Origin of the sequence: Streptomyces sp. NPDC088706 (genome assembly GCF_044752765.1) — a bacterium.
Lineage (GTDB): Bacteria > Actinomycetota > Actinomycetes > Streptomycetales > Streptomycetaceae > Streptomyces.
The window spans coordinates 1-55534 of record NZ_JBIVLW010000012.1 but is presented as its reverse complement, the minus strand read 5'-3'; the positions used below and the strand labels follow the sequence as shown (position 1 = coordinate 55534).

Genomic DNA, 55534 nt, shown 5'->3' with positions numbered 1-55534 from the left:
CGGCATGGCCATCACCTCCTGGCAGATGGCGGTGCCACTGACCATCATGGGCGCGGGGATGGGCCTGATCGTGGCGCCGCTGACCGACGCGATCCTCTCCGAGGTCCCCAAGGAGCACGCGGGCTCGGCGTCCGGGCTGATCAACACCGTGCAGCAGATGGGTACCGCGCTCGGCCTCGGCCTGGTGTCGGTGGTCTTCTTCGGCGCGATCGGCGACCGGCTGGCCCCGCGGGAGGTCGGCCCGGCCTTCGTGGACGCGTTCCAGCAGTCGCTGTGGTGGGTGGCCGGCGTGCTCGCCGTGATCTTCCTGCTGATGTTCGCCCTGCCGGCCCGGCCGCGGGTGCACGTGGAGGGTGAGACGGCGGACGAGGGGTCGCTCACCGAGGAGCGGGCGCTGAAGGGCTGAGCGGGCGAGCCGCCCGGGGTCAGCAGATCCTGGTGCGGCTCTCCATCGCCGCGCGGGCGGTGTGCTCGTCCTCGTACACCTCGCACATGTGGCGGCCGTCGGGGGTCGCCGTGTGCTCGACCTCCCACAGGCTCGTCTCGCTGCCGTCCAGCAGCAGGAACGCGTGCTCGTAGAGCGTGAACCCGGCCTGCCGGCCGTTCACCTGGCACTGGCGCCCGAAGATCTGGGTGATGTGGTGGGCGAAGGCGGACCGCAGCAGCCGTGCCTTCTCCTCGTCCGGCCGGTCACCGTTCTCCGCGCGACGCAGCACCCGGCGGGCGTGGTCGGCCGAGTTGTCGGGGGCGTACGTCCGGGGCGTCGGGGCCGGGGGAGCGGACATCAGGACGGTCAGGATCTCCAGGTCCTCCTGGCCGCCCTCACCCCCGAAGGCGGGGGTGTCCGACAAGCTCCCGGCGAGCCGGGCCGCGGCGATGTGGGCGTCGCCCTCGTCGGCGTAGAGCTCGTGGCTGCGGGGGACATGCTCGTCCCGGCCGCCGCTGTGCACCAGCTCCCACAGCGTCAGGTCGGAACCGTCGGTGAGGAGATAGGTGTGGCGGTAGGTCTCCCGGTGCAGGACGGGGCTGTGGTGCGACGAGTGCAGCGAACTGCTGTGCGCCAGCGCCGAACCGAGCAGGTCGACCGTGCTGTCGGGGAGGTCGAACGAGTTGAGGGCGCGTCGCAGGAGTCGGTCGAGGTGCTGCTCGGTTGTCTCGTACGGATCGCTCAAGGTGCTGTCTCCAGGCCGTCGCCGCGTGTTACTTGGTGCGTGCTTAACGTAGTCCCTGGGTCTGACATCGTGACCGGGGTTCGTAAAAACGTAAGGCGCACGAGATAAGTTCCCCGTCTGTTCCCGGCGCATTTCGGGCGGTTGGGGGGTGAACTCCCTTGCTGCGGTTGCGATCCTGGAGCCCACGCGCCCCGCAACCACGCCGCGCGCCCCCACCGGTCCGGCACCCACACCGGCCTGCGCCTCTGCCGGTCCCACGCCTACGCCTGCGCCTACGCCTGCGCGTTCGCCCCGTTCCCGCCGTCCGGCCGGGGGCCGGTGCCGTCCGCCCCGTCCCCGTACAGGTCCGCGTAGGCGAGGAACGTACCGCCCGGCCCCGGGACGCTCCGGGCCGCACGCACCGCCTTCACTATCGCGCGGGCCAGGACGTCGGCGCCCGCAGCGAGGATCTCGTTGACCGCGACCGGGTTCTCCGATGGCACCCGCACCCGGCCCGTGGCCAGCGCGAACACGGTGTCCCCGTCGGTCAGCAAGTGGACCGGGCGCACCGCGCGGGCCATGCCGTCGTGCGCGGTGCCCGCCAGCTTCTGCGCCTGGGCCCTGACGAGGTCCGCGTCCGTCGCCACGACCGCGATCGTGGTGTTGAACGGCGGGGCCCCGCCCCCGGCCGCCTCCATCGCCTCCTGCTCCCGCGCCAGCCGCCGCACCGCCGCCGCATGTGTCCCGGCCGCCGGGTGCGCGGGCGGCTCCCCGGCCCCGTACTCCCCGAACAGCACCCCGGTACGGGGGTCGAGCACCGAGCCCGCCGCGTTCACCGCGACCAGGGCGGCGACGGTGACCCCGGAGGCCAGCCGCACGCTCGCGGTGCCGATGCCGCCCTTGAGCTGCCCGGCCACCGCACCCGTACCCGCTCCCACGCTCCCCTCGGCGACCGGGGCCCCGGGGATGGAGGCGGCCGCCGCCTCCACCGCGGCGCGCCCGGTCGAAGCGTCGGGGCGGGCCCGCCAGTCGCCGCCCCGCCCGAGGTCGAACAGGGCTGCGGCCGGAACGACCGGGACCACCTGCGCGGGGTCCGTGCCGACCCGGACGCCTCGCCCCTGCTCCTCCAGCCAGGCCATCACCCCGGACGCGGCGTCCAGCCCGTACGCGCTGCCGCCCGTGAGGACCACCGCGTCGACCCGCTGCACCAGGTTGCGCGGGTCCAGGGCGTCCGTCTCCCGGGTGCCCGGCCCGCCACCCCGTACGTCCACGGCGGCCACCGCCCCGCCCTCCGGCGCCAGGACCACGGTCGTACCGCTCAGCGCCCCCGCCCCGGACACCTGCGCGTGCCCGACCTGGATCCCGGCCACATCGGTGAGCGCGTCCAGCAGCGGAGCGCCCCCCGGCGGCGAAGCGTCCGGCAGTGGCGGGTGCGGGGCCTCGGCGGTCATCGCGCGCTCCTCGGGTCGGCGCCCGCGAGCAGACGCAGCCTCGTACGTACGCTCCGAACGTACCGGCGGGTCCTGGCTCCTGTCCGCCGGGCCGGAAGCCGGACGCGCCGGGCCGGAAGCCGGACGCGCCGGCCGGAAGCCGGACGCGCCCCACCGCTTGAGCCGCCCGGCAACACGGCGGCCCACACCGGGCCGTCGGCCGCCGTACCCTGGAGGCATGAGTTCCGCCCCCGCCCCCGGTCCGCGAGATGCGAAGCAGCAGCAGTCCCAGGCACAGCCGCACGAAGAACCGAAGCCCAAGCCGGTTCTGTTCTTCGACGACCCGTTGGACCGGCAGTCCGCGGACGATACGGACCGGGGATGGGGCGAGCGCCCTTCCGGCGGCTCCGGCGCCGCCGACCTCGCGCGCTTCCTCGACGAGAAGCCGCCCCACCACATCTGAACGGCGAGCCGGCCCGCCGGCGCCCCTCGCCCCGGCCCGGCAGTGGCCCCCCGGGCTAGCGTCCCCCGTCCCGGCCCGGTAGTGGCCCGCCGCCCTCGCCCGGCCCGCGGGCGCCCGTGCCCATCCCACCACCGACGCCACCCGCGCCGCCATCGCGCTGCGCGACCAAGGCGTCGCGGATCTCCTTGAGCACCTCCAGCTCGCTCACCTCCATCGTCTCCTGCACGCCCTCCTTGGCGGCGTGCGACGCGGCCCGCCGGGCCAGGTACTTGGCCATCGGCAGCACCATCAGGAAGTACACGACAGCGCCGGTGATCAGGAAGCTGAGGGTGGCGCTGAGCACCGAGCCCCACAGGATCTCGATCCCGTCCGTCCTGCCGGTGGCCGGGTCCGTGGTGCAAGGGCCCCGGAGGCAGGAGGTGTAGTTGTCCAGGTCCTGCGTTCCGAACGCACCGACCAGGGGGTTGATGACACCCTTGACGACCGCGTTCACGATGTTCGTGAACGCGGCGCCTATGACGACAGCCACCGCGAGGTCGATCACGTTGCCGCGCGTCAGGAAGGCCTTGAAGCCCTCCAGCAGACTGACCTTCTTCTCGCTCACAGGTGAGCCTTCTTTCACTTGTGCCGTGACGGGAGCAAACTGCCCCGCAACCTAAGGCGGGAGAAGGCAACGCTGTCCAATCCGGTGATGCGCAAAGGGTGCTTGAGAGCGTGTCAGTTCTCATCGGACACCGCCACCGCCAGCCGCCCCGAGACGCCCGCGCCCAGCAGCGCTGTCGCGGTGGACCGCTCCACGGACAGCATCACCAGCGCTCCCTCCGGTGCCGCGTCCGCGCCGATCGTCCCCGGGCCGCCGATCCGGCGGGCATCGCCCTCCGCGGCCGGGCCCGGCACCTGGGTCACCCGCACGTCCCGCGCCACCACGCGGGCGTCATCGCCTGCCTCGCCGACCGCGATCACATCGACGCGGTCTCCCGGGCGCAGCAGCCGTACCGTCGCCGCGTCCGCGATCCGCACGGGTGCGGAGACGAGGCGCATCGACGGCCGACCGGGCTCCGCCCCCGAGTCCGAGATCTCCGAGTCCGAGATCCCCGAGTCCGAGCCCGCCGAGTTCGAGATCCCCGAATTCGAGATCCCCGAATTCGAGACCGCCGAGTTCGAGACCGCCGAGTCCGAGAGGGTGGCGTCCGGGACGGCGAACCGGCCTTCGGAGCCGCCCAGGCTCGTCGTGGCCAACGCCGCACCCGCCAGCGCGATCCCCGCGGCGGCGGCCCGATGCTGCCTGCGCAGCAGCCGCCGCAGCCGGTACACCCCGCCGCCCCGCACCCGCAGCGGCGCGAACGGCCCCACCCCGCACGGGGCGGGCGGTGGCGCCGGGGGCGGGGGCGGCGGCTTCGCAGGGGTGGCGGCGCGCTGGGGAGCGGCGGAGGTGTGACGTGCGGGGTGGGTGGTAGCGGCGGGGAAGAGGGACGGGGACATGGCGTCACCTGCTGTCGGACGAGGGGAGTCCGGCCGGAGGTCCCGGCCGAACTCCCCTCACGATCCACCGTCCGCCCGCATCCCGCTGAGGCCTGTGGACTACCTGGAGATTGTGGACAACTCCGTCACCCGATCCGGTGGACCGGCCGCCGCGGGGTCGTCCTACGGCAGCGCGACCCCCGTGTCGATCCCGTCCAGCGCGTGGGCGCAGGCGCAGTTGCGGACTCCCGTCTCCGGCAGCCCGCCCACCGCGTCGAACAGCACCGACCGGAGCCGGTCGACGTTGGCCGCGAACACCTGGAGCACCTCCTCGTGGGAGACGCCCTCACCAGCCTCGGCGCCCGCGTCCAGGTCGGTCACCAGGGTCATCGTCGTGTAGCAGAGGCCCAGCTCCCGGGCGAGCACGGCTTCGGGATGTCCGGTCATCCCGACCACCGACCAGCCCATCGCCGCGTGCCAGCGGGACTCCGCGCGAGTGGAGAAGCGCGGCCCCTCGACCACCACCAGGGTGCCGCCGTCCACCGGCTCCCAGCCGCGTCCGCGGGCCGCCGCGAGGGCGGCCTTCCGTCCCTCGGGGCAGTACGGATCGGCGAAGCCCAGGTGGACGACGTTGGGTACGGTGCCGTCGGCCCGCGTCTCACCGTCGTAATAGGTCTGTACGCGCGTCTTGGTGCGGTCCACCAGCTGGTCCGGGACGAGCAGGGTGCCCGGGCCGAACTCCGGGCGCAGCCCGCCGACGGCGCAGGGGCCCAGCACCTGGCGAACCCCCACGGAACGCAGGGCCCAGAGGTTGGCCCGGTAGTTGATGCGGTGGGGCGGCAGATGGTGACCGCGGCCGTGGCGGGGCAGGAAGGCCACCCGGCGGCCGCCGATCTCGCCGAGGAAGACCGAGTCGCTGGGCTTCCCGTAGGGGGTATCCACGAAGACCTCGGTGACGTCCTCCAGGAAGGAGTAGAAGCCCGAGCCGCCGATGACCCCGATCTCCGCCCCCGGCGCCGTACCCGCGATGTCTGTGCCGGAACTCGTGTCCGTAAGTGCGTTCACCATGCGGTCACCGTATCCGGGGAAGAGTTCACCGTATCCGGGGGAGTGATCCGTTCCGTGCCGCCCGGAAAACGCACCCCGCCCGGGAAAGGCGCCTCGCCCGGCAAACGCACCCCGCCCGGGAAACGCACCCCGCCCGGGAAACGCACGGACCCCGCCGAGTGGATCGGCGGGGTCCGGTGAAGCGGGTGGGGCGTACGCGGGCTCAGGCGGCCGACGAACCGCTCGACGACGAGGCCGGCGCGGAGGCCGACGACGAGGAGGCGGAGGACGAAGCGCTGGACTTCGTGTCCGAACCCGTCGACGTCGACGAGGACGACCCGGAGTCGGACGACTTCGCGGCCGATGTCGCCGGCGTGCTGCTCGACGAAGAGCCGCGGCTGTCGTTCCGGTAGAAACCGGAACCCTTGAAGACGATGCCGACCGCAGAGAACACCTTCTTCAGGCGTCCGTCACAGCTCGGGCACACGGTCAGGGCATCATCGGTGAACTTCTGCACCGCCTCGAGGCCCTCGCCGCACTCGGTGCACTGGTACTGATAGGTCGGCACTTGCTCCTCCTGGCACTCTCACTCAATGAGTGCTAACGACGCTCCATACTGACGTATTCCGCGGGATCAGTCCACCGTGACCGGCTCGCGGTGACCGATCCCACGTGCCACGGTCCGGCCCGCGGACCTCGGCGCGAGCCGCGAGCGCAGGGCCAGCAGGGTCGTCAGCGCCAGTACGGTACCGGCCAGCGGGACCAGGAATCCGGTGCTCGCGCCGTGGGCGTCGGCGAGTTGGCCCGCCACGGTCACGGCGGCCGCCTGGCCCAGGGCCACGGCACCCGTCAGCCAGGTGAAGGCCTCGGTGCGGGCGGTGGCCGGGACCAGTGACTCGACCAGCGTGTAGCCGCTGATCAGCGCCGGGGCGATGCACAGGCCGACCAGCAGGCCGAGTCCGGCCAGCAGCGGTACGGAGTGCACGGCCCAGAGGCCGGAGGCCATGAGGGCCAAGGCCACATAGCCGACGACGAGGCGGCGCTGCGGGCTGCTCTTCCAGGCGATGGCACCGCAGACGATGCCGGCCAGCATGTTGCCCGCCGCGAAGATCCCGTACAGCAGTCCGTTCACGCCGGGGTGGCCGATCTCCTCGGAGAACGCCGTCAGTGAGACCTGCATCCCGCCGAAGACCGCGCCGATGCCCAGGAAGGCGATGACCAGCACCCGGACGCCGGGTACGGAGAGCGCCGACGTGTGCGGACGGTCCGCCGTGGCGACGGGGCGGGGAGCGGGCTGGGTGGCGCGCTGCGCGGCGAAGAGCAGGCCGCCGATCAGGGTGAGGGCGGCCTCGGTGATCAGCCCGGCAGCCGGGTGCACGCCGGTGCACAGCGCGGTGGCGATCACCGGTCCGAGCACGAAGGTGAACTCGTCCGTCACCGACTCGAAGGCGGCGGCGGTGGACATCAGCGGGGAGGCGGGCCGGTCGGGGGTGGCCCCCAGCATCGCCGCCCAGCGGGCGCGCACCATCGGGCCGATCTGCGGGACCGAGGCGCCGGTGGGCACCGCGGCGGCGAACAGCGCCCACAGGGGCGCGTCCGCCAGCGCCAGCGCGGTCAGCGCGCTCACGGAGACGGTGTGGAGCAGCACGCCGGGCAGCAGGACGGCCCGCTGGCCGAACCGGTCGGCGAGTTTGCCGCCCTGGGGGGCCACCAGCGCCATCGAGACGCCGGCGACGGCCGCCACGGCACCCGCCGCTCCGTAGGAGCCGGTGGTGTGCTGGACGAGCAGCACGATGCCGATGGTCAGCATCGCGAAGGGCTGCCGTGCGGCGAAGCCCGGAAGGAGGAAGGTCCACGCACCCGGGGTGCGGAGCAGTTGCCCGTAACCGGGGCGGTCGGAGACCGTGGTCGCCACGGTCCTTGCCTTTCTGCCGCCTGGTGGCGCTGCTTCCCGACGCCTTTGTGGGGCGGGCCGGACGGAAGCGGCCGAGAGCTGTCCTCTTCGCGCGGAACTGCGGTAGATGCCGGGCGACTCGCTGCCATCGGCGAAGAAGCGCCGGGCGAAGAGACACCACGACCGCCATACGGTCGCGCCAGCTCTGCATCAGACAGAGTTGGTCGATCAGTGTGCCTTTATCGTACAGGCAGGAAGTTCTGTGCGCCTGTGAATGCGCACAGAACTTCACTGTCGTCCTGTGATCAGCGTCCTATGAGCGACGCGCGTTCGTACGGGGGGCGTCGTCGGCCGGTCCGAGCCTCTTGACGGGCCTGACCGGTTTCACGGCCTGGCGGACGGCCGATCCGTTGGCTCCGGAGGCCTTCGAGGGGCCGTTGGCTCCGGAGGCTTTCGCAGGTCCGTTCGCTCCGGAGGCCTTCGAGGGCCCCGCGGCTGCGGGGTGGCCCGACGTACCGGGTGCCCCCGTTCCGCCGCTGGTGCCCAGCCAGCCGGCCAGCTTGCCGCCCTCGCCGACCGCCCGGAGCCGGGCCTCCGCCTTGTCGCGCACCGGATCGGTCGCCACGACCAGCAGCTCGTCGCCGCGTCGCAGGACCGTGGTGGGGGAGGGGACGAAGCTCTTCTCCTCGCGGACCACCAGCGTGACCGCGGCCCCGGCGGGGAGCCGGAGCTCGCCGACCTCGACGCCGTGCATCTTCGACTTGGCCGGGACGCCGACCGACAGCAGGTGGCCGCGCAGCCGCTCCAGCGGCGCGGACTCGATGCCCAGGTCGTCGGGCTCGGGCTCGTCCGCGATCCTCAGCTTGTCCGCGACCCAGGGCAGGGTCGGGCCCTGGATCAGCGTATAGACGATGACGAGGACGAAGACGATGTTGAAGATCCTGGTGCTGCCCTGCACCCCGGAGACCATCGGAATGGTCGCCAGGATGATGGGCACGGCGCCGCGCAGCCCGGCCCACGACATCAGGACCTTCTCGCGCGCCGGCAGCCGGAACGGCGCCAGGCTCAGGAAGACCGACAGCGGCCGGGCCACCATGGTCAGCACCAGGCCCACCACGACGGCGGGCCAGAAGTCGTCGACCAGGTCGTGCGGGGTGACCAGCAGGCCGAGCAGCACGAACATGCCGATCTGGGCCAGCCAGCCCAGGCCGTCGGCGAACCCGCGGGTGGCGGGCCAGTGCGGCAGCTTGGAGTTGCCGAGGATCATCGCGGCCAGGTAGACCGCGAGGAATCCGCTGCCGTGGGCCATGGCGCCGGCCGCGTACGCCATCACGGCGATGGCCATGACGGCGATCGGGTAGAGGCCGGAGGCGGGCAGGGCGACGTGCCGCAGCCCGAGCGAACCCAGCCAGCCCACCGCGATGCCGATGGCGGCGCCGATGGCCAGCTCCAGGGCGATCTCGGCGATCAGGAGATACCAGTGCTCGACCGGGCCGACCGCGGAGAACGCGACGACGAGGATGACCACGGGGGCGTCGTTGAAGCCGGACTCGGCCTCCAGCACACCGGTGATCCGGGAGGGCAGCGGCACTCTGCGCAGCACGGAGAAGACGGCCGCGGCGTCGGTGGAGGAGACGACCGCGCCGATGATGAGAGCCTGGCGCCAGTCCAGGCCGACGAGGTAGTGCGCGGCCGCGGCCGTGATGCCCACGCTGATGCCGACGCCGACGGTGGAGACCACCGCGGCCGCGGGCAGGACGGGGCGGACCTCTTTCCACTTCGCCCCGAGTCCGCCCTCGGCCAGGATGACCACGAGGGCGGCGTAGCCGATCACCTGGGTCAGCTCGGCGTTGTCGAACTTGACGTCGAAGATGCCGTCCTGCCCCAGGGCGATCCCGATGCCGAGATACAGGAGCAGGCTGGGGAGCCCGCTGCGCGAGGAGATCCGTACCGCCGCCACGGCGACGAGCAGGACGAGCGAGCAGACGAGCAGGAGTTCGTTGAGCGCGTGGACAGTCAGGGTCCGTTCCTTCCCTGCGTGCGCCTGCCGGATCGTCCTCCGGCAGCCAGTACTTCGTTACCTTACCTAATCTTTAACGTTTTCTTGACGGCTTCCGCGTTCGTACAGGAGCCTCGCGCGTCCCCAGGAGGGATACGCGCAAATGGATGCATCCCCATACCGCGTCCGAGTGGCTTCTCGGCTGCGCCTATGGTTGCTCCTGCACTCCCAGGACCACCCTGCCCCTCGAAGGACAGCGATGCCCGCCAATACAACCGACTCTTCCGGCCCTTCCGACGCGAAGAAGCCCGGCAGGAAGAAGAAGGGGCGCCGCGTCCGCCTCCTTCTGCTCGTCCTGGTGCTGGCGCTCGTCGCGGGTGTCGGGTTCGGCGCCTACTGGTCCGTCTCCACGGTGCGGGCCTCCTACCCGCAGACCACCGGGACGATCACCCTTGACGGCCTGTCCGGTGACGTCGAGGTCAAACGGGACTCCTACGGGATCCCGCAGATCTACGCGGACTCCGACGCCGACCTCTTCCGTGCCCAGGGCTTCGTCCAGGCCCAGGACCGCTTCTGGGAGATGGACGTCCGGCGCCATATGACGGCGGGTCGGCTCTCCGAGATGTTCGGCTCCGGTCAGGTGGAGACCGACTCCTTCCTGCGCACGCTCGGCTGGCGGAAGGTCGCGCAGGAGGAGTACGACAAGGTTCTGGACGAGGACACGAAGAAGAACCTCCAGTCGTACGCGGAGGGCGTCAACGCATACCTGAAGGGCAAGGAAGGCCGGGACATCTCGGTCGAGTACGCGGCGTTGGGGCTGACCAACGACTACAAGCCCGGCGAGTGGACCCCGGTCGACTCGGTCGCCTGGCTCAAGGCCATGGCCTGGGACCTGCGCGGCAACATGCAGGACGAGATCGACCGCTCGCTGCTGACCAGCCGGATCGACAAGGACCAGATCGAGGACCTGTATCCGGACTACCCGTACGACAAGCACAAGCCGATCGTCGACCGGGGTGCGGTCTCCCCGGTCACCGGCGAGTTCGACCTCGACGCCACCCCGTCGGCCGACATCGGCTCCGGAACCGCGCAGGGCGCCACCGAGGGCCTGAACACCCAGCTCTCCGCGCTCTCCGACACCCTGGACGAGATCCCCGCGCTGCTCGGCCCGAACGGCAACGGCATCGGGTCGAACTCCTGGGTCGTCAGCGGTGACCACACGACGACCGGCAAGGCGCTGCTCGCCAACGACCCGCACCTGGCGCCGATGCTGCCCTCGCTCTGGTACCAGATGGGCCTGCACTGCCGGGAACTCTCCACGACCTGCCAGTACGACACCGCGGGCTACACCTTCTCCGGGATGCCCGGTGTGATCATCGGCCACAACCAGGACATCGCCTGGGGCCTCACCAACCTCGGCGCGGACGTCACCGACCTCTTCCTGGAGAAGGTCTCCGACGACGGTTACCTGTACGACGACAAGGTGCGGCCGTTCACCACCCGTGAGGAGACCATCAAGGTCGCGGGCGGCAGGGACCGGAAGATCACCGTCCGCGAGACGAACAACGGGCCCCTCGTCTCCGACCGCAGCAAGGAACTGGACAAGGTCGGCCAGAAGGCCGCCGTCGGCGATTCCGCTCCCGACCGTGCCGACGGTTACGCGGTCGCCCTGAAGTGGACCGCCCTGAAGCCGGGCAGGTCCATGGACGCGGTCTTCGCGATCAACCGGGCCAAGGACTTCACCACCTTCCGGGCCGCGGCCAAGAACTTCGAGGTCCCCTCGCAGAACCTCATCTACGCCGACACCCAGGGCAACATCGGCTACCAGGCGCCGGGCACGATCCCGGTCCGCCTCAAGGGCGACGGCACGCTGCCCAGCCCCGGCTGGTCCCCGGAGTACGGCTGGAAGGAGAAGCCGGTCCCGTTCGACCAGCTGCCCTACGAGTACAACCCGAAGCGCGGCTACATCGTCACCGCCAACCAGGCCGTGATCGACGAGAGCGAATACCCCCACCTGCTGACCAAGGACTGGGGGTACGGAACCCGCAGTCAGCGGATCAACGACCTCATCGCCGACAAGATCAAGGGTGGCGAGAAGGTCTCGACCGACGACATGCAGAAGATGCAGATGGACAACACCAGCGAGATCGCCGCGCTGCTGGTGCCCGAGCTGCTGAAGATCAACATTCCCGACCCGAGCGTGCGTGAGGCGCAGAAGCTGCTGGAGGGCTGGGACTACGCCCAGGAACCGGACTCGGCCGCCGCCGCGTACTTCAACGGCGTCTGGCGCAACATCCTCATGCTCGCCTTCGGCAACAAGCTGCCCAAGGAGCTGCGGGTCAAGGGCGACTGCCTCAACGTGCCGCCGGCCAAGAACAGCGGCCCGGCCGACCAGCAGAAGAAGCTCGTGCGCGAGTGCGGCCAGCGCGACGGCGACTCCGCCCAGCCGGACGGCGGGGACCGCTGGTTCCAGGTGGTCGACGACATCGTCGAGGACCAGGACAACGAGTGGTGGAAGGTGCCCGCCAGGGGCCGCGAGGCCGCGCTGGAGAACCGCGACGACCTCTTCGCCCGGGCGATGGAGGACGCGCGCTGGGAGCTGACCGCCAAGCTCGGCAAGAACATCTCCACCTGGAGCTGGGGCCGGCTGCACCGGCTGATGCTGAAGAACCAGACCCTCGGTACCGAAGGGCCCGATCTGCTCCAGCGGGCGCTCAACCGCGGCCCCTGGAACCTCGGCGGCGGCGAGGCCGCGGTCAACGCCACCGGCTGGAACGCGGCGAGCGGCTACGAGGTCGTCTGGGTGCCGTCGATGCGGATGGTCGTCAACGTGGGGGACTGGGACAAGTCCCGCTGGATCAACCTCACCGGCGCCTCCGGGCACGCGTTCGACGCGCACTACACCGACCAGACCGACAAGTGGGCCGAGGGTGAACTGCTCGAATGGTCCTTCGGTACGGACGCCGTCGGCGAGTCCACCGTCGACACGCTGACGCTGAAGCCCTGACGGGCGGGTGCCGACCTGCCGTCAGGCGGTGAAGCGCCGCGCTCCGGCCGGGGTGACCACGGCGTCCACGGGGTGGTCGTGCGGTTCCGAGGGGACCCGCGCGACCACCTCGTTCCCGTACAGGAGCACGATGAGCGCCGGGTCGGCCCCGGCCGCCGAGAGCCGGGCCAGCACCCGGTCGTAGCTGCCGCCGCCCCGCCCCAGCCGCATGCCCGCACCGTCCACGGCCAGCCCGGGCAGCAGGACCGCGTCGGCCTCCAGGACGGCGTCGGGGCCGAGCCGGGGACCGTCCGGCTCCAGCAGCCCGCGCCCGGCCGTCAGAAGGTGCTCCGCGCCCTCGTACACCGCCCAGTCCAGGTCGTTGTCGGCCAGGAGCACCGGAAGTAGCACCCGTACGCCCCGGTCGCGCAGCGCGTCCAGCAGGGCCCGGGTCCCCGGTTCGCGTCCCACGGAGACGTAGGCGGCGACCGTTCGGGCGCCGGACAGTTCGGGGAGCGCCAGCGCGCCCGTGGCGAGAACCGAGGCGGCCCCCGTGACGTCCTCCTTGGTCAGGAGGGCCCGCGCGGCGAGCAGTTCGCTCCGCAGGGAGGCTTTCGCGGGGACCTTCACAGCTGCCTTTCCGGACTTGTCAGGGTTCAACAGGGACTCACGGGACTCACGGGACTCGCACGGTTCTCGTATAGGCATATTTACGGGCGAACTTAACCGGATGCTCACCTTCCGGGTGTGTGCACCCGTTAAGGTTCTCCGCATGACTCAGCCGCCCTCCAGGATCAGCAAGGCCGTCATTCCGGCAGCAGGTCTCGGCACCCGCTTCCTGCCGGCCACGAAGGCCACTCCCAAAGAGATGCTGCCTGTCGTCGACAAGCCGGCCATTCAGTATGTCGTCGAAGAAGCCGTGGCAGCGGGCCTCTCCGACGTGCTGATGATCACCGGCCGCAACAAGCGTCCCCTTGAGGACCATTTCGACCGCAACTACGAACTGGAGTCCGCGCTCACCCGTAAGGGAGATGCCGAACGTCTGGCCAAGGTCCAGGAGTCCAGCGACCTGGCCACCATGCACTACGTGCGCCAGGGCGACCCGCGCGGTCTCGGCCACGCCGTGCTGTGTGCCGCCCCGCACGTGGGCGACCAGCCCTTCGCGGTCCTGCTGGGCGACGACCTGATCGACCCGCGTGACTCCCTGCTGGCCCGCATGGTGGAGATCCAGGAGCGTGAGGGCGGCAGTGTCGTCGCGCTGATGGAGATCGACCCCTCCCAGGTCCACCTCTACGGCTGCGCGGCGGCGGACGCCACCGTGGACAGCGACGTCGTCCGGGTCACCGGCCTGGTGGAGAAGCCGGAGCCGGCCGACGCGCCCAGCAACCTCGCCGTCATCGGCCGGTACGTCCTGGACCCGGCCGTCTTCGACATACTGCGACACACCGAGCCGGGCCGCGGCGGCGAGATCCAGCTCACCGACGCCCTCCAGCTGCTCGCCGCCGACGAGAAGATCGCCGGCCCCGTGCACGGCGTCGTCTTCAAGGGCCGCCGCTACGACACCGGTGACCGCAGCGACTATCTGCGTACCATTGTCAGACTGGCGTGCGAACGTGAAGACCTGGGACCGGACTTCCGGACCTGGCTCCGCAAGTACGTCACCGAGGAGATGTGACCCCGTGAGCAGCGCGATCTGGTCGGTGGACGAGCACCTGGACGACATCCTCGCCACGGTGGGGCCGCTCGAACCCATCGAGCTGCAGCTGCCCGACGCGCAGGGCTGCGTCCTGGTGCGGGACGTCGTCGTGGAGGTGGCCCTGCCGCCCTTCGACAACAGCTCGATGGACGGCTACGCGGTGCGGATCGCCGATGTCGAAGGGGCGAGCGAGGAGTTCCCCGCCGTCCTCAACGTCATCGGCGACATCGCCGCGGGCAGCGCGGGCCTCGCCGACGACCAGGCCGTGGGGCCGGGGCAGGCCGCCCGCATCATGACGGGCGCCCCGCTGCCCGCCGGCGCGGAGGCCGTGGTCCCGGTCGAGTGGACGGACGGCGGTGCGGGCGAGGGCCCGGCCGTCACCATGCGCGCCCACTCCGACGCCCCGGAGGGGGCCACCGGTGAGGTCCGGGTCCACCGGTCCGTCGAGGCCGGTGCCCACGTCCGCGAGCGCGGGAGCGACGTCAGGCCGGGCGATCTGGCCCTGCGCGCCGGGTCGATCGTCGGCCCGCCGCAGATCGGCCTGCTCGCCGCGATCGGCTGCTCGACCGTGGTCGTACGGCCCCGCCCCCGCGTCGTCGTCCTGTCCACCGGCAGCGAACTGGTCCAGCCCGGCGAGGAGCTGACGGGCGGCCAGATCTACGACTCCAACAGCTACGCGCTCACGGCCGCCGCCCGGGACGCCGGAGCCATCGCCTACCGGGTCGGCGCGGTGACGGACGACGCCGAAACACTGCGCGCCACCATCGAGGACCAGCTGATCCGCGCGGACATCATCGTCACCACGGGTGGCGTCAGCGTCGGCGCGTACGACGTGGTCAAGGAGGCGCTCTCCTCCGTCGGTGACGAGGACGAGCCGGGCAGCGGGATCGACTTCCGCAAGCTCGCCATGCAGCCGGGCAAGCCGCAGGGCTTCGGTTCGATCGGCCCGGACCACACCCCGCTGCTGGCCCTGCCGGGCAATCCGGTCTCCAGTTACGTCTCCTTCGAGCTGTTCGTCCGCCCCGCCATCCGCGCCCTGATGGGCCTGGAAGACCTCCACCGCCCCACCGTCCGGGCCGTGCTGAGCGTCGACAAGGCGCTCACCTCGCCGGCGGGCCGCCGCCAGTTCCTGCGCGGTACGTACGACGAGGGCGCGGGCACCGTCACCCCGGTCGGTGGCTCCGGATCGCATCTGATCGCCGCTCTCGCCCAGGCGGACGCGCTGATCGTGCTGCCCGAGGACGTCACCTCCGCCGAGCCCGGCACGGAGACGGACGTGATCCTGCTCCGCTGACCGTCGCCCAGTGGCGGTACGGTATCTGCCGCCGTGCCTTCCGGGGGTCCCCCTCCGGGCCCTGGCCGATCGGCGCCCCTACCGCTAGGCGGAGTGAGTTGAGTACGCAGAACAGGCTGACGCACATCGACGAGGCGGGCGCGGCCCGCATGGTCGACGTGTCGGAGAAGGACGTCACCACGCGCGTCGCCCGCGCCAGCGGCCGGGTACTCGTCTCGCCGCGCGTCATCGAGCTGCTCCGGGGCGAGGGGGTCCCCAAGGGCGACGCCCTCGCCACCGCGCGGATCGCCGGGATCATGGGGGCCAAGCGCACCCCGGACCTGATCCCGCTCTGCCACCCGCTGGCCGTCTCCGGAGTGGAGGTCGACCTCGGTGTGGCCGACGACGCGGTGGAGATCACGGCCACCGTGAAGACGACGGACCGCACGGGCGTCGAGATGGAGGCCCTGACCGCCGTGTCGGTGGCGGCCCTGACGGTGATCGACATGGTCAAGGCCGTCGACAAGAGCGCGGTGATCACCGACGTACGGGTCGAGGCGAAGTCGGGCGGCAAGTCCGGCGACTACCGGCGCCCCGCGCCGGAGGGACCGGACGCGTGACGCCGCCCGCGCCGGGAGCCCCCGGCCCCGAACGTCCCGCGAACGCGCCGGCGCACGCGAACGCGTCCGCGCCCGAGCAGGCGTCGGAGCCCACCGGTGCCGCGCTGCTCTCCCCGTACGCGGCCCTCGTCGTCACCGCCTCCAACCGGGCCTCCGCCGGCGTCTACGCGGACAAGGGCGGCCCGCTGATCGCCGAAGGGCTCACCGCCCTCGGCTTCTCGGTCGACGGGCCGCAGGTCGTCCCCGACGGCGATCCGGTCGAGGCGGCCCTGCGCGCCGGGGTCGCCGCCGGATACGACGTAATCGTCACCACCGGCGGTACGGGCATCTCACCCACCGACACCACCCCCGAGGCCACCCGCCGCGTCCTGGACCACGAGATCCCCGGCATCGCCGAGGCGATCCGGGCCGAGGGGCTCGCCAAGGTCCCGACCGCCGCGCTCTCCCGGGGCCTCGCAGGCGTCGCGTCCCGCACCCTGATCGTCAACCTGCCCGGCTCCACCGGCGGGGTGCGCGACGGCCTCGCGGTCCTCGCCCGGCTCCTGGTGCACGCGGTCGACCAGCTCCGCGGCGGCGACCACCCGCGACCGGGGAGCCCGAGCTGAACATGGCGACGTGGCCGGTGACGCTGACCGACGGCGAGATCGTCCTGCGCCCGATAAAGATGCGCGACCAGCGGGTATGGCGCGAGGTCAACCGGCGCAACCGCGACTGGCTGCGCCCCTGGGAGGCCACCGTCCCGCCGCCGGCTCCCGGCGGCCCGGTCGCGCAGCGCCCCACCTACCGGCAGATGGTCCGCCACCTGCGCGCCGAGGCGACCGCCGGGCGGATGCTGCCGTTCGCCATCGAGTACGAGGGCCGGCTCGTCGGCCAGCTCACCGTCGCCGGGATCACCTGGGGCTCGATGTGCTCCGGCCACATCGGCTACTGGGTCGACCAGGGCGTCGCCGGGCGCGGAGTGATGCCGACGGCCGTGGCGCTCGCCGTCGACCACTGCTTCCGCTCGGTGGGGCTGCACCGGGTCGAGGTGTGCATCCGTCCGGAGAACGCGCCGAGCCGCCGGGTGGTGGAGAAGCTCGGATTCCGCTCCGAGGGCGTGCGCCCGCGCTATCTGCACATCGATGGGGCTTGGCGCGACCACTTGATCTTCGCGCTGACGGTCGAGGAAGTGCCCGAGGGGATGCTCAGGCGCTGGCGCCGCACCCGCCCAGCGGCGCCGCAGAGTCCGGGACAGCCCGGGGAAATAAAATAGGTGTTCGAATTTGATCGCTGGATGACAGCAATGGGCCGCGCTCTCGATGACTGTTGATCCGATGAATCACAAAAAAAGTCCGTGATATCAGCCGGATCGTGCGACACACCGGGCCAATTGGCGGATGCCTGCGCGTAAACCCCTCTACGGTGTGAGCGTGAGCAGCAGCGGCCTCATCTACGCAGTCATCGTCGGGGCCTGGGCCGCCTACTTGGTGCCGATGTGGCTCCGCAGGCAGGACGAGCTCAACGAGGCCCGTCCGACGGAACGCTTCAGCACCGCCATCCGGCTGCTGTCCGGACGGGCGGCGATGGAGCGCCGGTACGCCAGGGAGCTACGGGAGCGCGCCGCCGAGGAGGCGGGGCCCGACGTGGACCCGGACGCCGAAACGGACCGTATGGATTCCGTGGACGTCCGGGCCTTTGCCGCGCCTCCGGCGCATACCGAAGCCAGGGTGCACGACCCGGCGCATGCTCCCGAGCGCGCCCCGGGTCCCCAGGCCTCCGATCGCCAGGCGCACGACCGTCGGGCGGCGCACCAGCCACCGGACCGCCAGGCGCACGACCGCCGGTCCGGCGAGCGCCCGGTACATCCCGGCCCGCCGCCCCCGCGCCGTCCGCGCACCGGCGCCGCCGATGCCGAGCGGGCCCGCCGGGCGCAGCGCTCTCAGGTCCTGGCGCGGCGCAGGCGGACCACCGTCGTCCTCTTCCTGGCCTTCACCCTCGGCACGGTCGTCGCGGCGGTCGGCGGCCTCGGCTTCCTCTGGGCGCCGGCCGTTCCCGCCGTGTTGCTGAGCACGTACATCGTGCATCTGCGCGCCCAGGAGCGGCGTCGGTTCGCGTTCACGATGGACCGCCGCCGGGCCGAGGTCGCGGCGCAGCGGCTGCGCGAGAACCGGCCCCGGAGGCACCAGCCCGCGGCCTCCGCCCCCGCCGAGCAGGACGACGACTCCGAAGCCCACCACCCGGAGCCGGCACCCACCCCTACGGTTTCCCCGCAGGAGGCCGGCCGCCGCGCCCTCGTCGAGCAGACGGACCACGCGGAGTGGGTGGACCAGCAGCGCGAACGCGGCCGGGTCCAGGGCGACAGCTGGGAGCCCGTTCCCGTACCCCTCCCCACCTATGTCACCGCACCCGTCGCCCCCCGGGCCACCGGCGGCGTCGAGGTGGGCGACCCGGAGACCTGGAGCGCGGCCCGCTCCAGCACCGCCGAGCCCAGCCAGACCGGCACGTCGCACCCCACCGCCCCCGTGGACCCGGCGCCGCGCCAGCGCACTAACCAGTCCCGCCGCACCCGCGACCGGGGCCGGACCCCCCTCTTCGACCAGTACGACGACGAGGACCGGCCCCGCGCGGCCAACGAGTGAGACCCCGGAAGCCCGGCACCGCTGACCAGCGGAGGAACGGATTTCCAAGCACCCGGGTGAGGGTGCTAGAGTTTCACTCGTTGCAAGGGCCTGTGGCGCAGTCTGGTAGCGCACCTCGTTCGCATCGAGGGGGTCTGGGGTTCAAATCCCCACAGGTCCACAACATCAGGGCCGTTCACGGATTTATTCCGGAACGGTTCACGAGATCCCGGTCAGACGGTCACCGTCCGACCGGGATCTCGTCGTTTGAGCTCCTGCTTGTGTGAAAGTCAGCCTGCCGGGCCGCCGGGAAGCGCGGCGGCCCGCGTCGGAACGGACCGGGGGTCGGGATGCGGACATGCCGCAGGGAGCGCAGGGGCGGGGTCGGGAATCGCGGTGCGTGCCGGCACCACGCCAGGCAGACTCGCGGACATGGCTGAGAAGATCACCCGCATCCACCCCGGGCGGCTGCATGAGACGCCCGGCTGCCACCACATCACGGTGGTGGAGGCAGGGCGCACGGCCTGACCGGCGGGACAGTGCCCGCTTGATGGGAACGGTGACCTCGTCGGTGCCGGTTCCCTCAAGAGCGTCGTGGTTCCTGAATGACGCACAGCCCGCAGGAAGTTCTTCGCGTGACCGCGAGGACTCGCTCGGCCACCTGCTCGCGCAGGGCACCCGCGCCCGTCTCGCCGCGTCGGTAGACCTCTGTGGGTGCGCTGGGCACATGGGCCGGTGCCCCGTGGATGCGGGCTGACGGTCGTCGTCGGCGGGACCCGACTCGGCTCGGTGGCTCCCCGGCGCTGGGTGTGCCCGTCGGTCGCTGTCGCCCGACCCACTGTGTTTCCGCCGTGTTTCACTACAGTTCTCGGCCAGTTCTGTAGAAAAGAACCCCTTCTCCGGTCCTTGTCGCGGCAGTTGCGCCTACGCGAGAGTTCGGAACGCGGCGACAGGAACATGTCATCGCCGTCGGGCAGTGTCCACGGAACACATCGCGCGTCCCCAAGCGTGGTGTGGCCACCCCCCCCATTGTCTGGACGCTCGCCCGTGTAGCGGAAGGAATCGCGTGAAGCACGGTAAGAAGAACGCGCGCAGATACATCGTGGCGGCCTCCATCGGCGTCCTCCTGTCGGCCGGAGTCGCCACAGGGGCTTATGCCGGTGCGGCGGAATCCGCGCCGCCGCGGTACCAGCCGGAGATGGTCCGGGCTCTCGCCACCACCCTGGGCGTGAGTGAGGAACAGGCCGTCGAGCGGCTCGACGAGGAGGCACGTCAGCAGGACCGGTTCGCTCAGCTGCGGGCCGAGAAGGTCTCCACCCTCGGGGCCTTCTTCGCCAAGGACGGGACGCTCGTCGTCAACGCCGCCGACGCCGAGGCGGCCAAGGAGGTCAAGGCGGCGGGGCTCGCAGCACGGGTCCCGGAGCGTGGTGAAGGCGAGCTGAACCGGATCAAGGCCCAGCTCGACGCCAAGGCCCTCAAGAGCGCCCCGGCCGGGGTGTCGGCGTGGTCCGTGGACCTCGCGTCCGACACCGTGACCGTGGAGGTCAACGGGGCCTCCGACGCCGCCACCCGCACCTTCCTCAAGGCCGCGAAGAGCAACGGCGACGCGGTACGGGTCATCAAGGGCCAGGAGAAGCTGGAGACCCAGGCCGTCGTGCTGCCGGGCAGCCGGATGACGTTCAACGGCTACCTCTGCTCGGTCGGGTACGGCGCCAAGGACCGTAGCGGCAAGCAGGTGCTGGTGACCGCCGGGCACTGCATCGAGGACCTGCCCGCCCTGGCCTACAACGGGACCCGGTTCGCCAAGGGCACCCACACCCGGTTCGCGCTCGGCACCCGCAGCGTGGACATGGGCATAGCCACCGTGGACTCCGGCCACTCCATCGGCCTGGACATCACCACGTACGGCAAGGCGGGCACCGTCGCCGTCCGGGGCAGTCAGCGCGCCCCGCAGGGTTCGGCGCTCTGCAAGGCCGGCCAGACCACCGGCTGGACCTGCGGCAAGGTCGGCTCGTACAACGTCAGCGTCACCTACACCGACCAGAACGGCGGGCCGGACACCGTGGTGACCGGGCTGGCCAGCTCCTCCGTCTGCACCCAGGGCGGCGACAGCGGAGGCGCGTACGTCTCCGGCAACCAGGCCCAGGGGATGACCTCCGGCGGCCCGACCAACCAGCGGTGCAACGGCCGGGTGAACTCGCCCGGGTCCTCGTACTTCCAGCCGCTCGACGACGCCCTCAGGTACTACGGGCTGACGCTCAACACCAAGTAGCCCCACCGGGGTGAAGGTGCCGCATACGCGGGAGACCGTCCACTGACCCTGGGCGGTCTCCCGTTTCCATCATCCTCCGGTGGCGTCGACCTGTTCTCCGGTGCCGAACTCCCAGGCCACTCCGTGGACTCCGGGTTTGCACCGCGAGACGAGCACATGGGTGCTGTGGGAATCGTTCATCGACATGCGCCGCTGGGCGCGGGGCGGGGAGCCCACCTGGTCCCGGAAGTACCGCCGGCAGCCTGAGGGAAGCGCGTCCGGATGGAAGAAGACCTGCTGAAGGTATTCGTGCAGATTCGCCCTCGACCAGCGTTCGTAGTGGGTGGCCGGTTCCCGGGACGGGCTCACGTCGACCGCGTAACTCACCACCGTGGTGTCCAGTTTGGCGAGTTCCCGGCCGAAGTGGATTTCCAGCACCAAGGATTTCAGCGCCTTCAGGTACGTCGCCTCGCCGAGCCGCCCGCTGGTGACGCGGATGTCGAGCGGCTCCGCCTGCTCGTCGTCGAAACTGAGCACGAACAGCGCGCGGTCGGCCCCGGCGCGGCTGGCACGCAGCACATTGGTCGTGGTGATGTTGCTCAGCGTCCCGCTCGCGCCCAGAGTCACGACGTCGTGGATCAGCAGCGAGCTGGTCTCCTGGTTGAAGTGGCGGAACCGCTCGCCGAGCGCCTGCTCCACCACCGAGTCCTTGCCCAGCACCTGGAGGGTCGCGCTCTCGCCCCGGGCCGGCGCGATCCGGCCACGCGGGCGGCGCGGGCCGAGCAGCGAGCGCAGCGCTCCGCCCGGCAGCTCCAGGATCTCCTCCAGCACCTCCACGGCCCGCAGCGACCGGGCCCGCTCGGGCTGGCTGCGGCCGCGCTGCCAACTGCTCAGCGTGGCCTGGCTGACCCCGATGCCGCGCGCCCTGAGCCGTTCGCTGACCCGCTCCAGGGACAGGCCGCGCCGGCCCAGCGCCTCGCGCAGGGCGGCCGGGAAGGCGTCGGTGCCCGGGGGAGGGGCCTCGGCCGCCGGTGACCCGCCATGGGGAGGGGCCCCAGCCCTCGGCGACCCGCCACGGGGAGGGGCCTCGGCCGTCCCGGCCGGCAGCGCCGGGCGCGGACCACGTGCGCTACGTGCGCCACGTGCGCTCCGGGCGCCCTCGGCGTCCGACAGCCCGACGCCGGCTTCCATCCTGCTCGACATGTCCCTCCCACATCCCGGCACTCCCGCCGCGGGGCATCCACCAGGCCCCCGCATACTGGTTGACCACCGGAGAGGGACCGGATAACAAAACCCCCAGGAGTGACCTGCCCCACACTCCAGGGGATGCGCTGCCCGGCGTCCTCCGCACGGCCCGAGGAAGTGAGCACGTGGTGAACAGCGTGAACGAGGTGGACGTCACCGCCCTGGCCGTCGCGGCCAGGGGCGGCGACCAGGCCGCCGGGGAGCGGCTCGCCGCCCTCTATCTCCCGCTCGTCTACAACGTCGTGGGCCGCGCCCTCAACGGCCACCCGGACGTGGACGACGTGGTGCAGGAGACCATGCTCCGGGCGCTCTCCGGCCTCTCCTCACTGCGCGATCCCACCCGGTTCCGGTCCTGGCTGGTGGCCATCGCCATGAACCAGGTCCGCACCCGCTGGTCCGTCCTCGGCCACCGCCCCGCCCCCCTGGAGGAGACCGACGAGCCGGCCGATCCGGCGGCGGACTTCGTGGATCTGACGATCTTGCGCCTCGAACTCTCCGGCCAGCGCCGCGAGACCGCCGAGGCGACCCGCTGGCTGGACGAGGCGGAACGCGATGTGCTCTCTCTGTGGTGGCTGGAAACCACCGGCGAACTCACCCGCGCCGAGCTGGCCGAGGCCCTCGGGCTCTCGCCGCAGCACGCCGCCGTGCGCGTACAGCGGGTGAAGAACCAGCTCGACGTCGGGCGCGCGGTCGTCCGGGCGCTGGCCGCCGATCCCCGCTGCCCTGCCCTGGACGCGCTGGTGGCGGACTGGGACGGGGCGCCCACGCCCCTGTGGCGCAAGCGCACAGCCCGCCACATACGCGGCTGTGCCTCCTGCTCGGCCGGCAGCTCGGGGCTCGTCCCGCCGGAGGGGCTGCTCTCCGGTCTCGCCCTGGTGGTGCCGCTGTACGAAGGCGGACAGCACGCCGCCGCGGTCGCCCCGGCCGTGGCTCCGGCCGCGTTCTCGGCCGGGAAGGCGGCGGGGCTGGTGGCCGCGGCGGCCGCCGTGACCTCGATCGCCGTACTCCTGTGGCCCTCGGCGCCCGCCCCGCCCGCACCCCGCGCCGACGGGCGTGCCACACAGCTCCCGGCGCCGCAGGCACCCCCGGTCACCGCCTCCGCCGCACCCTCCGCCACGTCCCCGACGCCCACCCCCACGCCGTCGCCGACGCCCAGCCCGGCCCCGAGCACCGCGCCCTCCACCGTGGCCCCGCCGTCCTCCCCGCGACCGGCCCCGCGTGCCAGGCCTCGGCCGCAGACGCGCCTCGTCGCCGAGGTCAACACCCTGCGCGCGCACAACGACTGCCCGCAGCTGACCACCGATCCCCGGCTCACCGAGGTCGCCCAGCGCCACTCCGAGGACATGGCGGCCCGCGGCTACTTCGGCCACACCGACTCCACCGGCCGGGGCATGGGCGACCGGGTGACCGGCTCGGGGTACCTCTGGTCCGCCGTCGGCGAGACGATCGCCACCGGTACGTCCGACCCGGCCGCCGTCGCCGACCAGTGGCGCGACAGCCCCGGCCGCGACGACGACATCCTCAACTGCGACTTCGTGCACGTGGGCGTGGGGATCGCCGACTCGCCGCGCGGTCCCTACTGGACCCAGGTGCTGGCCACCCCGAGGTGAGCGGGGTGGCCATCCCGAGGTGAGCGGGGGCCGATTGTCAGTGCCGGGTGCCAGACTCGGCCGGCATGGAGACCACGGTGGAACTCAGGGATGTCGAACAGGCCGATCTGGAGGTCTTCCTCGCGTACGAGCACGATCCGGAGGCGGTCCGGAGATCGAGGTTCGTCCCCCGCGAGCGGGAGGCGTTCATGGCGCACTGGGCCACGAGGGTGCTGGGGGACCCCGCCAACTTCGTGCAGACGGTTCTCGTGGACGGCGAGACGGCCGGGAGCATCGTGGCCTGGTGGGACCAGGACCGGCGCTACATCGGCTATTGGTTCGGCCGTCCGTACTGGGGCCGGGGCATCGGCACCGCGGCGCTGACCCGGTTCCTGGAGCGGGAGAGGACCCGCCCGCTCTACGCGGACCCGGCCGCCGGGAACACCGCCTCGGTCCGGCTGCTGGAGAGGTGCGGCTTCGTGGCCACGGGAACGGTCGTGCACGGGGAGGACGAGTTCATCGTCCTGGTGCTCGGGGGGAGTTGATGACTCCTCGCCGACTCCTCGCCGACTCCTCATCGCGGAGCGGCCGCCGGGAGGCGGCTGGAGCCGGCCGCCCCGGCCCGGTAGCGGCTGCCCGAGCCGCTACGGCTGGCGGAGCGGCTTGGCCATGCAGATGCTGCTCTCGTACTCCCGGTAGTGGCCGAACTTCTCGCACACCGTGTACCCGCTCGACGTGTACAGCGCGATCGCCTCGGGCTGCTGGTCGCCGGTCTCCAGGACCATCCGGACCCGGCCGGCGGCCCGGGCGTCGTCCTCCAGCGCGGCCAGCATCCGGCGCGCGAGGCCCCGGCCACGGCCCTCGGGGATCACGAACATCCGCTTGATCTCGGCATCGCCGTCCCCGTAGCCCTCCGGGTTACGGTCCTGCGTCCGCCAGCCGCCGGTCGCCACCGGGCGCTCAAGCTCGTCGTAGGCGAGCAGATACAGACCGTGCGGCGGATCGAACATCGTCGGGTCGAGCGGTGTGACATCGCCCTCGTCGCCGTAGCGCTCGGCGTACTCGAGCTGGACCTGGTCGTTGAGTTTGACGGCGTCGGGGTGGTCGAAGCGGCGGCGACGGACATTCATGCTGGATATCGTAAATCTATGAGTAGGGCGGGGTAGGTACTGTTTCCGGATGCTGACTGTTACATCCGTGAATGTTAATGGCCTCCGCGCCGCCGCGAAGAAGGGCTTCGTGGAGTGGCTGGCGGGCACCGAGGCCGATGTGGTCTGCCTCCAGGAGGTCCGTGCCGAGCCCGGCCAGCTGGCCGAGGAGGTCCGTGACCCGGAGGGCTGGCACACCGTGCACGCCCCCGCCGCCGCCAAGGGGCGCGCCGGGGTCTCCCTCTACGCGCGGCGGGCGCCGGAGCGGGTCCAGATCGGCTTCGGCGGTTTCGGGGTCCCGGGGGCCGAGGAGTTCGACGCGAGCGGCCGGTACGCCGAGATCGACCTCCCCGGGATGACCGTCGCCAGCCTCTACCTGCCCTCCGGCGAGGTCGGCACGGAGCGGCAGGACGAGAAGGAGCGCTTCATGGCGGTCTTCCTGCCCTACCTCCAGGGGCTCCAGGCGCGGGCGGCGGCGGATGGCCGGGAGGTCGTGGTCTGCGGCGACTGGAACATCGCCCACCAGGAGGCCGACCTGAAGAACTGGAAGGCCAACCAGAGGAACTCCGGCTTCCTGCCCGAGGAGCGGGCCTGGCTCACCCGGGTCCTCGATGAGGCCCCCTATGTGGATGTGGTGCGGCAGCTGCACCCGGATGTCGCGGGGCCGTACAGCTGGTGGTCCTACCGGGGCCGCGCCTTCGACAACGACGCGGGCTGGCGCATCGACTACCAGATCGCCACGCCGGGTCTGGCCGCGCGGGCGGTCAAGGCGTGGGTCGAGCGGGCCGCCGCGCACGGCGAGCGGTGGAGCGACCACGCACCGGTGACCGTCGTCTACGCACGCTAGTCGTCCAGCGGGTCCGGCGGGTCCCGGCGGTCCAGCGGGTCCCGGGGGGTCACTCCGCCTTCGGGGGCTGCGTGCCGTCCTCGCGGCGCAGCCTCCGGTCCAGGGCCATCGACAGCTCCGCGTCCACCACCGCGCGGGCCAGTGGCCGCAGTTGGGCCGGTTCGGTCTCGGTGGCGTGGGCATGCAGTACGCGTACGAAGATTTCGGCGAGAGCGTCCGCGTGCTCGCGGACGCGGCGGCCCGAGGAGAGCACCGTGGCCAGCGGCACCCCTTCGCGTACGAGCTCCGCCGAGACCTCCAGGAGGCGCCGGCTGATGTGGACGATCTCGTCCCCGTCGGTGGCGAGATAGCCCAGGTCCAGCGCGGTGGCCAGGTTCTCCGGGGTGACCTCGCCCTCGAAGTAGTCCGCGAGCTGCTCCGGGGTGAGCCGGACCGGGGTCTCCTCGGTCGGCTCGCCGAGCCCCAGCACCTCGGCGACATCGCGCCCGCTCTCGAAGGTGGCGGCCAGATCCGCGATGCCGTTCAGGGTGTGGCCGCGCTCCAGCAGGCCCGTGATGGTCCGCAGACGGGCCAGGTGGTGGTCGTCGTACCAGGCGATCCGGCCCTCACGGCGGGGTGGCGGGATCAGGCCGCGCTCCCGGTAGAAGCGCAGGGTCCGCACGGTGATGCCGGCCTCCTTGGCCAACTCCTCCATGCGGTATTCGCGGTGCTCGCGTCCTTCAGCCACAGGGGCACCCTATGTTGTACCGCCAGTAACTTTCCTCGGTCCGACCCCTACCCATCAGTACGAGCCTGCTCTACTCTCCGAACCATGCCAGTGATTGCTGGCGTAATCGCGTGACGTACCGCGGGAGGCGGCAGCATGGCCCAGCAGGAGCACGTACGTGTGGCGGTGATCGGTACCGGATTCGGGGGCCTGGGGGCCGCCGTCCGGCTGCGCCGCGAAGGCATCACCGATTTCGTCGTCCTGGAGCGGGCCGACTCGGTGGGCGGCACCTGGCGCGACAACAGCTATCCCGGCTGCGCCTGCGACGTACCGTCCCACCTCTACTCCTTCTCCTTCGCCCCCAACCCCGACTGGCCGCGCACCTTCTCCGGCCAGTCGCACATCCGGGCCTACCTGGAGCGCGTCGCCGACACCTTCGGGCTCCGCCCGCACATCCGGCTGAACCACGAGGTGAAGCTGATGAGCTGGGACAAGGAGAACCTGTACTGGGTGATCGAGTCCGCCGACGGCAGCAGGCTCCACGCGGATGTCGTCGTCTCCGCCACCGGGCCGCTCTCCGACCCGAAGATGCCGGACATACCCGGGCTCGACTCCTTCCCCGGGAAGGTCTTCCACTCCGCGCGCTGGGACCACGACTACGACCTGGCGGGCAAGCGGGTCGCCATGGTCGGGACGGGCGCCTCCGCCATCCAGATCGTCCCGGCGATCCAGCCGAAGACCGCGAAGCTCACCCTCTTCCAGCGCACCCCGCCGTGGGTCATGCCGCGCGTGGACCGCACCATCAGCAAGGCCGAGCGAGCGCTCCACCGGGCCGTCCCCGTCACCGGCACCGCGCGCCGCGGACTGCTGTGGGGCATACGCGAGTTGCAGGTCAGCGCCTTCACCAAGCACCCCGACCAGCTGGGTCTGGTGGAGAGGATAGCCAAGTCCAACATGGCGCGAGCCATCAAGGACCCGGCCCTGCGGGCCAAGCTGACCCCCGACTACCGCATCGGCTGCAAGCGCATCCTGCTCTCCAGCACCTACTACCCGGCCCTCGCCCAGCCCAATGTGGATGTCGTGGCCTCCGGGCTCAGCGAGATACGCGGCTCCACCGTCGTCGCCGCCGACGGCAGCGAGGCCGAGGTCGACGCGATCATCTTCGGCACCGGCTTCCATGTGACGGACATGCCGATCGCGGAGCGGGTCGTCGGCGAGGAGGGCATCACGCTCGCCGAGTCCTGGAAGGACGGGATGAACTCGCTGCGCGGCGCGACCGCCGCCGGGTTCCCCAACTGGATGACGATCATCGGACCCAACACCGGGCTCGGCAACTCCTCCATGATCCTGATGATCGAGTCCCAGCTGAACTACATGGCCGACTACCTGCGTCAGTTGAACGTGCTGGGCGGCCGCGCGGCGCTCGGCGCCCGCACCACCGCCGTCACCGCCTGGAACCACCGGGTCCAGGAGCGGATGAAGCGCACCGTGTGGAACACCGGCGGCTGCACCAGCTGGTACCTGGACGCGGAGGGCCGCAACACGACGGTCTGGCCGGGCACGACGGGCGAGTTCCGGCGGCAGACGCGGTCGGTGGACCTCGCGGAGTACGACGTCGTCCGGGCCGGGAGGCCGGGTGGCGGTGGTGAGGCCGGACGCCTCGGCCGGGGCCATCTCGTACCGGAGCAGCCGGGGCGCGATGAGCGGGAGGTCGTGGAGGTCGTGGAGGTCGTGGAGTCCGTGGAGCCCGTGGGGTCCGTGGAGCCCGTGGGGTCCGTGGAGCCCGTGGGGTCCGTGGAGTCAGGTGGACCGGTCGTCGAGGAGGCCGCTCGATGAGCCGGCTGCCGCACCGCGACGACCTCCCGCCGGTGCCCGCGGGCGAACTGTTCGTACGGTCCGCCGACGGCTCCCGCATCCACGTCGAGCTGCACGGCCCCGAGGACGCCCCGGCGGTGGTCCTGGCCCACGGCTGGACCTGCAACACCCACTTCTGGGCCGCGCAGATCCGGGACCTGGCCGCCGACCACCGCGTCATCGCCTACGACCAGCGCGGCCACGGCCTCACCCCCGAGCCGGGACCCGGTGGCTACAGCGTGAACGCGCTGGCCGACGACCTCGAAGCGGTGCTCGCCGCCACCCTCGCCCCCGGGCGGAAGGCGGTGCTCGCCGGGCACTCCATGGGCGGGATGACGCTCATGGCCGCGGCCCGCAGGACCGGGCTGCGCGAGCACGCCGCCGCCGTCCTGCTCTGTTCCACCGGCAGCGGCCGGCTCACCGCCGAGGCCCTGGTCCTGCCGCTGCGCGCGAGCGCGTTCCGGACCCGGCTCACCGCCGCGGTCCTCGGCGCGAAGGCGCCGCTCGGGCCGGTCAGCCCGGTCTCGAAGAGGCTCCTCAAGTACGCGACCCTGGGCGCCGGTTCGGCCCCGGACCGGGTCGACACCTGTGCCCGCATCGTGCACGCCTGCCCGCGCCGCGCGCGGGTGGGCTGGGGCCACGTCCTCGCCGAGCTGGACGTGACGGCGGACGTGCGGGAGCTGCGGGTGCCGACGGCGGTCATCGCCGGTACGGACGACCGGCTGACCCCGCCGGTCCACGCGCGGGCCATCGCGGCGGCGCTGCCGGTCGGCCTCGGGCTGACCGAGCTGGCGGGCATGGGGCACATGACGCCGGTGGAGGCCCCGGAGGCCGTCACGGCGAAGCTCAGGGAACTCGCCGGCCGGTACGTCACCGGGCGGACGGCCGTCGCGGCCGAGAAGGAGGATGTCGCATGAGCAGCAGGCGGAGTCTGGAGGGCCAGGTCGTCGTCGTGACCGGCGCGGCCCGGGGTGTGGGGGAACTGCTGGCCCGCAAGCTGTCGGCGCGCGGTGCGACGCCGGCGCTCGTGGGCCTGGAGCCCGACGAGCTGAAGAAGGTCTCCGGGCGGCTGCACGGCGAGAGCGGCCACTGGTTCGCCGACGTCACCGACCACGCGGCGATGTCCCAGGTGGCACGGGAGGTCAAGGAGCGGTTCGGCAAGGTCGACGTGGTCGTCGCCAACGCGGGTGTGGCCTCCGGCGGTCCGTTCGTCGACTCCGACCCGGACGCGTGGCGGCGGGTCATCGAGGTGAACCTGATCGGCGGGGCGGTCACCGGGCGGGCGTTCCTGCCGGTGCTGATGGAGAGCCGCGGCTACTTCCTCCAGATAGCCTCGCTGGCCGCGATCACCCCGGCGCCGATGATGACGGCGTACTGCGCGTCCAAGTCGGGCGTCGAGGCGTTCGCCCACAGCCTGCGCGCCGAGGTCGGCTACCAGGGCGTCAAGGTCGGGGTCGGCTACCTCTCCTGGACCGACACCGACATGGTGCGCGGCGCCGACCAGGACGACGTGATGCGCGAGTTGCGCCAGCGGCTGCCGTGGCCGATGAACCGTACGTACCCGCTCGGCCCGGCCGTCGAGCGGATCGTGGACGGGATCGCGCGCCGCTCCCCGCATGTGTACGCCCAGTGGTGGCTGCGGGGCATGCAGTCGGTCCGGGGCTACCTGCCCTCCGTCATCGCGATCGGCGGACAGCGCGAGATGCGGCGCTTCGGACCTCGGCTCCACACGGTGCCGAAGGGGCTGGTGGGGGCCGGGGGAGAGGCGGACCAGGATGCCCGTGCGGAGCGCGCTGACCGTACGTGACGATCGGTGACGGTCCGAAATGCGCGGGATGTCGGGTCGTGTAACGCTGGGCACGGCCCCGCAGGGGGCCACCCCCACGTACGCCACGCATCCCACAGGAGTGAACAGCATGGGTATCGCTGACCAGTTCAAGGACAAGGCGCAGGACCTCGCCGACCAGGCCAAGCAGAAGGCCGGCCAGGGCAAGGGCCAGGCTCAGGACCGGGCGCAGGACGCCCGGGACCGGAACCGGGACCAGGAGCGCGGCTCCGACGCGTCGACCGGCCTGCGGGACCGGGCGCAGGACGCGAGGGACCAGGCGCGCGAGCGCTTCGACCGTTGACGGTCGCTGAGGTGTGACGCGTGCGCGCTGCGGTTCGCGCGTGCGTGCGCGTCGCTCCAGGAGGCGCACCCGGATTGCCGGGTGCGCCTCCTTCACGCGTGCCCTCGTGTACGGGCGGGGGCAAGGAGCCGAGACCGGGATGGTGCCCCGGACTCAGCGCGGCGGCAGCGGCGGGCGGCGCAGGTTCGGGGCCGTGTCGTACGACGGCGGTGTCGACGCCGGGTGGGCGGCCAGCAGGTCCAGGGCGATGTGCACCGCGTCGTCCAGCACCGCGTACCGCCCCTCCGCCCAGTCCAGCGGGGTGCGCAGCGCCTTCACGTCCGGCTCCACCCCGTAGTTCTCCACCGACCAGCCGTACGTGTCGAACCAGGCCGCGTTCATCGGGACCGTGATCACCGTGCCGTCACCCAGCCGGTGGCGGCCGGTCATGCCGACCACCCCGCCCCATGTCCGCTGGCCCACCACCGGGCCCAGCTTCAGCAGCCGGAACGCGGCGGTGATCATGTCGCCGTCGGAGGACGTCGCCTCGTCGGCCAGGGCGACCACCGGGCCCCTCGGCGCGTTGGAGGCGTAACTCACCGCCTGCGCGTTGCGCGTCAGGTCCCAGCCGAGGATCTTGCGGGTCAGCTTCTCCACGACCAGCTCGCTGATGTGGCCGCCCGCGTTGCCCCGTACGTCCACGATCAGCGCGGGCCGGGACACCTCCAGCCGCAGGTCCCGGTTGAACTGGGCCCAGCCCGAGCCGCCCATGTCCGGGATGTGCAGGTAGCCGCACTTGCCGCCGCTCAACTCCCGTACGACGTCACGCCGTTTGGCCACCCAGTCCTGGTAGCGCAGCGGGCGCTCGTCCACCAGCGGCATGATCGCCACCCGGCGGGACGGGCCGCCGCCCGCCGGGGAGAACGTCAGCTCCACCGTCGTACCGCCCGCCGCCGTCAGCAGCGGGAACGGACCCGTCACCGGGTCCACCGGGCGGCCGTCCACGTGGGTGAGGACCGCGCCCTCCCTGATCCCCGTACCCGCCAGCGGTGAACGGGCCTTGGAGTCCGAGGAGTCACCGGGCAGGATGCGCTGGAGGATCCACGCCCCGTCCCGGCAGACCAGGTTGGCGCCGAGCAGCCCGATCGCCCGCTGGTAGTGCGGCGGGCCCTCGTTGCGGCGGGCCGGGGTGACGTAGGCGTGCGAGGTGCCCAGCTCGCCCAGCACCTCGCGCAGCAGATCCGCGAACTCGTCGGGGGAGGCGACCCGTTCGACCAGCGGGCGGTACTGGTCCAGCACCCCGCCCCAGTCGATGCCGCACATGTCCGGCTCCCAGAAGTAGGAGCGGATGATCCGCCCCGCCTCCCCGTACGCCTGCCGCCACTCCGCACCCGGGTCGACCTGGTGCAGGACGCGGCGCAGATCCAGATAGACCGTGGAGTCGCCGTCGCCGGGCTCGGTCGCGGGTACGGCACGGAGCTCGCCGTCGTCCATCACGACCAGGCGCGAGCAGTCGCCGCTGACCGCGAACCAGTCTAGGTGGTCGACCAGTTCGGTCTTGCGGGCCTTCGCGATGTTGAAGTGCTCCAGGGTGGGCCGCCCCGACATGTCGGCCGGGTTGGCGAACGTCTCACCCAGCGCCCCGGAGATCGGCCAGCGCAGCCAGACGAGACCGCCGCCGCTCACCGGGTGCAGCGCGGAGTATTTCGAGGCGGAGACCGGGAACGGAGTCACCCGGCTCTCCAGGCCCTCGAACTCGACCATGACCGTGGACCCTTCGCCCGTACCCCCCGCTTCCGGAACGTCTATCGGGTCCAGCCCGCCCGCCGCCGGCCGCCCGTCCGGGGAGAGCGCGAAGGGGGAAGGGGTCGCCGAGGAGAGCGGGACCAGGTAGGGGCGACAGCCGAGCGGGAAGGAAAGGTCGCCGGTGTGCACGTCGTACACCGGGTCGAAGCCCCGCCAGGACAGGAACGCCAGATAGCGGCCGTCCTCCGTGAAGACCGGATTCTCGTCCTCGAAGCGCCCGTTGGTGACGTCCACGATCACCGGGGCGCCCGGTCCGGAGATCCGGGCCAGCTTGATCTGCCGCAGTGAGCGGCCGACGCCCGGGTGCGACCAGGTCAGCCAGTCGCCGTCGGGGGAGAAGGCCAGGTCGCGGACGGGGCCGTTGACCGAGCGGATCAGCTCGCTGAGCCCGGGGTGCTCATCGACCGGGGCCGCGTTGGCCAGGGCCGCCGCGCCCGTCGCCGCGTACAGGTCGGCGCGGGTCGAGCCGCTGGGAGCCCGCTCCGCCACCTCGGCCTCCCCCGCGTCCAGGAGCAGCAGCCGGCCGTCGTTCGAGGCGATGGCGAGGCGCTCGCCCTCCGGGTCGGAGATCATCTCCTGCACCCGGCCCAGCTGCCCCGAGGCGAGCCGGCGCGGTGCCCGGTCGCCGCTGGCGCGCGGCAGGTAGGCGATCTCCACCGCGTCCTCGCCGTCCGCGTCGGTGACGTAGGCGACCTGGCCCCGGCTGCCGAGCATCTCCGGCAGCCGCACCCGCACCCCCGGGGTGTCGCTGATGGTGCGGGCGGGGCCGTCGCGGTGGGTGAGCCAGTAGAGGCTGCCGCGTACGGTGACGGCGCTGGCCCGGCCCGTCTCGTCGACCGAGAGCGAGTCGACGTTGCTGGCGGCGGGCACCTGGTGGCTGCGGCGGCCGGTGCGCGGCCCGCCGAGCCGCACCTCCAGCTTCCGCGGGGTGGCGTCCGGCGACTGGAGGTCCTCGACCAGCCAGAGGTCGCCGGCGCACTGGTAGACGACCCGGTGCCCGTCGCTGGAGGCGTTGCGGACGTAGAAGGCGTCGTGGTCGGTGTGGCGGCGCAGACCGGTGCCGTCGGTCCGGCAGGAGTAGAGGTTGCCGACGCCCTCGTGGTCGGAGAGGAACGCGATGCGGCGGCCGACGAACATCGGCGAGGCGAGGTGGCCGTCGATGTCCGGCAGCAGCCGCTCGCCGTGCAGCCAGAGGCGGCCCGTCGCCCCGCCCCGGTAGCGCTTCCAGGCGGCCGGTTCGTGCGGGGGCGTGCCGGTGAGCAGCAGGGTGCGGCGCTCGCCGTCGAGGTCGGCGACCGCGATGTCGGCGACCGGGCCCCAGGGGAGCCGCCCGCCGGGGCTGCCGTCGGTGGGGAGGCTGTAGGCCCAGGCGAAGTACGAGAACGGCTGGTTGTGTGAGGAGACGGCGAGGATCTGGGAGGCGTCGGCCGGGTCGGGCGTCCAGCCGCAGACCCGGGCGTCGGTCGAGCCCCAGTAGGTCAGCCGGCGGGCCGGGCCGCCGTCGACCGGGGCCAGGTGGATCTCGGGGTCCAGCGTGCGCCAGGTCGTGTAGGCGATGGAGGTGCCGTCGGGCGAGAAGCGCGGATGGCTGACCTTGGTCCGGTCGACGGTCACCCGCCAGGCCCGGCCGGGGTGGTGGCCGGCCGGGACGAGGGGGGAGACCCACAGGTCGTCCTCGGCCGCGAAGCAGAGCATGTCCTGGTGGAGATGGGGAAACCGGAGGTACGCGCTGTCATCGCTCACCGTTCAATGCTTTCCGCGCGAAGGGCCCGGGGCAACTTGTGGTGCAGCCCACAAGCGAAACGGTTTCGTTTCGCTGGGTGGCAGGGGTACGGTTCACGTGTACGAAACAGTTTCGTTCGATGGGGACGGGACACCGGACCGGCGAACAGAAGCGTGAAGGAGGTCGGCACATGGCAGGCACCAGGCTGACGCCCGAGCGTGCGGGCGAGCTCTACGAGGCCGTTCTCGACCTGCTCCGCGAGGTCGGCTACGACGCCCTGACCATGGACGCCGTCGCCGCCCGCACCCGGTCGAGCAAGGCCACTCTCTACCGCCAGTGGGGCTCCAAGCCCGAACTGGTCGTCAAGGCACTGCGGCACAACAAGCCGGGGAGCCTCGCCGACATCGACACCGGCTCGCTGCGCGGTGACTTCCACACCGCGCTGAGCCGGACCGACGACTGCCAGATGGAGAAGGACGCCGCGCTGATGCGGGGTCTGAGCCATGCCGTCCACGAATATCCCGAGCTGCGGCAAGCCCTGCGCGAGCTGCTGATCGAACCGGAGATGACCGGACTCGACGAGCTGCTCCAGCGGGCGGTGGCGCGGGGTGAACTGCGCGCGGACAACCCGGCGCTGAAGTACATCCCGCACATGCTGGTCGGCGCGCTGGCCGCCCGGCAGCTGATCGAGGACCGTCCGGTCGACCAGGCGTTCCTCACCGGCTACGTGGACTCCGTGGTGCTCCCCGCCCTGGGGGTCTGACCGTCCCCGCCCCACCCGCACGGCCTCTCCCCAAGGCTCCACCCACCCGCACGGCCCTCTCCCCGCCGCTCCACCTGACACGCCGCTCTCGTCGTCGGGCTGGTTCCGCACGCCCATTCCACTCACGACCTGACCGGGAGTACGCCTCCGTGGCCACTTTCCTCTACAAGCTCGGACGGCTCGCCTTCCGGCGCCGCCGCTATGTCGCCCTCATCTGGGTGGCACTGCTGGCGCTCGCCGGATTCGGCGCGGCCTCCGCGTCCACCGCCACCTCCAGTTCCTTCTCCATCCCCGGTACGGAGGCGCAGCGCGCCTTCGACCTGCTGGAACAGCGCTTCCCCGGGGCCAGTGCCGACGGGGCCACCGCCCGGGTCGTCTTCAAGGCGCCCGATGGCGAGAAGGTGACCGACCCGGCCAACAAGGGCGAGATCTCGGGCATCGTCAAGGAGCTGAAGTCCGGCTCGGACCAGATCGCCTCGGTCGCCGACCCCTTCCAGGCCAAGGCCGTGAGCCAGGACGGTTCGACGGCGTACATCTCGGTCTCCTACAAGGTCAACTCCATGGAGCTGACCGACCGGACCACCGACGCCCTGAAGGACGCGGGCAAGGACGCGCAGAACAGCGGCATGAAGGTGGAGATCGGCGGTGACGCGCTCCAGGTCCTGCCGCACACCGGCGCCGCCGAGATCATCGGTGTCATCATCGCCGCCGTCGTCCTGGTCATCACCTTCGGCTCGCTGATAGCCGCCGGGCTGCCGCTGCTGACCGCCCTGATCGGGGTCGGTATCGGGGTCTCGCTCATCACCGCGCTGGCCAACGTGCTGGACCTCGGCTCGACCACCTCGACGCTCGCCATGATGATCGGCCTCGCGGTCGGCATCGACTACGCCCTCTTCATCGTCTCCCGCTACCGCGCCGAACTGGCCGAGGGCCGCGAGCGCGAGGAAGCCGCCGGACGGGCCGTCGGCACCGCCGGGTCCGCCGTCGTCTTCGCGGGACTGACCGTGGTCATCGCGCTGGTGGGCCTCGCCGTCGTCAACATCCCGATGCTGACGAAGATGGGCTTCGCCGCCGCCGGTACGGTCGCCATCGCCGTGGTCATCGCCCTCACCCTGGTCCCGGCCCTGCTGGGCTTCGCGGGCAAGCGGGTCATGGGCCGCAAGGCGCGCAAGGCCGCCGAGGCGGGCAACCGCCCCGAGGCCAAGCCGAACATGGGCACCCGCTGGGCGCGGTTCGTGCTGCGCAAGCCGGTCTGGGTCCTGCTGGTCGGTGTCCTCGGCCTCGGCGTCATCGCCGTACCGGCGGCGTCGCTGGAGATGGGCCTGCCGGACGACGGCGCCCAGCCGAAGTCGACCACGCAGCGCCAGGCGTACGACATGCTCTCCGACGGCTTCGGCCCCGGGTTCAACGGCCCGCTGATGGTCGTCATGGACGGCAAGGGCAGCTCCGACCCGAAGGCGGCGGCCGCGCGGGTCGCCGAGGAGATCGAGGGGGTCGGCGTCGTCGCTGTCACTCCGGCCCAGTTCAACAAGGCCGGTGACACCGCGATGATCACGGTCATCCCGAAGGACCGGCCGTCCTCCGTCGCCACGGAGGAGGTCGTCCACGACATCCGCGACGCCGGCAAGGGCATCAAGGCGGACACCGGCGCCGAGGTGCTGGTCACCGGGGCCACCGCGATGAACATCGACTTCTCGCAGAAGATGAACGACGCGCTGCTGCCCTACCTGGCGCTCGTCGTCGGCCTCGCGTTCCTGCTGCTGATGCTGGTCTTCCGCTCGATCCTCGTCCCGCTGAAGGCGGCCCTCGGCTTCCTGCTCTCGGTGGTCGCGGCCCTCGGCGCGGTCGTCGCGGTCTTCCAGTGGGGCTGGCTCGGTTCGCTCTTCGGGGTCGAGCAGACGGGTCCGATCATGAGCATGATGCCGATCTTCATGGTCGGTGTGGTCTTCGGTCTCGCGATGGACTACGAGGTCTTCCTCGTCACCCGGATGCGCGAGGCCTACGTCCACGGCGAGAGCCCCGGCCAGGCCGTCGTGACCGGCTTCAAGCACGGCGCACGGGTGGTCACGGCAGCGGCGGTGATCATGATGGCGGTCTTCGCCGGGTTCATCGGCTCCAGCGAGCAGATGATCAAGATGATCGGCTTCTCGCTCGCCATCGCCGTCCTCTTCGACGCGTTCGTGGTGCGGATGGCGATCGTGCCGGCCGTCCTGGCCCTGCTGGGCAAGCGGGCCTGGTGGCTGCCGCGCTGGCTGGACCGGGCGCTGCCCAACGTGGACGTGGAGGGCGAGAAGCTGCAGAAGCAGCTGAGCGACGAGCCCGCCGCCCCCGAGGGCGGAGACGGCGGCGAGCGCGAGCTCGTACGCGTCTGAGCCGGCCGGCCGTTCGGACCGGCTTGACAGGGGCTCCGTGAGCCGTTCGGGTCCCCCGTGAACCCCGGGGCCGCGTCTGAGCGGAGCGCGGCCCCGGAAGCGCCGGTTACCTGTGGGGACGGGGGACCGGGGCGCGGAGGAGGCCCCCGTGCGATGAGCGCGGGGGCCTTCCCCTTGCGCCCTGCGCAGGCCGGGACCGTCGGCTGCCGGATCGGGACAGTCCGGAGCGCCTTCGCGGGGGCGCCGTCGATGTATGTTGCCGGTCCGCGGATCAGCCGAGCGGCCGCCAGGGGCCGCCTGTGACGTCCTGCACGTAGGTGTTCTCGGCGCCGACGATCGCGCGCGCCGTCGTCGTCGTGTCCGTCGCGCCGAACGCGGTGAAGACGACGGGGCGCTTGCCGTGAGAGGCGCAGACCCGCACCAGGTCATGGCAGATCGTCGTGAACTTTGCCAGGTGGACCTCCTTGGCCCGGCCGCCGACGATGCCGAGCAGATGCTCCGACCAGATGTCGGGCTTCACCGGCGCGGACGCGAGGGCGATCTGGCCCGCGCCATTGGCGGCGTAGACGTTCGGATCCTGGCCACCGGCGGGTATACGGGCAAAGTCCGCCGCCCAGGTGGGGACCTGACCGGCACCGCGCCCCGGCCAGGCGCCCACCGTGGCGGCAGCGCTGTTCTCCAGATCGTCGCCGGTCTGGTTGATCTGCGCCCCTACGGCGCGTAGCTGGGTGAGCTTCTGGACGAGTTCCGCGTAGCTCGTGAACGTGTGTGGGTCGGCGCTCTTGATCCAGGTGGCCAGGATCCGGCCGTAGGAGCCGACCGTGATGCCGGCCTGGGTGAGAGCCTGCACGAGCAGGGGAATCTGCTGGCCGGGAGTGGAGGGGTTCGGCCCGCCGAACACCATGCCCCCAACGATGATCGTCATGTTCGCTCCGCTGTCGATTTCAGCTTCCCGCCAACAGTAAGAAGACGCCGAGGGCCGCCGCGGAACGTTTGTCCCGCTTTTCGCGCACACGAGCTGCCCCGACGTCCTCCCTTGCGGGCAACCGGCCATGTGTCGCGGTCTGTTATCACTGGAACGCACCTGCCCATCCCCTGAAGAGGACTGCACTGTGGACGAGACGGTCACTGGAGCACTGGAGGCGCTGGGTGTCACCAGCGCCACCGCCAAGCAATGGCGGGACACTCTGCGCCAGGTGCATGAGGAGACCCAGCGTGCGGAGTCGCCGGACGACTGGAACGCCTTCACCCAACGGTTGACCTATGGGGTGGAATACGCCGGTCTGCCGATGGAGAGCGCCCAGCGGTTCCTGGAGTTCGCGGCACAGACCTACGGCGTGGGGCTGGTCGAGCACGTGGTGATGCTCACCGACGAGGAGTTCGGCAACTACTGCGCCTACGCCGGATGGCAACGGCTGATCACCGAGCACGGGGCCGATTGGGCGGCCTACGACGGATCGCCGGAGCACTGGGCGTACTTCCGGGATCAGTTCTACACCCAGGCCTACGCCCTGGACCCGCAGGTGTACGCGATGCTCCATGAGCAGCTGCATCCGTACGAGGAGGCGCCGCCGCTGGAGCGCTACTACGCCCTCCAGGCTCTCGGTCTGCCGGTGAACCCTTCCGCCGCCGAATCGGCCGTGTTCGCCGAACCGGCCGTGCCCGCGGCGCTCGACGGTCCCGGCTCGTTCGACGAGATGACCGTGGAGGACATCGAGCAGATGATCCTCGCCCACGCGTAGTCCGGTTTTCCGCGCGTGATCGCGGGGACGGGGCACCGCCTCCCGGGACGGAATGTCCCCGTGCCGGAGAAGGGGCACGGGGACATTCCTTCTGCGGTGTTCGCCTCTCAGCCGCGAGCAGGCTGAGCGCCCCGCTCCGGGCGGGTGGCGGCGGCAGTGGCGGTGGTTCGGGACGGCCGCTTCTCCGCGGCCCCGTCCGACGGGGTGGCCTCCGCCGGGGCCTGCGCGCGGGTGCGGGCCAGGAAGCGGATCAGCGTCCTGACCTCGAACTGGAACACCTCGACCTCGTCCGTCGAGTGCAGCTCCACGATCAGCTGCGTACGGCCGCAGGGCCAGACGCGGACGGCCCCGCGTTCGATCGGGGCGCGCAGGCCGCGTTCCAGGAGGTCGCGGCCGAAGGCCCAGTCGGTGCCGTCTGGCAGTCCTATGTGGACGGTGCGCCGTTCGTCGGCCGGGTCGTAGCGCAGCTCGACGGGGACCGGGCGGGTCAGGGGGCCATCGGTGATGAGCCGGGCACGCGCGTGTTCTTCGATCACAGGGGACATGGGCCGGCTCCTCCTATATGTGTCGTTCTGCCCTCTAATGTCCCATATTTTGCGGAAGTGGCACGGTGAGCGCCTGCCCACCGTGACGCTGGGTGCACCCGTGACCCGGGTATGCGTCTCAGCTGCCGGACTCCCGCTCTTGCGCACGGTTCGCAAGAGGGCACTATTATTGATGGGTTCACGACCCCGCCCGCAGACCGCGTCCACGCGGACGCGGACACCGTGCGGAACCGCAGGAAGCGGAGCCTCCCCATGCATGTACCCGATGGTTTCATCGATGCACCTGTCTCCGTCGCCGCCGGGGTGTTCGCCGCCGGTGCGGTCGCCGTCAGTCTCCGGGGCGCGCGCCGCGAACTGGACGAGCGCACCGCACCGCTCGCCGGTCTGGTGGCCGCCTTCATCTTCGCCGTACAGATGCTGAACTTCCCGGTGGCCGCCGGCACCAGCGGCCACCTGATGGGAGGGGCGCTGGCCGCGATCCTTGTCGGGCCGTACACGGCGGTGCTCTGCCTGGCGGTGGTGCTGCTGATGCAGGGCATCTTCTTCGCGGACGGCGGCCTCACCGCCCTCGGCGTGAACATCACCGTCATGGGCGTGGTCACCGTCGTCGTCGCGTACGGCCTGTTCCGGCTGCTCACCGGCGTCCTGCCGCGCACCCGGCGGTCCGCGACCGCCTCGGCGTTCGTCGCCGCGCTGGTCTCCGTGCCCGCATCGGCCGCCGCGTTCACCCTCCTCTACTGGATCGGCGGCACCACCGACATCCCGATCGGCAAGGTGCTCACGGCCATGGTCGGCGTCCACGTCCTGATCGGCATCGGCGAGGCGGTGATCACCGCGCTGACCGTCGGTGCCGTCCTCGCCGTACGCCCCGACCTCGTCCACGGCGTCCAGGGCCTCGCCGCCCCCCTCAAGCTGCGGGTCGACGGTGAACTGGTCGACGCCCCGGCCGCCCCCCGCGAGCCGGAGCCCGCCGCCGCCCGGTCCACCCGCGGGTTCTGGATCACCGGCCTGGTCTCCGCCTTCCTGCTCGCGGGGTTCGTCTCCTTCTACGCCTCCGCCGACCCCGACGGCCTGGAGCGGGTCGCCGCCGACCAGGGCATCGACGAGAAGGTGCGGGAGCACGGCGCGGCCGACTCCCCGCTCGCCGACTACGGGGTGGGGGACATCACCCACGCCCGGCTCTCCGGCGGCCTCGCCGGGGTGATCGGCGTCAGCGCCACCGTCGTCGTGGGCACCGGCGTCTTCTGGGTGGTACGCCGCCGCGACGAGGACGGGGCGAGCGGGCCCCGGACGGACACCCGCGACCGCGAGAACGCCTGACGGGGCGGCGGACCGACAGGGAAGCGCACCGACATGGGAACGGGCCACGCGCACAAGCTCTACCGGCACGGCCACTCGCCGGTCCACCGGCTGCCCCCGCACTGCAAACTGGCCGCCGTCTTCTGCTTCGTGCTCGTGGTGGTCTCCACCCCGCGCGAGGCGGTGTGGGCCTTCGGCCTGTACGCGGCACTCCTCGCCGCCGTCGCGGCGCTCGCCCGCATCCCTGCGGGCTTCCTGTTGAAACGGCTGGTCATCGAGGTGCCGTTCGTCGCGTTCGCGCTGCTCATGCCGTTCGTGGTGCCGGGCGAGCAGACCACCGTGCTCGGCCTCTCCGTCAGCGTCCCCGGCCTCTGGGGCGCCTGGAACGTGCTGGCCAAGGCCACCCTCGGGGTCGCCGCCTCGGTGCTCCTGGCCTCCACCACCGAACTGCGCGCCGTGCTGCTCGGCCTCCAGCGGCTGAAGCTGCCCCCGCTGCTCGTCCAGATCGCCTCGTTCATGATCCGGTACGGGGACGTCATCACCGACGAGATGCGGCGCATGTCGATCGCCCGCCGCTCGCGGGGGTTCGAGGCGCGCGGCGTACGGCAGTGGGGCGTCCTGGCCACCTCGATGGGCGCCCTGTTCATCCGCTCCTACGAACGGGGCGAACGCGTCCACCTCGCCATGGTCAGCCGGGGCTACGCCGGCACGATGCCGGTGATCGACGAGGTGGCGGCGACCCGTGCCCAGTGGGCGTACGCGGCGGCCCTCCCCGTACTCGCCCTCGCGGTCTGTCTGCTGGGATGGACCCTGTGACTTCCTCCCCCGCGGCCCAGGCGCCGCCCTCGCTCGACGTCAGCGGCCTCGCCTACGCCTACCCCGACGGCCACCAGGCCCTCTTCGGGGTGAACCTGACCGTGGGGCGCGGCGAACGCGTCGCGGTCCTCGGCCCCAACGGTGCGGGCAAGACCACCCTCGTCCTGCACCTCAACGGCATCCTGGAGGCGGGCTCCGGCACGGTACGGGTCGCCGGGCTTCCGGTGGCCAAGCGGAACCTCGCGGAGATCCGCCGCCGTGTGGGCATCGTCTTCCAGGACCCGGACGACCAGCTGTTCATGCCCACGGTCCGTGAGGACGTCGCGTTCGGCCCCGCGTCGGCCGGCCTGCGCGGCCCCGAGCTGGAGGAGCGGGTGCTGCGCGCGCTGAAGCAGGTGGGGATGGCGGAGTACGTGGGCCGCCCGCCGCACCACCTCTCCTTCGGCCAGCGTCGCCGCGTCGCCGTGGCCACCGTCCTTGCGATGGAGCCGGAGATCCTCGTCCTGGACGAACCCTCCTCCAACCTGGACCCGGCCTCCCGCCGCGAACTGGCCGACATCCTGCGCTCGTTGGACGTCACGGTGCTGATGGTCACCCATGACCTGCCGTACGCCCTGGAGCTCTGCCCGCGCGCGGTGGTCCTCAGCGAGGGCGTCATCGCCGCCGACGGACGGACACAGGACCTCCTGTGCGACGAGGAGTTGATGCGCTCGCACCGGCTGGAGCTGCCGTTCGGCTTCGACCCGCGCTCGGTCACCGTCCCCTCCCCGTGACAGCCACCGTCCCCTCCCCGTGAGGCCGCCGTTCCATCCCCGTAAACAGATCGTGACAGTGCGGTGGTGACACCGACCCGCTCCCCGCGCACCCCGCCCGGCCGTGCACCATGGGGGGATGAGTGGGAGCGCGGGCGCGGGCACATCGGCGGGTACCGGGACAGGCGTGGACGTGGGAGTGGACGTACGGGGCACGGTGGCGCCCGGGTTCGAACCGGTCCGGGACGCCTTCGTCCGCAACTTCGAGCAGCGCGGCGAACGCGGCGCGGCCGTCGCCGTCTACCGGGACGGGCGCAAGGTCGTCGACCTGTGGGCCGGTACGAGAGACGTGGACGGCACCGAACCGTGGGCCGTCGACACCGTCCAGATCGTGCGCTCGGCGGGCAAGGGCATCGCCGCCGCCGTCCCGCTGCTGCTCCACCAGCGCGGGCAGGTGGACCTGGACGCCCCGGTCTCCACGTACTGGCCGGAGTTCAAGGCGAACGGCAAGGAGCGCGTCCTGGTCCGCGACCTCCTGGCCCACCGCGCCGGGTTGCCCGCCCTGGACCGCGCCCTCACCCCGGCCGAGGCCGCCGACGGGGTCTCCGGCCCCGGAGCCGTCGCGGCCCAGCGCCCCGAGTGGGAGCCGGGCACCGACCACGGCTACCACGCGCAGACGTACAGCTGGCTCATCGGCGAACTGGTCCGCCGCGCCACCGGCCGCACCATCGGCCGTTGGGTCGCGGAGGAGATCGCCCGCCCGCTCGGCCTGGACTTCTGGTTCGGGCTCCCGGCGGACGAGGCCCACCGCATCGGCCGGATCGGCCCGGTGGAGCCCCCGGCCCCGGCCGAGGCCTCCGGCGCCCTGCGGGTACGCCCCAAGCGGTCGGTGGTCGAGGCCTACCGCGACCCGGACTCGCTCACCCGGCGGGCGTTCGGTGCGATCGACCCGTACCCCGACGAGAACGACACCGCCTACCGTACGGCGGAACTCCCCGCCTCCAACGGGATCGCCACCGCCCGGGGCCTGGCCCACTGCTACGCCGCGATGATCGGCCCGGTCGACGGCCACCGCCGCCTCTTCGCCCCCGCGACCCTCACGCTGGCCCGCACCGAGGAGTCGGCCGGGCCCGACCGGGTCCTCGTCGTCAACACCCGCTTCGGCCTCGGCTACATGTTGCACGGCCCGGCGGCGCCCCTGCTGGGCCCCGGCTCCTTCGGCCACCCCGGCCGGGGCGGCTCCCTCGGCTTCGCCGACCCGGAATCGGGCGTCGCGCTCGGCTACGTCACCAACGGCCTCCAGAAGGGAATCACCGCCGACCCCCGTGCCCAGGCCCTGGTCAGGGCAGTACGGTCGGCGCTATGACACGAGCCCGCTTTGATGGTTACAGCGTCCTGATCACCGCGGCCGGCCAGGGCATCGGCGCGGCAACGGCCCACCGCCTGGCGGCGGAGGGCGCCTCGGTCCTCGTCACCGACCTGGACGCGAAGCGCGCGTCCGACACGGCGGCGGCGATACGCGAGGCGGGCGGCACGGCCGACTCCCTGGCCTGCGACGTGGCCGACCGGACGGCGGTGGAAGCGGCCGTGGCGTACGCGGTCGATACCTTCGGCCGCCTGGACGTCCTGGTCAACAACGCCTATGCGGCGGGCCAGGACACCCCGCTCTTCGAGGACGAGTCGGACGAGATCTGGGAACGCGACCTCGACATCACCCTCTCGGGCCCGTTCCGTTGCGCCCGCGCCGCGCTGCCGCACCTGGTGGCCTCGGGCCGGGGCGCGATCGTCACCATCGGCTCGGTCAACGGCGAGCAGGACTTCGGCGGCCACGCGTACAGCGCGGCCAAGGCGGGCCTGACCAGCCTGACCCGTACGCTGGCGGGCCACGCGGGCCCGCGCGGCGTACGGGTCAACCTGGTGGCCCCCGGCACGATCCGCACCGACGCCTGGTCGGGCCGCGACGCCGAGTTGGAGCGCGCCGCCGCGCTCTACCCGCTCGGCCGGGTCGGCACCCCCGAGGACATCGCGTCCGCGGTCGCCTTCCTCGCCTCCTCCGACGCGTCGTGGATCACGGGGACGACGCTGCGGGTGGACGGCGGAATCCTGGCGGTGAACACGGGCTTCCGCCAGGCGATGGCGCAGCCGTAATTCCCTGGCCGGGCGCCGCACACCGCCCTACCCTCCCCGCATGATCATCACGCACGACCACACCGACAAGGCGGGCCGCCCCGTCGACCTCCACGCGGTGGACGCGGACAACTGGCGGGCGGTCGCCGACTGCGCCCCCCGCGACGACCAGCGCGACTGGGTCCCGGCCCTGGCCGCCCGCTACCTCGTCCTGACGGCCCGCGAGGACACCTGGAACTCCCTGGCGGTCCTGGCCGGCGACGAGGTGACCGGCCACATCATGTGGGCACGGGACGAGGACGGTTCGTACTGGATAGGCGGCATGCTGATCGACGCCGCCCACCAGGGCCGGGGCATCGGCGCAGCCGCCGTACGCACGCTGGCGACGTGGCTGTCGGCCCGGGAGGGCTGCACGGCCGTCCGCCTCTCCTACGCCCCGTCCAACGAGGCCGCCGCCCACCTCTACGCCTCACTCGGCTTCCGCCCGACGGGGGTGGAGGAGGACGGGGAGGTGGTGGCGGAGTGGGCGGGATGAGGGCCGTGGGAGGCCCCGGCGCCCGCGTGCTTCGCGGGGGAGTGCTCGCGTCTGCGCGCGCTCCCTGTACTGATTCCGCGCGCTCTATTTTGCCGACAGTACTCCGGGCCGCCTCTCGCCCTCGCCTACGTCGACTGCCGCCCCGGAAAGTTCCACCGCCTGGACGACTTGATCGGACTGCTGGCGCCGGGCGGTCTTTACGTCGTCGACGACCTGTTGCCGCAGCCCACCTGGCCCAGCGGCCACCAGGCGCGCGTCGACGACTTTCTCGCACACCTGTCCGAACATCCCAACTTGCTTGGAACGGCCGCAACATGGGCATCAGGGCTTCTCGTCGGAACCCGTATCTGACGGCCTATCGTGAACCGCATGTCCGCTGATCTGATCCGCATCGTGTCCCGTGACTCGCCCATGGCGCTCGCGCAGGTGGAGCGCGTCCGCGCAGAACTGGCCGTGCTCCACCCCGGCACCCGTACGGAGGTCGTCCCGGTCAGGACGACGGGCGACAAGTGGATGGGCGACCTCAGCGCGGTGGAGGGCAAGGGCGCGTTCACCAAGGAGGTGGACGCCGCCCTCCTGGCCGGGGAGGCGGACCTGGCGGTGCACTGCGTCAAGGACATCCCGGCGGACAGGCCCCTGCCCGCCGGCACGGCCTTCGCCGCCTTCCTCCGGCGCGACGACATCCGCGACGCACTGATCCACCCCGGCGGCCTGCACCTCGATGGGCTTCCCCCCGGGACGCGAATCGGGACGTCGTCCGTACGCCGTACCGCCCAGCTCGCCGCATCGCACCCGCACCTCCTCTGCGTACCGATGCGCGGCAACGCCAATCGGCGCCTGGAGAAGCTCGCCGCAGGCGAGGCCGACGCACTCCTCCTGGCCGCCTCCGGACTGGAGCGCATCGGCCGCCCCGACGTGATCACCGAGATCTTGTCGCCCGAGGTGATGTGCCCGCCGATCGGTGCGGGGGTCCTCGCCCTCCAGTGCCGCGAGGGCGACACCGACCTCATCGACGCCGTGAGCGGGCTCGGCGACCTGGCCGCACACCGCGAGACGACCGCCGAGAGAATGTTCCTGCACGTGCTGCAAGGGCACTGCAACAGCCCCATCGCCGGGTACGCCCAGGTGGAACGGAACGGCGACCTGTCGCTCCGGGCCAAGGTCTTCACCCCCGACGGCAAGACCGTCCTCAACGCCCACGAATGGGCGGGAGCGCTCGACCCGGCCACCCTGGGTACGTCCGTCGCGGTCAGCCTGCTGCGCCAGGGGGCCAGGGAGCTGATCGACGGCATCGCCCACTGACGGCCTGCCTGGCCGTAGTCGTCGGTGGCACCGTCGGGCACGGCGCTTACTGCTCAGGGCTCAACATCATCAGCAGCTCAGGGTCGGGGACGGGGACGAACCCGATCTTCGCGTACAGCTCGTGGGCGTCGACCGTGGCGAGCATGGTCCGCTTGAGTCCGTACGGCGCGAGGTGGTCGCGGACGGCGGTCGCCAGCCGTATGCCGAGGCTACGGCCCCGGTGCGCGGGTGCCACATAGACATCGCAGAGCCAGGCGAAGGTCGCCCGGTCCGTGACGACGCGGGCGTAGGCGACCTGGGCCCCATCGGGGCCGTAGACGCCGAAGTTGAGCGACCCGAGGATGGACCGCTCGACGGTGTCGCGCGTGCGGCCGAGCGCCCAGAAGGCGTCCGTGGAGAGCCAGTGGTGCACGAGGCCGACGTCGAGCCGGCCGGGATCGGTGTCGATCTCGTACCCGTCGTCCCCCTGGTTCGTGTTCGTGTTTTCGCTGGGCGCAGTGGTGGTCATGGGCTGGGAGCGTAGTCGCGGCGCGGGCGACTGGGCTCCATGGACTCAGGCCTTGCCGCGCTGCTGGGCGCCGCCGTCGGTTCCGTCGCCACCCTCGGGGCCGCGATCGTCAACGGCCGTGCTCAGGCACGGTCCCAGCACGCCCAAGGGAGCCGCCAGCACCGCCGCGACGCCTACGCCCGGTACCTCAGCGCTCTCCATGACCGCGACATCGCCATGGACGCCGTCCTCGACGCGCTGCGCTCGGACCGACCCGATCTGCCCGACCTCGACGAGAAGAGGGGCCGCTTCGTCGCCCTGGCCCGCGAGGTCCACCGCGCCTGCGAGATCGTCATCCTCGAAGGGCCGGAATCCGTCGCGGACGCCGCAGAACGCGTCACGGGTGCCTCCAGCGATCTCGCACACGTCATGCGGCGGATGGCCGAGAACGCCCGCGCGGGGGACATCACCGACACGGCCGAGGACATGGCCTTGGCCGCCGAACGGGAGCGAACCCTCTACCAGGCGGTCAAGGACTTCCGCCTCGCGGCTCGCAGCACGCTCGGGCAGGCCGACTGACGTCACGCTCAGGCGGCGGCTTGGGTGGGTCGGTGTTCGGTTCGGCAGTCGCGGCAGTGGCCGGGCGTGGGGGCGCGGAAGGCGCGTTCGCAGCCGTCGCAGGTCTGGAAGGGGGTGACGGCGACGCGTGGGCGGGTGGGCGGTGCGGCGAGGTCCTGGGCGCCGGGTAGGGGCGGGGGGAGGAGAGCGGTGAGGCGGTGCCTGAGGAGCTTGGCGGGGTGCCTGAGGGGCTGGGGTGGATCGGTGGTGAGGGTGCGGCGGATGGTGTCCGGGTGGGCGTCGCGTTCGAGCCAGGCCACGACTGCGGGGGCGAGTTGCTGGATGTTGCCTTCGGAGAGCGTGAACTCCGGTGCGTGGCGGCGGAGATCGGCCAGGAGAGCCGTGGCGGTGCGGTGCAGGTCCGGGGTGAGCTCACGGGGCTGGGGGAGGGGCCGGGGCGGCGGCTTGGGCGCGGTCGCGGGAGGGACGAGCCGGACGAAGAGGGGGGCGGCCGGCTCTGGCTCTGGTGGGGGCGTGGTGGCGTAGGGGGGCGTGGTTGTGGGGGAGGGCGCTACGGACTCGGGCGCGGGCGTGGGGGGCGGGACCGGGTCCGGGACCGGGTCCGGCGGAGGCGCGGGCGCCAGGACCTCCCGTACGGGGGGCGGAAGTTGCTGCGGAATCACCGCTCGGGACCGTGACAGGGCGGCGGGCTGGTTGCAGAACACCGTGCGGGTGACGATACGGCCGTTCGGCAGCCGGGTGCGGGCTCGTTGGAGGTAGCCGTGGGCTTCCAGTTCGCGCAGGGCGGCGGCGATGAGTTTCTCGCCTTCGGGGAAGCGGGCGGCGAGCGCCTTGATGCCGACCTCGGTGCCTTGGGGCAGTGACTGGATGCGTACGGCGAAGCCGACGGCGGTCGTGCTCAGGCCCGGGTGCTGGGCGAGGTCGTTGCCGACGACGGTGAAGCGGTCGGTGTGTCGGATGACGATGTGGATCACGCCGGAGGTGGGGAGAGGTCCGGGAACCTCTGCCAGGGCGCGCAGGAGGGCAGTATTGTGCTGGGTATCCATCGGGAAGGTGCTTTCTTCCTTGGTGGTCAGGCCCTCGATCGGGATGTGGAGTCCCGGCCGGGGGCCGACGTATGTCTGGTGTCTGGTGGCGTGAGCATATGCCTGCCAACCGGTACGAAATCCAGCTGAGTTGGCAAACCTCACCCGTGTGGGTGACGCGCCCCCGGGATGCGTCAGGTGTCGGACGGGTTGGGTGGGGTGGGGTTATTTCTCTTGGTTCTTTGAGTAGTTGATGTCCCGCGTCACCGCGTCGCGGTCGCGCACGATCCGGTGGGCGGGTTGCGCGGGGCACCGGATCGCGCCGCCGCACGACCCGGTCGGGACCGTCACCGTACGAGGTCGATCTCGGCCCATACGGTCTTGCGCGGTACGGGCCCGGAGGTGACACCCCAGCGATCCGCCAGGCCCTCCACGATGAGGAGCCCGCGCCCGTGCTCCGCGTAGTCGTCGGCGAGTGCTGTGACGGCACCCGGGCCGGGCGGGACGCTGTCGCCCCGGGTGTCGGTGACCTCGATCCGCAGCGTCTGTCCGGTGACAGCGAGGCTGAGTTGGAAGTCCCGCCCCTGTACGCGGCCGTGGACCGAGGCGTTCGCCGCCAGCTCGGCGACGATGTGTGCCGCCGACTCCGAGGGGAGCCCCCAGGCGCCGAGATGGGCGACGGTGAGCAGCCGGGCGAGCCGGGCGCCTCGGCGGGTGGGGGAGAGCAGGACGGTGAAGGCGCGGTTGGTGGAGGGGGGTTGGGTGCGGGAGATCTCCTGATTCATGTCACTCAGCGTGGCCATCTCTGCGTACCGTGAACAGTGACGGAGTCCTTGCGTACCGTGAGTGTCTGGGCTTGTCCCGTGTTGTCTTGGCTGTCTGGCGTGACGTGCCGGGAACGGTCGCGGTTGGGGGAGAAGATCCGGGACTTGGCGAGGCTGGAGGCCAGGGCGGTGGAGCTTGCCGCGTACGGCAGCCATAATTTGCACGGTCTGTTGCAGACGGAGGAGTACGCCAAGGCGCTCCTCGGTACGCGGCGCCCCGTTCTGCCCCCGGATGAGCTGGAGCGCGCTCTGGCCTGGCGCATGGCCAGGCACTCCATCTTCGAGCGGCTGCCCGTCCCCGAGCTCAGTTTCGTGCAGGAGGAAGCCTCACTGATCCGTCCGATCGGAGGGGTGGCGGTGTGGCGTCGACAACTCGAAAACCTCCTCCGGCTGGGCGAGCTGCCTTTCGTGGACATCCAGGTGATGCCGACCTCCCGGTGGGATCACCCCGGAACGGGTGGGCGGATTCACGTGCTGAAGTTCGCCGACGGCTCGGCCGTGGGGCGGGCGGATGACGAGTTCGCGGGCAGGCCAATCTCGCATCCGAAGCAACTCCGTATCCTTGAGCTGCGGTACGGCATCACTCAGGCTCGGGCTCTCACACCGGAGGAGTCCCGGGCCTTCATCGAGCAAGTGCTGGGAGAGACATGACCTACAGCCCCTCTGCCGGGGAAGCGCCTGAGCTGCGGTGGTTCAAGAGCAGCTACAGCGACAGCAGCAACCCCAATGACTGCGTGGAGGTCGCTACCGCCCCGGGCGCCGTCCACGTGCGCGACTCCAAGAACGCCCACGGCCCCCGTCTCTCCCTCGCCCCCACCGCGTGGGGCGGATTCGTCTCGTACGCCGCCGGACGCTGATCCCAGGCCGCCTCAGCTCGTGTGCAGCATCAGCCCGATGCCCACCACCATCAGCCCCGCCGCCGCGATCCTCGGCGCCCCGAAGCGCTCCTTGAAGAACAGCGTGCCGATCGCCGCGCCCACGATGATCGACGACTCCCGCAGCGCCGCGATCGGGGCGAGCGGGGCCCTGGTCTGGGCCCAGAGGACGAGCCCGTAGGCGACCACCGACAAGGCGGCGCCGAGTAGGCCCCGGGCCGCGAACGGGCGGAGCTGGGGCGCCAGCTCGCTGCGGCGGCGGTAGTACGCGTACGCCGGGATCGCCAGGCCTTCAAGGATCATCAGCCAGGCGATGTAGCCGAGCGGGGTCCCCGAGGCGCGGACCCCGACGCCGTCGACCGTGGTGTACCCGGCGATGGCCAGGCCCGTGCCGAGGGCCGCCACGATCGCGGGCCGGTGCGGGCGCTTGTCGGAGCCCCGGATGCCCCACAGGGCCAGGCCGACCAGCCCGGCGGAGGCGACCGCGACGCCCGCCGTCGCCCAGGCGTCCGGGCGCTCGCCGACGAAGACGGCCGCCAGGACGGTCACGACCAGGGGGGCCGTGCCTCGGGCGATCGGGTACATCTGGCCGAAGTCGCCGAGCGTGAAGGACCGCATCAGCAGCAGCATGTACGCGACGTGCAGCGCGGCCGAGACGAGGAGGTACGGCCAGGCCCCCGCCGCCGGGAGCGGGGCGAACAGGGCCAGCACGGCGCCGATGAGCAGGCCGCCGCCGGAGATCAGGGTGAAGGACAGGAGCTGGTCCTTGATCGCGTGGGCGATGGCGTTCCAGCTCGCGTGCGTTATCGCGGCGACGAGGACCGCGAGGGCGACCAGCGGGGTCACGTGGCGGGCCCGCGCACATCCGCGACGGTTGCGCCCGCGTGTGCGATCAACGTCTTCGGGGCGAGCGGGAACACCGTGTGCGGGGTGCCCGCCGCCGTACGGGTCGCGTCCGGGAAGCGGCGCACCTCGATCTGGAGGCCCATCGCGGCCGGCGCCTCGGCGATTTGGGGGTGGGCGTGCGAGACGGGTGCGGCCGGCGTGGTTCCGGGGGTCTCGGATGTGCTCATGGCTGCACGCTAGCGGTCGTTGTAGGGGGCACGCGAGGGGGTTCCACGTGCCGGAGCCGCGACCCTTCCCGTGCGCCCCCGCGCCCTTTCGCCGGGTCATCCGGCCAATCCCCGGCCGTCTCCGGCCGGAAGTGGCGCATGCGGATCACTCCTCCCCGCCACCGCGCGACAGTAGGAGGGTGATATGTGCAGGAAAGTGCGACAAGGGGGAAATAATGTTGCGCATCCACTTCACCGCCCAGGACCTGGAGTACGTCCGCATCGCCCGGGGTCCGGACCCGCTGTGGGAGATCATGTGCAGCGTCTGCCGGCTCCAGAACGATGAGGGCCGGATCGCGTTCGGGCCGTGGCGGCGGGCGGTGGCACCCCGGCTGCGAGGGGGCGGGGCCGGCGGAGGGGCGGGGGCGGACCGCGCGGTCGCGCTGGCACTGCGGAGCCTGATGCCGTACGGCCCGTACATCCCCGATTTCCTGACCCCCGCGGTGGACGGCGGCAACGTCGACCTGCGGCAGAGCGTGGACCGGGTGCTGGCGACGCCCCGGAGCCGCCTGCGGCGGGAGTTGACGCTGCTCACGGAGTCGGTGGCGAGGGTGCCGGGGTTCGCGGGGCCGGGCCCGGGAGCGGGGCCGGGGGGTGCGGCACGTGTGCGGCCGTTCGCGGCGGAGCAGCTCGCGCGGGGCGACGCGGGGGCGCTCCGGGCGCTCGGGGGGCTGCTCACGGCGTACGACGCGGCGTTCGTCGCCCCGTACCGGCCGTGGATCGACGCGGCGGTGGCCTCGGACGTCGCCTGGCGCTCCCGGCAACTCGCGGCGGGCGGCACCCGCGCGCTGCTGGAGACGTTCCGCCCGATGGCCCGGTGGAGCCCGCCCGTACTGGAGGTGACGTACCCGGTCGAGCGGGACCTGCACCTGGCGGGGCGGGGCCTGCTCCTGGTGCCGTCGTACTTCTGCTGGCGCAAGCCGATCACCCTGTTCGACGGGGAGCTGCTGCCGGTGCTGGTCTACCCGGTGGAGAAGCCGGTCCACCTCCCTCCCGCCGCCCCCGGCACCTCGCTCGCCCGGCTGCTGGGGCCGACGCGCGCCGCGCTCCTGTACGAGGTGACGGCGCGCGGCTGCGCCACGACGTCCGAACTGGCCCTGGCCGTGGGCTGTTCGCTGCCCAACACCAGCCAGCAGCTGGCGATCCTGCGCGAGGCGGGTCTCGCGGCCGGCCGCAGGGAGGGCCGGTGCGTGCTGCACCACCCCACGCCGCTGGGGCGGCGCCTGCTGGAGACGACGGGAGCGGCCGGTGGCCAACTGATGAGGGCGGCGCCGGGCGGGGGTCCGGTGGAGGCGACCGTGGCCGACGCCTGAGCGGAACCACGACGGTTTCACCCTGATGAAAGGGTGCGGCGCGAGCGGCCGTGCCCCTGCCACGCTTCTGCCATCCGGCCGGTCGGCCCCGCGGAGGGAACGCCGCGGGGCCACCGTCCGGACGACCGGAATCACCCGTCCCACAGGGGAGCGCCGGGCCCAGGGGCCCGGGGCAGGGAGGAACGACATGCGCAGTTTCGTACGAGCGGCAGTGACGCTCATGTTCACGGCGGGGGCCGTGCTGGCGACGGGAGCGGGGGCGCAGGCCGGCGCGTCCGACACCCGGGACGCCCAGGACGCCTACGCGGGATGCTCGTCCGGGCACGTCTGCATCTACCCGGGCGCGTCCTGGAACGACAACCGGCCGGAGGCGACGTACTTCCGGTACGACGTCTACAACCTCGACAACCAGACCGGCATCCACCGGGTGTTCAACAACCAGACCGGCGGGGCGACCGTGCAGCTGTGCACGGGGTACAACGGGGTGGGCTGCGGCGAGAAGATGCCCACGTGGACGTACTGGGACGTGAACCTGACCCCGATCAACTCGATCAGGCTCGCGCCCTAGCCCCCCCAGGGGCCGCCTTACCCGGATGACCAGGGACGAGGGTACTTCTGCCTCGCCCCTGGTCGATCCGCCTCAGTACCGCAGCGCGACGGAGATCCGCTGACAACGCCTCTGCGGGGAGGGTGAGTGCAGCGATGGCAGGGTCTTCGCCGTCGATGCGGATACGCGCGGGACCTCTCGGGAGGCGTACGCGCGGCCGACGACGGCAGGGGCGCGCGTCGCTCCTGCCGGCGCGCCCCTCCCCGTACGCGGTCGCCGCCGGCCTCATCCTCCCGCGCGCAGCACCTCGGCCACCACCGGGCCCGCCGCGTCGCCGCCGTGCCCGCCGGTCTGGACGACCGCCGCGGCGGCGAGGTCGTTGCTGAAACCGGTGAACCAGCTGTTCGAGGCCGCTTGGCCGTCGACCTCGGCCGAACCGGTCTTGGCACCCTTGTCGCCACCCACCGGAGCCATGGACGTGGCACCCGTACCCCAGGCCGCCGTGGCGCGCATCATCGTCTTGAGCTGCTGGACGACGGAGGGGGACAGTGAGCGCGAGGCGCGGGCAAGCTGCCGGTCGTCCAGGGACTGCGGGACGATCACCGGCTGCCGGAAGGTGCCGGTGATGGCGGTGGCGGTGATGGAAGCCATGTTGAGGGCGTTCATCTGGACGGTGCCCTGCCCGATGTACTGGGCGGCGGCGACGCCGCCCACCTCCTCCGGCACGCTGCCGTCGGTGGAGACGACACCGGTCTTCCAGTCCAGGCCGATCCCGAAGACGTCCCGGGCCTCCTCGGCGAGCGCGGAGTCGTCCTTCACGTCGTCGATCAGCTTGATGAAGGCGGTGTTGCAGGAGCGGGCGAAGCTCTGGGTGAAGGTGGAGCCGTCGGGCAGCGAGAAGTACTTCAGGTTGCGGAACGAAGTGCCCTGATACATCACGCCCTTGGGGCACTCCGTCGCCCCGTCCGCGGTGACCAGGCCCTTCTCCAGCAGCAGGGCGGCCGTGACGATCTTCAGCGTGGACCCGGGCGCCTGCTTGCCCTGCATCGCCACGTTGAACTCGGTCGCCGGGTTGTTGGCCACCGCGCGGATCGCCCCGGTGGACGGCTTCACGGCGACCACCGACGCCTGCCCGAACTTTCGCACCGCCCGCTCGGCCGCCGCCTGGACGCCCGCGTCGAGTGTGGTCTGCACCTTGCCGGGCTTGCCCTTGGCGAGGGTCAGCAGGCTGATGTCGGCCTGCCCGTCCTCGGCGGACTCGATCCAGGTCTCGATACCGGGCGAACCGCCGGACGTCTTGCCGTACTTCTGGCGCAGCGTGTCCAGGATGGGTCCGAGCGAGGGGTACTTCTCCTTGGTGAGTACGGTGCCGTCGCGGTCGACCGCCTCGATCCGCGCGGTCGACGACTCACCCGTCCTGAGCGTCGCACCCTCGGTCAACTGCGGGTGTACGACGGTGGGGTCCCAGTCGACCAGGGCCTTCCCGGTCGTCAGCCCGCGCACCACGGTGAGCTCGGAGGCGTACGAGAGGGGCTTGGACTTCCCCTGGTACGAGACGGTGCCCCTGACGGTGTACGGCACCTTCGTACCCACCGCCGGCCCCGGGGTGATCTTCACGTTGCCGATGCGGGCGGCCTCGCCGAACGAGGTGAGTACGGGCTCCGCGCCGGCCTCGTTGTCGGTGAGGAGGGCAGCGCTCGCGGCGTCCCCCGCCGCCCAGGCATCGAAGAACCCCTTCGACGTCCCGGCGATCTCCTCCGCGCTGGGCGGCCCGGTCCTCACCTCGGGCGTCGCCTTCCGGGAGGTGACACCGCCGGCTCCTCCCCCCTCGCTCCCGAGCACGTTGTATGCCCCGTAGCCGATCCCGCCGGCCACCAGGACGAACACTCCGCCGACCACGGCGACCTTCGCTCCACTGCGCATCCGTGCAGTCCCCCTCCCCAGGAGCGCCCCCGAACACGTTCAGGGGACAACTGTGAGGAACCCTAAAGGGCTGCCGCGCAGCGTGAGGGCGTTGTTATCGGACCGGAATGCTTGGCTGGAAAGCGCTCTCTGACGTGAGCGGTGGCCGACCCCCCGTGGCCTGGGCCCCGTACGGCCCTGCTGTTCCTGACGGTGCCGGTGGTGGCGCAAAGGGGCTCGCGGGCGGCCTGGGAACAAATTTTCGCCGCGGTGAGTGAACTCGGTATTGCCGGGCACTAGGACCAACGCAACGAGGTCCTGGCGACATTCGGAGCCGGGACGTACCGGTGGGGTGCACTGAGGCCGTTGTGAAGTGTAGGCGTGAAAGCGCCTAAAACCGGACTTGACGATGGGAACTGAAAATGATCATCCTTGGACTTATCCTGCTTATCATCGGTCTGCTCGTCGGCATGGGGCTGCTGACGACGATCGGCGGAATCCTCATCCTCGTGGGCGCCATCCTGTGGATCCTGGGCGCGACCGGCCGCGCGGTCGGTGGACGCAAGCACTTCTTCTAAGCAGTACGGTCAGGAACTCTGCCGCGTGAGCGGAATCCGGTAACTGCGGGCGGGGCGCCGCGCATTTTGTGCGCGGGGCCCCCCCCCGGGGCGCCCCCCGGGGAGCGGGGGTCCGGGCCCGGGCGGGGCGGAAATGCGTATACCC

General features: G+C 71.8%; 54 protein-coding genes, 1 tRNA gene and 2 pseudogenes (1 of these 57 cut by a window edge). 36 read left to right on the top strand and 21 right to left on the bottom strand.

The genetic code is table 11. The features are described 5' to 3' along the window. Positions 1–406: the 3' end of an MFS transporter gene (locus ACIQAK_RS24010; RefSeq protein ID WP_366391176.1), read on the top strand. The gene continues 1154 nt to the left of window position 1, outside the view; only the last 406 of its 1560 coding nucleotides appear in the window; its start codon lies beyond the left edge, outside the window; the stop codon is at positions 404–406. 19 nt (positions 407–425) lie between these two features. On the opposite strand, the gene ACIQAK_RS24005 is transcribed toward ACIQAK_RS24010, so the two are convergent. Both ACIQAK_RS24005 and ACIQAK_RS24000 read right to left on the bottom strand, forming a co-directional pair. Further along, positions 426–1172, bottom strand: a complete 747-nt coding sequence (locus tag ACIQAK_RS24005; protein ID WP_366391175.1) for a DUF6227 family protein — start codon at positions 1170–1172, stop codon at positions 426–428. A 272-nt stretch (positions 1173–1444) separates the two neighbouring features. Next, the gene (locus ACIQAK_RS24000) at positions 1445–2602 is read right to left on the bottom strand and encodes a P1 family peptidase (protein ID WP_366391174.1); all 1158 of its coding nucleotides are present in this window, start codon (positions 2600–2602) and stop codon (positions 1445–1447) included. 217 nt (positions 2603–2819) lie between these two features. On the opposite strand from ACIQAK_RS24000, the gene ACIQAK_RS23995 reads away from it, so the two are divergent. After that, positions 2820–3044: a hypothetical protein gene (locus ACIQAK_RS23995; RefSeq protein WP_366391173.1), complete on the top strand. Its 225-nt coding sequence runs from the start codon at positions 2820–2822 to the stop codon at positions 3042–3044. Positions 3045–3099: 55 nt separating this feature from the next. Here ACIQAK_RS23995 and ACIQAK_RS23990 read toward each other — a convergent pair whose 3' ends face one another. The 6 genes from ACIQAK_RS23990 to ACIQAK_RS23965 all read right to left on the bottom strand — a co-directional run bounded on the left by ACIQAK_RS23990 (position 3100) and on the right by ACIQAK_RS23965 (position 9406). Next, positions 3100–3648 (bottom strand): MscL family protein, encoded by a 549-nt coding sequence (locus ACIQAK_RS23990; protein WP_366391172.1) that lies wholly within the window; start codon positions 3646–3648, stop codon positions 3100–3102. A gap of 113 nt (positions 3649–3761) precedes the next feature. Further along, on the bottom strand, positions 3762–4526 hold the full coding sequence (locus ACIQAK_RS23985; protein WP_366391171.1) for an RcpC/CpaB family pilus assembly protein: 765 nt from the start codon (positions 4524–4526) through the stop codon (positions 3762–3764). A gap of 162 nt (positions 4527–4688) precedes the next feature. Continuing rightward, positions 4689–5573 carry an S-methyl-5'-thioadenosine phosphorylase gene (locus tag ACIQAK_RS23980; protein WP_366391170.1) on the bottom strand — a complete coding sequence of 295 codons (885 nt, stop codon included), beginning with the start codon at positions 5571–5573 and terminating at the stop codon, positions 4689–4691. Positions 5574–5775: 202 nt separating this feature from the next. Beyond that, on the bottom strand, positions 5776–6120 hold the full coding sequence (locus ACIQAK_RS23975) for an FmdB family zinc ribbon protein (RefSeq protein ID WP_366391169.1): 345 nt from the start codon (positions 6118–6120) through the stop codon (positions 5776–5778). Between the two features lie 66 nt (positions 6121–6186). Continuing rightward, entirely contained in the window at positions 6187–7467 is a 1281-nt protein-coding gene (locus ACIQAK_RS23970; protein WP_366391168.1) for an MFS transporter, read from the bottom strand. A 292-nt stretch (positions 7468–7759) separates the two neighbouring features. Next, positions 7760–9406, bottom strand: a complete 1647-nt coding sequence (locus ACIQAK_RS23965) for a potassium/proton antiporter (protein ID WP_366391167.1) — start codon at positions 9404–9406, stop codon at positions 7760–7762. Positions 9407–9704: 298 nt separating this feature from the next. Between ACIQAK_RS23965 and ACIQAK_RS23960 the strand changes: the two genes are divergently transcribed. Then, complete coding sequence (locus ACIQAK_RS23960) at positions 9705–12452, top strand: penicillin acylase family protein (protein WP_366391166.1); 2748 nt, start codon at positions 9705–9707, stop codon at positions 12450–12452. A gap of 21 nt (positions 12453–12473) precedes the next feature. Here ACIQAK_RS23960 and ACIQAK_RS23955 read toward each other — a convergent pair whose 3' ends face one another. Next, a complete protein-coding gene (locus tag ACIQAK_RS23955) occupies positions 12474–13091 on the bottom strand; it encodes a 5-formyltetrahydrofolate cyclo-ligase (RefSeq protein ID WP_366391165.1) in 618 nt (205 codons plus the stop codon). 112 nt (positions 13092–13203) lie between these two features. Between ACIQAK_RS23955 and galU the strand changes: the two genes are divergently transcribed. The 9 genes and pseudogenes from galU (at position 13204) to ACIQAK_RS23910 (ending at position 20889) form a co-directional block, all read left to right on the top strand. Further along, the gene (gene galU, locus ACIQAK_RS23950; protein ID WP_366391164.1) at positions 13204–14106 is read left to right on the top strand and encodes a UTP--glucose-1-phosphate uridylyltransferase GalU; all 903 of its coding nucleotides are present in this window, start codon (positions 13204–13206) and stop codon (positions 14104–14106) included. Between the two features lie 4 nt (positions 14107–14110). Continuing rightward, positions 14111–15421, top strand: coding sequence for a gephyrin-like molybdotransferase Glp (gene glp / locus ACIQAK_RS23945; RefSeq protein ID WP_366391163.1), 1311 nt, complete (start codon positions 14111–14113; stop codon positions 15419–15421). A 98-nt stretch (positions 15422–15519) separates the two neighbouring features. Beyond that, positions 15520–16020: a cyclic pyranopterin monophosphate synthase MoaC gene (gene moaC, locus ACIQAK_RS23940; RefSeq protein WP_366391162.1), complete on the top strand. Its 501-nt coding sequence runs from the start codon at positions 15520–15522 to the stop codon at positions 16018–16020. A 104-nt stretch (positions 16021–16124) separates the two neighbouring features. Next, positions 16125–16625, top strand: a complete 501-nt coding sequence (locus ACIQAK_RS23935; protein WP_366391281.1) for a MogA/MoaB family molybdenum cofactor biosynthesis protein — start codon at positions 16125–16127, stop codon at positions 16623–16625. A 17-nt stretch (positions 16626–16642) separates the two neighbouring features. Further along, on the top strand, positions 16643–17272 hold the full coding sequence (locus ACIQAK_RS23930) for a GNAT family protein (RefSeq protein ID WP_366391280.1): 630 nt from the start codon (positions 16643–16645) through the stop codon (positions 17270–17272). A 124-nt stretch (positions 17273–17396) separates the two neighbouring features. After that, complete coding sequence (gene glpR, locus ACIQAK_RS23925; protein ID WP_366391161.1) at positions 17397–18638, top strand: gephyrin-like molybdotransferase receptor GlpR; 1242 nt, start codon at positions 17397–17399, stop codon at positions 18636–18638. An 86-nt stretch (positions 18639–18724) separates the two neighbouring features. Beyond that, a tRNA-Ala gene (locus ACIQAK_RS23920) sits at positions 18725–18798 on the top strand. 251 nt (positions 18799–19049) lie between these two features. Further along, positions 19050–19214, top strand: a pseudogene (locus ACIQAK_RS23915) (RidA family protein); the annotation flags it as partial. A 469-nt stretch (positions 19215–19683) separates the two neighbouring features. Further along, on the top strand, positions 19684–20889 hold the full coding sequence (locus ACIQAK_RS23910) for a S1 family peptidase (protein WP_366391160.1): 1206 nt from the start codon (positions 19684–19686) through the stop codon (positions 20887–20889). Positions 20890–20958: 69 nt separating this feature from the next. On the opposite strand, the gene ACIQAK_RS23905 is transcribed toward ACIQAK_RS23910, so the two are convergent. After that, a complete protein-coding gene (locus ACIQAK_RS23905; RefSeq protein WP_366391159.1) occupies positions 20959–22071 on the bottom strand; it encodes an XRE family transcriptional regulator in 1113 nt (370 codons plus the stop codon). Between the two features lie 167 nt (positions 22072–22238). Between ACIQAK_RS23905 and ACIQAK_RS23900 the strand changes: the two genes are divergently transcribed. Both ACIQAK_RS23900 and ACIQAK_RS23895 read left to right on the top strand, forming a co-directional pair. After that, positions 22239–23723 carry a sigma-70 family RNA polymerase sigma factor gene (locus ACIQAK_RS23900; RefSeq protein WP_366391158.1) on the top strand — a complete coding sequence of 495 codons (1485 nt, stop codon included), beginning with the start codon at positions 22239–22241 and terminating at the stop codon, positions 23721–23723. Between the two features lie 65 nt (positions 23724–23788). Then, entirely contained in the window at positions 23789–24247 is a 459-nt protein-coding gene (locus ACIQAK_RS23895) for a GNAT family N-acetyltransferase (protein WP_366391157.1), read from the top strand. A gap of 99 nt (positions 24248–24346) precedes the next feature. On the opposite strand, the gene ACIQAK_RS23890 is transcribed toward ACIQAK_RS23895, so the two are convergent. After that, positions 24347–24832: a GNAT family N-acetyltransferase gene (locus ACIQAK_RS23890; RefSeq protein ID WP_366391156.1), complete on the bottom strand. Its 486-nt coding sequence runs from the start codon at positions 24830–24832 to the stop codon at positions 24347–24349. A gap of 49 nt (positions 24833–24881) precedes the next feature. Here ACIQAK_RS23890 and ACIQAK_RS23885 point away from each other — a divergent pair, with 49 nt between their 5' ends. Beyond that, positions 24882–25697, top strand: coding sequence for an exodeoxyribonuclease III (locus ACIQAK_RS23885; RefSeq protein ID WP_366391155.1), 816 nt, complete (start codon positions 24882–24884; stop codon positions 25695–25697). Between the two features lie 49 nt (positions 25698–25746). Here ACIQAK_RS23885 and ACIQAK_RS23880 read toward each other — a convergent pair whose 3' ends face one another. Beyond that, positions 25747–26391, bottom strand: coding sequence for a MerR family transcriptional regulator (locus tag ACIQAK_RS23880; protein WP_366391279.1), 645 nt, complete (start codon positions 26389–26391; stop codon positions 25747–25749). A gap of 168 nt (positions 26392–26559) precedes the next feature. On the opposite strand from ACIQAK_RS23880, the gene ACIQAK_RS23875 reads away from it, so the two are divergent. From ACIQAK_RS23875 to ACIQAK_RS23860, 4 genes are all read left to right on the top strand, one after another. After that, the gene (locus ACIQAK_RS23875) at positions 26560–28239 is read left to right on the top strand and encodes an NAD(P)/FAD-dependent oxidoreductase (RefSeq protein WP_366391154.1); all 1680 of its coding nucleotides are present in this window, start codon (positions 26560–26562) and stop codon (positions 28237–28239) included. Then, positions 28236–29174 (top strand): alpha/beta fold hydrolase, encoded by a 939-nt coding sequence (locus tag ACIQAK_RS23870; protein WP_366391153.1) that lies wholly within the window; start codon positions 28236–28238, stop codon positions 29172–29174. The genes ACIQAK_RS23875 and ACIQAK_RS23870 overlap by 4 nt, the downstream gene beginning before the upstream one ends. Beyond that, a complete protein-coding gene (locus ACIQAK_RS23865) occupies positions 29171–30064 on the top strand; it encodes an SDR family oxidoreductase (RefSeq protein ID WP_366391152.1) in 894 nt (297 codons plus the stop codon). Before ACIQAK_RS23870 ends, ACIQAK_RS23865 begins: the two co-directional genes overlap by 4 nt. 109 nt (positions 30065–30173) lie before the next feature. Continuing rightward, positions 30174–30386 (top strand): hypothetical protein, encoded by a 213-nt coding sequence (locus ACIQAK_RS23860; protein WP_366391151.1) that lies wholly within the window; start codon positions 30174–30176, stop codon positions 30384–30386. Positions 30387–30539: 153 nt separating this feature from the next. Here the strand turns inward: ACIQAK_RS23860 and ACIQAK_RS23855 are convergent, their stop codons facing one another. Next, the gene (locus ACIQAK_RS23855) at positions 30540–33914 is read right to left on the bottom strand and encodes a S41 family peptidase (protein WP_366391150.1); all 3375 of its coding nucleotides are present in this window, start codon (positions 33912–33914) and stop codon (positions 30540–30542) included. 170 nt (positions 33915–34084) lie between these two features. Here ACIQAK_RS23855 and ACIQAK_RS23850 point away from each other — a divergent pair, with 170 nt between their 5' ends. Beyond that, the gene (locus tag ACIQAK_RS23850; protein ID WP_366391149.1) at positions 34085–34657 is read left to right on the top strand and encodes a TetR/AcrR family transcriptional regulator; all 573 of its coding nucleotides are present in this window, start codon (positions 34085–34087) and stop codon (positions 34655–34657) included. A gap of 149 nt (positions 34658–34806) precedes the next feature. Continuing rightward, positions 34807–37029 carry an MMPL family transporter gene (locus tag ACIQAK_RS23845; RefSeq protein WP_366391148.1) on the top strand — a complete coding sequence of 741 codons (2223 nt, stop codon included), beginning with the start codon at positions 34807–34809 and terminating at the stop codon, positions 37027–37029. A gap of 271 nt (positions 37030–37300) precedes the next feature. Here ACIQAK_RS23845 and ACIQAK_RS23840 read toward each other — a convergent pair whose 3' ends face one another. Continuing rightward, the gene (locus tag ACIQAK_RS23840) at positions 37301–37954 is read right to left on the bottom strand and encodes a hypothetical protein (protein WP_366391147.1); all 654 of its coding nucleotides are present in this window, start codon (positions 37952–37954) and stop codon (positions 37301–37303) included. A gap of 187 nt (positions 37955–38141) precedes the next feature. Here ACIQAK_RS23840 and ACIQAK_RS23835 point away from each other — a divergent pair, with 187 nt between their 5' ends. Further along, positions 38142–38771 carry a hypothetical protein gene (locus ACIQAK_RS23835; RefSeq protein ID WP_366391146.1) on the top strand — a complete coding sequence of 210 codons (630 nt, stop codon included), beginning with the start codon at positions 38142–38144 and terminating at the stop codon, positions 38769–38771. 107 nt (positions 38772–38878) lie between these two features. Here the strand turns inward: ACIQAK_RS23835 and ACIQAK_RS23830 are convergent, their stop codons facing one another. Beyond that, the gene (locus ACIQAK_RS23830) at positions 38879–39316 is read right to left on the bottom strand and encodes an SsgA family sporulation/cell division regulator (RefSeq protein ID WP_366391145.1); all 438 of its coding nucleotides are present in this window, start codon (positions 39314–39316) and stop codon (positions 38879–38881) included. Positions 39317–39568: 252 nt separating this feature from the next. On the opposite strand from ACIQAK_RS23830, the gene ACIQAK_RS23825 reads away from it, so the two are divergent. From ACIQAK_RS23825 to hemC, 8 genes are all read left to right on the top strand, one after another. After that, entirely contained in the window at positions 39569–40636 is a 1068-nt protein-coding gene (locus tag ACIQAK_RS23825; protein ID WP_366391144.1) for an energy-coupling factor ABC transporter permease, read from the top strand. A gap of 33 nt (positions 40637–40669) precedes the next feature. After that, a complete protein-coding gene (gene cbiQ, locus ACIQAK_RS23820) occupies positions 40670–41431 on the top strand; it encodes a cobalt ECF transporter T component CbiQ (RefSeq protein WP_366391143.1) in 762 nt (253 codons plus the stop codon). Further along, positions 41419–42204 (top strand): ABC transporter ATP-binding protein, encoded by a 786-nt coding sequence (locus ACIQAK_RS23815; RefSeq protein WP_366391142.1) that lies wholly within the window; start codon positions 41419–41421, stop codon positions 42202–42204. The genes cbiQ and ACIQAK_RS23815 overlap by 13 nt, the downstream gene beginning before the upstream one ends. 178 nt (positions 42205–42382) lie before the next feature. Next, on the top strand, positions 42383–43549 hold the full coding sequence (locus ACIQAK_RS23810; protein WP_366391278.1) for a serine hydrolase domain-containing protein: 1167 nt from the start codon (positions 42383–42385) through the stop codon (positions 43547–43549). Beyond that, the gene (locus ACIQAK_RS23805) at positions 43546–44331 is read left to right on the top strand and encodes an SDR family NAD(P)-dependent oxidoreductase (protein WP_366391141.1); all 786 of its coding nucleotides are present in this window, start codon (positions 43546–43548) and stop codon (positions 44329–44331) included. The genes ACIQAK_RS23810 and ACIQAK_RS23805 overlap by 4 nt, the downstream gene beginning before the upstream one ends. 40 nt (positions 44332–44371) lie before the next feature. Further along, positions 44372–44845 (top strand): GNAT family N-acetyltransferase, encoded by a 474-nt coding sequence (locus tag ACIQAK_RS23800; RefSeq protein ID WP_366391140.1) that lies wholly within the window; start codon positions 44372–44374, stop codon positions 44843–44845. 168 nt (positions 44846–45013) lie between these two features. Continuing rightward, on the top strand, positions 45014–45196 hold the full coding sequence (locus ACIQAK_RS23795; RefSeq protein WP_401848880.1) for a hypothetical protein: 183 nt from the start codon (positions 45014–45016) through the stop codon (positions 45194–45196). An 18-nt stretch (positions 45197–45214) separates the two neighbouring features. After that, on the top strand, positions 45215–46147 hold the full coding sequence (hemC, locus tag ACIQAK_RS23790; RefSeq protein ID WP_366391139.1) for a hydroxymethylbilane synthase: 933 nt from the start codon (positions 45215–45217) through the stop codon (positions 46145–46147). 46 nt (positions 46148–46193) lie between these two features. Here the strand turns inward: hemC and ACIQAK_RS23785 are convergent, their stop codons facing one another. Further along, on the bottom strand, positions 46194–46655 hold the full coding sequence (locus ACIQAK_RS23785) for a GNAT family N-acetyltransferase (protein WP_366391138.1): 462 nt from the start codon (positions 46653–46655) through the stop codon (positions 46194–46196). 39 nt (positions 46656–46694) lie between these two features. Between ACIQAK_RS23785 and ACIQAK_RS23780 the strand changes: the two genes are divergently transcribed. Further along, positions 46695–47213, top strand: a complete 519-nt coding sequence (locus ACIQAK_RS23780; protein WP_366391137.1) for a proline dehydrogenase — start codon at positions 46695–46697, stop codon at positions 47211–47213. An 8-nt stretch (positions 47214–47221) separates the two neighbouring features. On the opposite strand, the gene ACIQAK_RS23775 is transcribed toward ACIQAK_RS23780, so the two are convergent. Together ACIQAK_RS23775 and ACIQAK_RS23770 are read right to left on the bottom strand one after the other, a co-directional pair. Further along, positions 47222–48259 (bottom strand): hypothetical protein, encoded by a 1038-nt coding sequence (locus ACIQAK_RS23775; protein ID WP_366391136.1) that lies wholly within the window; start codon positions 48257–48259, stop codon positions 47222–47224. A gap of 326 nt (positions 48260–48585) precedes the next feature. Then, positions 48586–49023 (bottom strand): ATP-binding protein, encoded by a 438-nt coding sequence (locus ACIQAK_RS23770; RefSeq protein WP_366391277.1) that lies wholly within the window; start codon positions 49021–49023, stop codon positions 48586–48588. A gap of 120 nt (positions 49024–49143) precedes the next feature. Here ACIQAK_RS23770 and ACIQAK_RS23765 point away from each other — a divergent pair. Beyond that, positions 49144–49713 (top strand): annotated as a pseudogene (locus tag ACIQAK_RS23765) (DUF5753 domain-containing protein); the annotation flags it as partial. Then, on the top strand, positions 49710–49919 hold the full coding sequence (locus tag ACIQAK_RS23760; RefSeq protein ID WP_366391135.1) for a DUF397 domain-containing protein: 210 nt from the start codon (positions 49710–49712) through the stop codon (positions 49917–49919). The pseudogene ACIQAK_RS23765 and the gene ACIQAK_RS23760, both read left to right, overlap by 4 nt. 12 nt (positions 49920–49931) lie before the next feature. Here ACIQAK_RS23760 and ACIQAK_RS23755 read toward each other — a convergent pair whose 3' ends face one another. Then, on the bottom strand, positions 49932–50783 hold the full coding sequence (locus ACIQAK_RS23755) for a DMT family transporter (RefSeq protein ID WP_366391134.1): 852 nt from the start codon (positions 50781–50783) through the stop codon (positions 49932–49934). Further along, positions 50780–51010 carry a hypothetical protein gene (locus ACIQAK_RS23750; protein ID WP_366391133.1) on the bottom strand — a complete coding sequence of 77 codons (231 nt, stop codon included), beginning with the start codon at positions 51008–51010 and terminating at the stop codon, positions 50780–50782. Before ACIQAK_RS23750 ends, ACIQAK_RS23755 begins: the two co-directional genes overlap by 4 nt. A gap of 215 nt (positions 51011–51225) precedes the next feature. On the opposite strand from ACIQAK_RS23750, the gene ACIQAK_RS23745 reads away from it, so the two are divergent. Together ACIQAK_RS23745 and ACIQAK_RS23740 are read left to right on the top strand one after the other, a co-directional pair. Then, positions 51226–52362 (top strand): helix-turn-helix domain-containing protein, encoded by a 1137-nt coding sequence (locus ACIQAK_RS23745; protein WP_366391132.1) that lies wholly within the window; start codon positions 51226–51228, stop codon positions 52360–52362. Positions 52363–52549: 187 nt separating this feature from the next. Next, positions 52550–52930 (top strand): hypothetical protein, encoded by a 381-nt coding sequence (locus ACIQAK_RS23740; RefSeq protein WP_366391131.1) that lies wholly within the window; start codon positions 52550–52552, stop codon positions 52928–52930. 264 nt (positions 52931–53194) lie between these two features. On the opposite strand, the gene ACIQAK_RS23735 is transcribed toward ACIQAK_RS23740, so the two are convergent. Beyond that, on the bottom strand, positions 53195–54832 hold the full coding sequence (locus ACIQAK_RS23735; RefSeq protein WP_366391130.1) for a penicillin-binding transpeptidase domain-containing protein: 1638 nt from the start codon (positions 54830–54832) through the stop codon (positions 53195–53197). A 401-nt stretch (positions 54833–55233) separates the two neighbouring features. On the opposite strand from ACIQAK_RS23735, the gene ACIQAK_RS23730 reads away from it, so the two are divergent. Then, positions 55234–55389, top strand: coding sequence for a hypothetical protein (locus ACIQAK_RS23730; RefSeq protein WP_010059700.1), 156 nt, complete (start codon positions 55234–55236; stop codon positions 55387–55389). Positions 55390–55534 lie beyond the last annotated feature (145 nt).

What these genes read in the sequence shown, in the direction of transcription:
- ACIQAK_RS23840 (WP_366391147.1), bottom strand. Translation starts at nt 37,954, where the DNA reads ATGACGATCATCGTTGGGGGCATGGTGTTCGGCGGGCCGAACCCCTCC.
- ACIQAK_RS23770 (WP_366391277.1), bottom strand. Translation starts at nt 49,023, where the DNA reads ATGAATCAGGAGATCTCCCGCACCCAACCCCCCTCCACCAACCGCGCC.
- ACIQAK_RS24000 (WP_366391174.1), bottom strand. Translation starts at nt 2,602, where the DNA reads ATGACCGCCGAGGCCCCGCACCCGCCACTGCCGGACGCTTCGCCGCCG.
- ACIQAK_RS23880 (WP_366391279.1), bottom strand. Translation starts at nt 26,391, where the DNA reads ATGGAGGAGTTGGCCAAGGAGGCCGGCATCACCGTGCGGACCCTGCGC.
- ACIQAK_RS23750 (WP_366391133.1), bottom strand. Translation starts at nt 51,010, where the DNA reads ATGAGCACATCCGAGACCCCCGGAACCACGCCGGCCGCACCCGTCTCG.
- ACIQAK_RS23785 (WP_366391138.1), bottom strand. Translation starts at nt 46,655, where the DNA reads ATGACCACCACTGCGCCCAGCGAAAACACGAACACGAACCAGGGGGAC.
- ACIQAK_RS23805 (WP_366391141.1), top strand. Translation starts at nt 43,546, where the DNA reads ATGACACGAGCCCGCTTTGATGGTTACAGCGTCCTGATCACCGCGGCC.
- ACIQAK_RS23895 (WP_366391157.1), top strand. Translation starts at nt 23,789, where the DNA reads ATGGAGACCACGGTGGAACTCAGGGATGTCGAACAGGCCGATCTGGAG.
- ACIQAK_RS23865 (WP_366391152.1), top strand. Translation starts at nt 29,171, where the DNA reads ATGAGCAGCAGGCGGAGTCTGGAGGGCCAGGTCGTCGTCGTGACCGGC.
- ACIQAK_RS23825 (WP_366391144.1), top strand. Translation starts at nt 39,569, where the DNA reads ATGCATGTACCCGATGGTTTCATCGATGCACCTGTCTCCGTCGCCGCC.
- ACIQAK_RS23740 (WP_366391131.1), top strand. Translation starts at nt 52,550, where the DNA reads ATGCGCAGTTTCGTACGAGCGGCAGTGACGCTCATGTTCACGGCGGGG.
- ACIQAK_RS23760 (WP_366391135.1), top strand. Translation starts at nt 49,710, where the DNA reads ATGACCTACAGCCCCTCTGCCGGGGAAGCGCCTGAGCTGCGGTGGTTC.
- ACIQAK_RS23745 (WP_366391132.1), top strand. Translation starts at nt 51,226, where the DNA reads ATGTTGCGCATCCACTTCACCGCCCAGGACCTGGAGTACGTCCGCATC.
- ACIQAK_RS23960 (WP_366391166.1), top strand. Translation starts at nt 9,705, where the DNA reads ATGCCCGCCAATACAACCGACTCTTCCGGCCCTTCCGACGCGAAGAAG.
- galU (WP_366391164.1), top strand. Translation starts at nt 13,204, where the DNA reads ATGACTCAGCCGCCCTCCAGGATCAGCAAGGCCGTCATTCCGGCAGCA.
- ACIQAK_RS23850 (WP_366391149.1), top strand. Translation starts at nt 34,085, where the DNA reads ATGGCAGGCACCAGGCTGACGCCCGAGCGTGCGGGCGAGCTCTACGAG.
- ACIQAK_RS23780 (WP_366391137.1), top strand. Translation starts at nt 46,695, where the DNA reads ATGGACTCAGGCCTTGCCGCGCTGCTGGGCGCCGCCGTCGGTTCCGTC.
- ACIQAK_RS23905 (WP_366391159.1), bottom strand. Translation starts at nt 22,071, where the DNA reads ATGTCGAGCAGGATGGAAGCCGGCGTCGGGCTGTCGGACGCCGAGGGC.
- cbiQ (WP_366391143.1), top strand. Translation starts at nt 40,670, where the DNA reads ATGGGAACGGGCCACGCGCACAAGCTCTACCGGCACGGCCACTCGCCG.
- ACIQAK_RS23830 (WP_366391145.1), bottom strand. Translation starts at nt 39,316, where the DNA reads ATGTCCCCTGTGATCGAAGAACACGCGCGTGCCCGGCTCATCACCGAT.
- ACIQAK_RS23985 (WP_366391171.1), bottom strand. Translation starts at nt 4,526, where the DNA reads ATGTCCCCGTCCCTCTTCCCCGCCGCTACCACCCACCCCGCACGTCAC.
- ACIQAK_RS23890 (WP_366391156.1), bottom strand. Translation starts at nt 24,832, where the DNA reads ATGAATGTCCGTCGCCGCCGCTTCGACCACCCCGACGCCGTCAAACTC.
- ACIQAK_RS23860 (WP_366391151.1), top strand. Translation starts at nt 30,174, where the DNA reads ATGGGTATCGCTGACCAGTTCAAGGACAAGGCGCAGGACCTCGCCGAC.
- hemC (WP_366391139.1), top strand. Translation starts at nt 45,215, where the DNA reads ATGTCCGCTGATCTGATCCGCATCGTGTCCCGTGACTCGCCCATGGCG.
- ACIQAK_RS23980 (WP_366391170.1), bottom strand. Translation starts at nt 5,573, where the DNA reads ATGGTGAACGCACTTACGGACACGAGTTCCGGCACAGACATCGCGGGT.
- ACIQAK_RS23885 (WP_366391155.1), top strand. Translation starts at nt 24,882, where the DNA reads ATGCTGACTGTTACATCCGTGAATGTTAATGGCCTCCGCGCCGCCGCG.
- ACIQAK_RS23735 (WP_366391130.1), bottom strand. Translation starts at nt 54,832, where the DNA reads ATGCGCAGTGGAGCGAAGGTCGCCGTGGTCGGCGGAGTGTTCGTCCTG.
- glpR (WP_366391161.1), top strand. Translation starts at nt 17,397, where the DNA reads ATGCCTGCGCGTAAACCCCTCTACGGTGTGAGCGTGAGCAGCAGCGGC.
- ACIQAK_RS23870 (WP_366391153.1), top strand. Translation starts at nt 28,236, where the DNA reads ATGAGCCGGCTGCCGCACCGCGACGACCTCCCGCCGGTGCCCGCGGGC.
- ACIQAK_RS23815 (WP_366391142.1), top strand. Translation starts at nt 41,419, where the DNA reads ATGGACCCTGTGACTTCCTCCCCCGCGGCCCAGGCGCCGCCCTCGCTC.
- ACIQAK_RS23775 (WP_366391136.1), bottom strand. Translation starts at nt 48,259, where the DNA reads ATGGATACCCAGCACAATACTGCCCTCCTGCGCGCCCTGGCAGAGGTT.
- ACIQAK_RS23875 (WP_366391154.1), top strand. Translation starts at nt 26,560, where the DNA reads ATGGCCCAGCAGGAGCACGTACGTGTGGCGGTGATCGGTACCGGATTC.
- ACIQAK_RS23995 (WP_366391173.1), top strand. Translation starts at nt 2,820, where the DNA reads ATGAGTTCCGCCCCCGCCCCCGGTCCGCGAGATGCGAAGCAGCAGCAG.
- ACIQAK_RS23800 (WP_366391140.1), top strand. Translation starts at nt 44,372, where the DNA reads ATGATCATCACGCACGACCACACCGACAAGGCGGGCCGCCCCGTCGAC.
- ACIQAK_RS23730 (WP_010059700.1), top strand. Translation starts at nt 55,234, where the DNA reads ATGATCATCCTTGGACTTATCCTGCTTATCATCGGTCTGCTCGTCGGC.